The organism is Mesorhizobium sp. CA4 (assembly GCF_020165075.1).
In the GTDB taxonomy this organism is placed as follows: Bacteria; Pseudomonadota; Alphaproteobacteria; order Rhizobiales; family Rhizobiaceae; genus Mesorhizobium.
Genome location: NZ_JAIUHK010000014.1, coordinates 57,672 through 114,950, shown reverse-complemented (window position 1 = coordinate 114,950; position 57,279 = coordinate 57,672). Strand labels below are relative to the sequence as shown.

At 59.2% G+C, this 57,279-nt stretch carries 54 protein-coding genes and 1 pseudogene (1 of these 55 cut by a window edge); 19 read left to right on the top strand and 36 right to left on the bottom strand.

The features are described from left to right. From LB528_RS14055 to LB528_RS14035, 5 genes are all read right to left on the bottom strand, one after another. A protein-coding gene (locus LB528_RS14055) for an ABC transporter substrate-binding protein (RefSeq protein ID WP_224513535.1) crosses the window boundary here: on the bottom strand, positions 1 to 1,365 show its 5' portion. It extends 195 nt beyond the left edge of the window; only the first 1,365 of its 1,560 coding nucleotides appear in the window; the start codon lies at positions 1,363 to 1,365; its stop codon lies off the left edge, out of view. Between the two features lie 165 nt (positions 1,366 to 1,530). Next, on the bottom strand, positions 1,531 to 2,184 hold the full coding sequence (locus LB528_RS14050; protein ID WP_224513537.1) for a flavin reductase family protein: 654 nt from the start codon (positions 2,182 to 2,184) through the stop codon (positions 1,531 to 1,533). 21 nt (positions 2,185 to 2,205) lie between these two features. Next, positions 2,206 to 3,906 (bottom strand): thiamine pyrophosphate-binding protein, encoded by a 1,701-nt coding sequence (locus tag LB528_RS14045; protein WP_224513539.1) that lies wholly within the window; start codon positions 3,904 to 3,906, stop codon positions 2,206 to 2,208. Between the two features lie 43 nt (positions 3,907 to 3,949). Continuing rightward, a complete protein-coding gene (locus LB528_RS14040) occupies positions 3,950 to 5,050 on the bottom strand; it encodes an aromatic ring-hydroxylating oxygenase subunit alpha (RefSeq protein ID WP_224513541.1) in 1,101 nt (366 codons plus the stop codon). Between the two features lie 169 nt (positions 5,051 to 5,219). After that, positions 5,220 to 6,209: a GlxA family transcriptional regulator gene (locus tag LB528_RS14035; RefSeq protein WP_224513543.1), complete on the bottom strand. Its 990-nt coding sequence runs from the start codon at positions 6,207 to 6,209 to the stop codon at positions 5,220 to 5,222. Positions 6,210 to 6,419: 210 nt separating this feature from the next. Between LB528_RS14035 and LB528_RS30420 the strand changes: the two genes are divergently transcribed. Together LB528_RS30420 and LB528_RS14025 are read left to right on the top strand one after the other, a co-directional pair. Next, the gene (locus tag LB528_RS30420; RefSeq protein ID WP_318011496.1) at positions 6,420 to 6,812 is read left to right on the top strand and encodes an NAD(P)-binding protein; all 393 of its coding nucleotides are present in this window, start codon (positions 6,420 to 6,422) and stop codon (positions 6,810 to 6,812) included. A 189-nt stretch (positions 6,813 to 7,001) separates the two neighbouring features. Continuing rightward, entirely contained in the window at positions 7,002 to 7,568 is a 567-nt protein-coding gene (locus LB528_RS14025) for an FAD-dependent oxidoreductase (protein WP_224513545.1), read from the top strand. 87 nt (positions 7,569 to 7,655) lie between these two features. Here the strand turns inward: LB528_RS14025 and LB528_RS14020 are convergent, their stop codons facing one another. From LB528_RS14020 to LB528_RS13940, 17 genes and pseudogenes are all read right to left on the bottom strand, one after another. After that, the gene (locus tag LB528_RS14020) at positions 7,656 to 7,811 is read right to left on the bottom strand and encodes a hypothetical protein (protein ID WP_224715256.1); all 156 of its coding nucleotides are present in this window, start codon (positions 7,809 to 7,811) and stop codon (positions 7,656 to 7,658) included. A gap of 153 nt (positions 7,812 to 7,964) precedes the next feature. Beyond that, complete coding sequence (locus LB528_RS14015; RefSeq protein ID WP_318011497.1) at positions 7,965 to 8,408, bottom strand: ABC transporter substrate-binding protein; 444 nt, start codon at positions 8,406 to 8,408, stop codon at positions 7,965 to 7,967. A 14-nt stretch (positions 8,409 to 8,422) separates the two neighbouring features. Then, entirely contained in the window at positions 8,423 to 8,767 is a 345-nt protein-coding gene (locus LB528_RS14010; protein ID WP_224513548.1) for a non-heme iron oxygenase ferredoxin subunit, read from the bottom strand. Positions 8,768 to 8,791: 24 nt separating this feature from the next. Beyond that, positions 8,792 to 9,295, bottom strand: coding sequence for an aromatic-ring-hydroxylating dioxygenase subunit beta (locus LB528_RS14005; protein WP_224513550.1), 504 nt, complete (start codon positions 9,293 to 9,295; stop codon positions 8,792 to 8,794). Next, a complete protein-coding gene (locus LB528_RS14000) occupies positions 9,288 to 10,205 on the bottom strand; it encodes an RHO alpha subunit C-terminal catalytic domain-containing protein (protein WP_224513737.1) in 918 nt (305 codons plus the stop codon). The genes LB528_RS14005 and LB528_RS14000 overlap by 8 nt, the downstream gene beginning before the upstream one ends. Before the next feature lie 121 nt (positions 10,206 to 10,326). Then, positions 10,327 to 10,530, bottom strand: a pseudogene (locus LB528_RS13995) (Rieske 2Fe-2S domain-containing protein); the annotation flags it as partial. 237 nt (positions 10,531 to 10,767) lie between these two features. Next, entirely contained in the window at positions 10,768 to 11,868 is a 1,101-nt protein-coding gene (locus LB528_RS13990; protein ID WP_224513551.1) for an NAD(P)/FAD-dependent oxidoreductase, read from the bottom strand. A gap of 281 nt (positions 11,869 to 12,149) precedes the next feature. Further along, a complete protein-coding gene (locus LB528_RS13985; RefSeq protein ID WP_224513552.1) occupies positions 12,150 to 13,292 on the bottom strand; it encodes a PLP-dependent aminotransferase family protein in 1,143 nt (380 codons plus the stop codon). Beyond that, positions 13,262 to 14,182 carry a homocysteine S-methyltransferase family protein gene (locus LB528_RS13980; RefSeq protein WP_224513553.1) on the bottom strand — a complete coding sequence of 307 codons (921 nt, stop codon included), beginning with the start codon at positions 14,180 to 14,182 and terminating at the stop codon, positions 13,262 to 13,264. Before LB528_RS13980 ends, LB528_RS13985 begins: the two co-directional genes overlap by 31 nt. Positions 14,183 to 14,311: 129 nt before the next feature. After that, positions 14,312 to 14,611: a DUF2218 domain-containing protein gene (locus LB528_RS13975; RefSeq protein WP_224513738.1), complete on the bottom strand. Its 300-nt coding sequence runs from the start codon at positions 14,609 to 14,611 to the stop codon at positions 14,312 to 14,314. Positions 14,612 to 14,945: 334 nt separating this feature from the next. Continuing rightward, positions 14,946 to 15,602, bottom strand: a complete 657-nt coding sequence (locus LB528_RS13970; RefSeq protein WP_224513554.1) for a fumarylacetoacetate hydrolase family protein — start codon at positions 15,600 to 15,602, stop codon at positions 14,946 to 14,948. Continuing rightward, positions 15,602 to 16,057, bottom strand: a complete 456-nt coding sequence (locus tag LB528_RS13965) for a hypothetical protein (RefSeq protein ID WP_224513555.1) — start codon at positions 16,055 to 16,057, stop codon at positions 15,602 to 15,604. Before LB528_RS13965 ends, LB528_RS13970 begins: the two co-directional genes overlap by 1 nt. A gap of 35 nt (positions 16,058 to 16,092) precedes the next feature. Beyond that, the gene (locus LB528_RS13960; protein ID WP_224513556.1) at positions 16,093 to 16,416 is read right to left on the bottom strand and encodes a rhodanese-like domain-containing protein; all 324 of its coding nucleotides are present in this window, start codon (positions 16,414 to 16,416) and stop codon (positions 16,093 to 16,095) included. A gap of 16 nt (positions 16,417 to 16,432) precedes the next feature. Beyond that, on the bottom strand, positions 16,433 to 18,031 hold the full coding sequence (locus tag LB528_RS13955; RefSeq protein WP_224513557.1) for an ABC transporter ATP-binding protein: 1,599 nt from the start codon (positions 18,029 to 18,031) through the stop codon (positions 16,433 to 16,435). After that, positions 18,028 to 18,828 (bottom strand): ABC transporter permease, encoded by an 801-nt coding sequence (locus LB528_RS13950; RefSeq protein ID WP_224513558.1) that lies wholly within the window; start codon positions 18,826 to 18,828, stop codon positions 18,028 to 18,030. Before LB528_RS13950 ends, LB528_RS13955 begins: the two co-directional genes overlap by 4 nt. A gap of 85 nt (positions 18,829 to 18,913) precedes the next feature. Next, positions 18,914 to 19,900, bottom strand: a complete 987-nt coding sequence (locus LB528_RS13945) for an ABC transporter permease (protein ID WP_224513560.1) — start codon at positions 19,898 to 19,900, stop codon at positions 18,914 to 18,916. Further along, positions 19,900 to 21,468, bottom strand: a complete 1,569-nt coding sequence (locus LB528_RS13940) for an ABC transporter substrate-binding protein (RefSeq protein ID WP_224513562.1) — start codon at positions 21,466 to 21,468, stop codon at positions 19,900 to 19,902. The genes LB528_RS13945 and LB528_RS13940 overlap by 1 nt, the downstream gene beginning before the upstream one ends. Positions 21,469 to 21,681: 213 nt before the next feature. Between LB528_RS13940 and LB528_RS13935 the strand changes: the two genes are divergently transcribed. Together LB528_RS13935 and LB528_RS13930 are read left to right on the top strand one after the other, a co-directional pair. Next, a complete protein-coding gene (locus tag LB528_RS13935) occupies positions 21,682 to 22,233 on the top strand; it encodes a TetR/AcrR family transcriptional regulator (protein ID WP_263484036.1) in 552 nt (183 codons plus the stop codon). A gap of 27 nt (positions 22,234 to 22,260) precedes the next feature. After that, on the top strand, positions 22,261 to 22,692 hold the full coding sequence (locus LB528_RS13930) for a GlcG/HbpS family heme-binding protein (RefSeq protein ID WP_224513564.1): 432 nt from the start codon (positions 22,261 to 22,263) through the stop codon (positions 22,690 to 22,692). A gap of 17 nt (positions 22,693 to 22,709) precedes the next feature. Here LB528_RS13930 and LB528_RS13925 read toward each other — a convergent pair whose 3' ends face one another. From LB528_RS13925 to LB528_RS13895, 7 genes are all read right to left on the bottom strand, one after another. Continuing rightward, entirely contained in the window at positions 22,710 to 23,411 is a 702-nt protein-coding gene (locus LB528_RS13925) for a FadR/GntR family transcriptional regulator (protein WP_224513566.1), read from the bottom strand. Positions 23,412 to 23,413: 2 nt separating this feature from the next. Then, a complete protein-coding gene (locus LB528_RS13920) occupies positions 23,414 to 24,112 on the bottom strand; it encodes an SDR family oxidoreductase (protein WP_318011498.1) in 699 nt (232 codons plus the stop codon). Positions 24,113 to 24,397: 285 nt separating this feature from the next. After that, the gene (locus LB528_RS13915; protein WP_224513741.1) at positions 24,398 to 25,474 is read right to left on the bottom strand and encodes an alkene reductase; all 1,077 of its coding nucleotides are present in this window, start codon (positions 25,472 to 25,474) and stop codon (positions 24,398 to 24,400) included. 92 nt (positions 25,475 to 25,566) lie between these two features. After that, positions 25,567 to 26,541 carry a D-2-hydroxyacid dehydrogenase gene (locus tag LB528_RS13910; RefSeq protein WP_224513568.1) on the bottom strand — a complete coding sequence of 325 codons (975 nt, stop codon included), beginning with the start codon at positions 26,539 to 26,541 and terminating at the stop codon, positions 25,567 to 25,569. 7 nt (positions 26,542 to 26,548) lie between these two features. Continuing rightward, on the bottom strand, positions 26,549 to 27,502 hold the full coding sequence (locus LB528_RS13905; RefSeq protein ID WP_224513570.1) for a LysR substrate-binding domain-containing protein: 954 nt from the start codon (positions 27,500 to 27,502) through the stop codon (positions 26,549 to 26,551). 120 nt (positions 27,503 to 27,622) lie between these two features. Then, positions 27,623 to 28,816: a mandelate racemase/muconate lactonizing enzyme family protein gene (locus tag LB528_RS13900; RefSeq protein ID WP_224513572.1), complete on the bottom strand. Its 1,194-nt coding sequence runs from the start codon at positions 28,814 to 28,816 to the stop codon at positions 27,623 to 27,625. After that, positions 28,813 to 29,700 (bottom strand): sugar phosphate isomerase/epimerase family protein, encoded by an 888-nt coding sequence (locus tag LB528_RS13895; RefSeq protein WP_224513574.1) that lies wholly within the window; start codon positions 29,698 to 29,700, stop codon positions 28,813 to 28,815. The genes LB528_RS13900 and LB528_RS13895 overlap by 4 nt, the downstream gene beginning before the upstream one ends. A gap of 322 nt (positions 29,701 to 30,022) precedes the next feature. Between LB528_RS13895 and LB528_RS13890 the strand changes: the two genes are divergently transcribed. From LB528_RS13890 to LB528_RS13845, 10 genes are all read left to right on the top strand, one after another. Continuing rightward, positions 30,023 to 32,098 (top strand): acetate--CoA ligase family protein, encoded by a 2,076-nt coding sequence (locus LB528_RS13890; RefSeq protein WP_224513575.1) that lies wholly within the window; start codon positions 30,023 to 30,025, stop codon positions 32,096 to 32,098. 34 nt (positions 32,099 to 32,132) lie between these two features. Then, entirely contained in the window at positions 32,133 to 33,620 is a 1,488-nt protein-coding gene (locus tag LB528_RS13885; RefSeq protein WP_224513576.1) for a sugar ABC transporter ATP-binding protein, read from the top strand. Further along, on the top strand, positions 33,617 to 34,588 hold the full coding sequence (locus LB528_RS13880; protein WP_224715255.1) for an ABC transporter permease: 972 nt from the start codon (positions 33,617 to 33,619) through the stop codon (positions 34,586 to 34,588). Before LB528_RS13885 ends, LB528_RS13880 begins: the two co-directional genes overlap by 4 nt. Positions 34,589 to 34,596: 8 nt before the next feature. Beyond that, positions 34,597 to 36,522 carry a hydantoinase B/oxoprolinase family protein gene (locus LB528_RS13875; protein ID WP_224513578.1) on the top strand — a complete coding sequence of 642 codons (1,926 nt, stop codon included), beginning with the start codon at positions 34,597 to 34,599 and terminating at the stop codon, positions 36,520 to 36,522. A 12-nt stretch (positions 36,523 to 36,534) separates the two neighbouring features. Then, positions 36,535 to 38,562 (top strand): hydantoinase/oxoprolinase family protein, encoded by a 2,028-nt coding sequence (locus LB528_RS13870; RefSeq protein WP_224513579.1) that lies wholly within the window; start codon positions 36,535 to 36,537, stop codon positions 38,560 to 38,562. 120 nt (positions 38,563 to 38,682) lie between these two features. Next, positions 38,683 to 39,702 carry a sugar ABC transporter substrate-binding protein gene (locus tag LB528_RS13865; protein WP_224513580.1) on the top strand — a complete coding sequence of 340 codons (1,020 nt, stop codon included), beginning with the start codon at positions 38,683 to 38,685 and terminating at the stop codon, positions 39,700 to 39,702. Positions 39,703 to 39,705: 3 nt separating this feature from the next. Continuing rightward, positions 39,706 to 40,578: an enoyl-CoA hydratase/isomerase family protein gene (locus LB528_RS13860; RefSeq protein ID WP_224513581.1), complete on the top strand. Its 873-nt coding sequence runs from the start codon at positions 39,706 to 39,708 to the stop codon at positions 40,576 to 40,578. A gap of 9 nt (positions 40,579 to 40,587) precedes the next feature. Then, positions 40,588 to 41,334, top strand: a complete 747-nt coding sequence (locus LB528_RS13855) for an amidohydrolase family protein (protein WP_224513582.1) — start codon at positions 40,588 to 40,590, stop codon at positions 41,332 to 41,334. A gap of 44 nt (positions 41,335 to 41,378) precedes the next feature. Further along, positions 41,379 to 42,368 (top strand): MDR family oxidoreductase, encoded by a 990-nt coding sequence (locus tag LB528_RS13850; RefSeq protein ID WP_224513584.1) that lies wholly within the window; start codon positions 41,379 to 41,381, stop codon positions 42,366 to 42,368. A 271-nt stretch (positions 42,369 to 42,639) separates the two neighbouring features. Next, positions 42,640 to 43,611, top strand: a complete 972-nt coding sequence (locus LB528_RS13845; protein ID WP_411962172.1) for a GlxA family transcriptional regulator — start codon at positions 42,640 to 42,642, stop codon at positions 43,609 to 43,611. A gap of 118 nt (positions 43,612 to 43,729) precedes the next feature. On the opposite strand, the gene LB528_RS13840 is transcribed toward LB528_RS13845, so the two are convergent. From LB528_RS13840 to LB528_RS13815, 6 genes are read right to left on the bottom strand one after another with little or no spacing between them, the layout of a single operon-like run. Beyond that, positions 43,730 to 44,428 carry a class II aldolase/adducin family protein gene (locus tag LB528_RS13840; protein ID WP_224513588.1) on the bottom strand — a complete coding sequence of 233 codons (699 nt, stop codon included), beginning with the start codon at positions 44,426 to 44,428 and terminating at the stop codon, positions 43,730 to 43,732. Positions 44,429 to 44,438: 10 nt separating this feature from the next. Beyond that, a complete protein-coding gene (locus LB528_RS13835; RefSeq protein WP_224513591.1) occupies positions 44,439 to 46,514 on the bottom strand; it encodes an ABC transporter ATP-binding protein in 2,076 nt (691 codons plus the stop codon). A gap of 41 nt (positions 46,515 to 46,555) precedes the next feature. Further along, on the bottom strand, positions 46,556 to 47,452 hold the full coding sequence (locus LB528_RS13830) for an ABC transporter permease (RefSeq protein WP_224513593.1): 897 nt from the start codon (positions 47,450 to 47,452) through the stop codon (positions 46,556 to 46,558). Continuing rightward, positions 47,449 to 48,465, bottom strand: coding sequence for an ABC transporter permease (locus LB528_RS13825; protein WP_224513594.1), 1,017 nt, complete (start codon positions 48,463 to 48,465; stop codon positions 47,449 to 47,451). The genes LB528_RS13830 and LB528_RS13825 overlap by 4 nt, the downstream gene beginning before the upstream one ends. Then, entirely contained in the window at positions 48,465 to 49,340 is an 876-nt protein-coding gene (locus tag LB528_RS13820; protein ID WP_224513597.1) for a fumarylacetoacetate hydrolase family protein, read from the bottom strand. Before LB528_RS13820 ends, LB528_RS13825 begins: the two co-directional genes overlap by 1 nt. Positions 49,341 to 49,360: 20 nt before the next feature. Further along, the gene (locus tag LB528_RS13815) at positions 49,361 to 51,010 is read right to left on the bottom strand and encodes an ABC transporter substrate-binding protein (protein WP_224513598.1); all 1,650 of its coding nucleotides are present in this window, start codon (positions 51,008 to 51,010) and stop codon (positions 49,361 to 49,363) included. A gap of 396 nt (positions 51,011 to 51,406) precedes the next feature. Between LB528_RS13815 and LB528_RS13810 the strand changes: the two genes are divergently transcribed. From LB528_RS13810 to LB528_RS13800, 3 genes are all read left to right on the top strand, one after another. Continuing rightward, on the top strand, positions 51,407 to 52,519 hold the full coding sequence (locus tag LB528_RS13810) for an aromatic ring-hydroxylating oxygenase subunit alpha (RefSeq protein WP_224513601.1): 1,113 nt from the start codon (positions 51,407 to 51,409) through the stop codon (positions 52,517 to 52,519). A 17-nt stretch (positions 52,520 to 52,536) separates the two neighbouring features. Then, a complete protein-coding gene (locus tag LB528_RS13805; protein WP_224513602.1) occupies positions 52,537 to 53,034 on the top strand; it encodes a type II 3-dehydroquinate dehydratase in 498 nt (165 codons plus the stop codon). Between the two features lie 276 nt (positions 53,035 to 53,310). Then, complete coding sequence (locus LB528_RS13800; protein WP_224513604.1) at positions 53,311 to 54,213, top strand: NAD(P)-dependent oxidoreductase; 903 nt, start codon at positions 53,311 to 53,313, stop codon at positions 54,211 to 54,213. A gap of 88 nt (positions 54,214 to 54,301) precedes the next feature. Here the strand turns inward: LB528_RS13800 and LB528_RS13795 are convergent, their stop codons facing one another. Then, a complete protein-coding gene (locus LB528_RS13795; protein ID WP_224513607.1) occupies positions 54,302 to 55,255 on the bottom strand; it encodes a LysR substrate-binding domain-containing protein in 954 nt (317 codons plus the stop codon). Between the two features lie 198 nt (positions 55,256 to 55,453). Here LB528_RS13795 and LB528_RS13790 point away from each other — a divergent pair, with 198 nt between their 5' ends. Both LB528_RS13790 and LB528_RS13785 read left to right on the top strand, forming a co-directional pair. Next, complete coding sequence (locus LB528_RS13790; RefSeq protein ID WP_224513609.1) at positions 55,454 to 56,308, top strand: SDR family NAD(P)-dependent oxidoreductase; 855 nt, start codon at positions 55,454 to 55,456, stop codon at positions 56,306 to 56,308. Between the two features lie 130 nt (positions 56,309 to 56,438). Continuing rightward, positions 56,439 to 56,735, top strand: a complete 297-nt coding sequence (locus LB528_RS13785; RefSeq protein WP_224513743.1) for an ATP-binding cassette domain-containing protein — start codon at positions 56,439 to 56,441, stop codon at positions 56,733 to 56,735. The last annotated feature ends 544 nt before the right edge of the window (positions 56,736 to 57,279 follow it).

Genomic DNA, 57,279 nt, shown 5'->3' with positions numbered 1-57,279 from the left:
CCTGGCGAGCTTGATGACCTCGTCGAAACGGGGATTGCTCCAGTTGCTGTCGTTCCAGCTTGCGCCTGTCTGATAGGCTGAACTGAACATCCAGTCCTCCGTCGGTCGCCCGCTCCAGTACGCCATGGCAAAGTCCTTCTTGCGCCAGACGTTTGACCAGTAGCCGTCGTTGGGTTCGCGAACGATGTCGATCTTGATCCCCGCCGCAGCCGCGTGGGCTTGAAACAAGGTGGCGGTGTCGACGGCGCCGGCGAACGCTGCATCGGCGGCGTGCAATTGGAAGACGGTGTTCTCCATGCCAGCCTTCTTCATCAATGAACGAGCCTGATCCGGGTCATATTCACGCTGCGGCAAGTGCGCAACGAAGCGGTTCGACGAAGCGATCGGTTGATCGTTGCCGAGCGCGCCGTGGCCGGCCAGGACCTTATCCAGAAGCTCCTGGCGATTGATGGCAAGCTTGAGTGCCATGCGCACGTCAGGATTGTCATATGGCGCGTGGTTGGTGAGCATCGGAAGCGTGTAGTGCTTCTTGCCGGTCATCTCGAGGATCTTGACCTCGGCCACCCGCTTCAGCAGTCCGATGGTCTTCAGGTCGACCGCGTTCATGACGTCGATTTGATTGGTGCGCAAAGCCGTGGTTCTGGCGTTGTCGTCGGCGATCACGAGCGTTTCGATCTCGTCGGCATGCGCACGGCCGGCCTTCCAGTAGTTGGGATTTCGCTTCACAAGCGCGCGCACGCCAGGTTCGTATTCCACGAGCGTATAGCCGCCCGTGCCCATTCCATCAGAGAAATTCGTCGTGCCGGCAGGGACCATTTGCAGGTGGTAGTCGCCTAGCATGTAGGGCAGGTCGGCGTTTCCGTTTTTGAGTGTGATGACGAGGGTGTCCGACCCGTCCGCTTTGACGGACTCGACATCCGCCAGGAATCCAGCAGCGCCTGACTTGCTGTCCGGCCGAATATGATAGTTGATCGAATAGGCGGCGTCCTCGGCATCGAAGGCCTTGCCGTTGTGGAATGTCACGCCCTTGCGCAGCTTGAAGCGCCATATCTTGGCGTCCTTGGATGGCTCCCAACTTTCTGCCAGTTCAGGAACCGCCTCCGAACTTGCACCGATCTCGACCAGATTGTTGCGCAATTGCCAAGTTATGTTGATCGGATGGGTGTTGTTCAGGATGCTTGGGTCGAGATTGTCGGATGTATCGCCCCGGGCGATGCCGATGCGAAGCCGACCGCCCTGCTTCGGCTCAGCAGCGCGCGCCGTCCGCGGACTATTGAGCAGGGCATAGGAAGCGACGGCGCCAAGACCCATGGCAAACGTGCGCCGTGTGATGCCGCGACCGGCAACCGGCCTATTGTTGGACATATGTGACTCCCATTGGTTTTTTGTTTTTTCACATGCAGTCGAATTTGCGACTGCGCCACGATATTGCTGCCGCGGCAGGCCGACGTCAGGGCATATTTCGACGGCCTTTTTTCCCAAACCGACAACTAATGAAGTTGGCGTCCGCCGCCATGTCCGTTATGATGGCTAGTCGAAGAGCCGGCTGACAAGTTTTTCAGGATCGCCGGAATGTCCCCGGATATCCTCCCAACCGGGGCGGGGCATCTTGAATGTAGCCGCCAGGGTCGCATACCGACCACCCAAGCGGCAAAGAGGCTTGAGACGTTCTGGAGAAACTCGTCCGTTGCGCCAAACGCTGCCCATGATGTGATAGCGGACGACCGCGCCGATAACGACATGGTTGCGCCGCCCCACATCAATGATGCGGTCGACGCGGCATTCCATCGACGCTGGGGATTGCGCTACCCGAGGCGGACGAATGTCGATCGATGCTCCACGTTCTACCTGGGCCCAATCGAACTCGCTCTCGCCTCGCGGCATCGACGCCGCCGATAGTTCCATCCTTTCCGCCATCTCCTCGGTTACGACCGATACCGTGAACTCCGGCACCTCGAGGAGATTGCGATAGGTATCCGTCTCGCCCTCGATGGAAAACATCAGATAGGGCGGGTCGTCAGCTATCGCATTGAAATAGGAATGCGGCGCGAGGTTGTCTTTTCCGTCAGCCGAGACCGTGCCGACCCAGGCGATCGGACGAGGCGTTACGATCGAGGCATGAAGATAATAGATTTGCTTGGTATCCCACTGAGCGGGCGTGACGGTGAAGTCTGCTTCGGCCATGTCCATCATCCGATGCCGCAATCAGTATTTTTGCACCCAGCCCGAATCGTCCCAGGCCAAAGGCGCGGTCGCCTCGATGTCGGTCACAACGTCGATCACGACCGGCTTCCTCAACGAGACGGCTTTCTCGATCGCTGGCGCAAGATGCGCGGGTTTGTCAACGCGCATTCCCACCGCGCCCATATTCTCGGCAATTCGCGCGAAGTCCACCTCGGTATGGACCCAAAGTTCCCTCGATTTTTCCGTCGGCTTGCCCTCATAGGCAATCGAGAACCCTCGCATCGACTGGTTTCCCGACCGATTGTTGTTGACGATGGTCACGGCAGGAATGTTCTTGCGAACCGCCGTTTCAATTTCCGCGATATGGTACCAGAGACCGAGATCGCCTGTGAACGTAATCACCGGACGGTCGGGGCAAGCACACTGCGCGCCAAGGCCGGCCGGAAAGGCCCAGCCAAGATGCCCGGCGCTACGGATATAGGTTTGCGTGTTGGTGCGGATGTCGAACATCGAAGACATCCACATGCCAGCATGCCCGGTATCGACGCACAAAATGCCGTCGTCAGGCAAAAGACGCGTAAGCTCCGAGCAGATCCGCTCCGGTCGGATCGGGACGGCATCCGAGGCGAGTTTTTCGGCGCGCTCGCGGAACCACGATTCCTTGTTGTCGGCAACCGCCTTGCGCCAATCAGAGAATCGCGCCGCCAAGGTTTCCGGCACCAGCGGGAGCCATGCCTTGAAGGTCTCTCGGATGTCGGCCTGGATGCCGATTTCGGTGGGATAGTTGCGCCCGATGGCGGCACCATCGATGTCGATCTGGATGGTCTTGGTATTCGGCTTCGGCAGGCGCCAGAAGTTGGTCACCATGCTGCCCGCCGATGAGCCCGCAAAGATGACGAGGTCGGCCGCCGCAACGGCCTGGTTGGCATTGCGGCGAGAATAGGTGCCAACCACGCCTATTGCCAGCGGGTGATTGTCAGGAACTTGGTCCCTGCCGTTCATTGACATGGCGATCGGAATGCCCGCGCGCTCGGCGAAGGCGATCAGCGCCGCACCTGCGCCCGAGTGATGCACTCCTCCGCCTGCAATGATGACCGGACGAAGCGCTTTTTGGAGTTCCCTGGTCGCTGTCTGGAGCAATGCCGGGTCCGCCAGCGGCCGGAAGGGCGTGACAGAGGCGTGCCTCGGCTCAACGACAGTATCCAGATCACCTTCCTCGCGATCAATTTCACCTTCCTGCCCCCACACCTGAAGGTGCACCGGGCCGGGGTTGCCAGTGGTCGCGGCACGAAACGCCTGACGCACCAGATCCGGGAAGCGCTCGACGTGGTTGATCGCGGCATTGAACTTGACATAGGGATCAAATGCCTTGAGGTCCTCAGCCTCTTGGTAGAGTCCCCGGTACTGCAATTCTGGCCGGCTGCCGCCGGTAAAGGCAACGATGGGCGCCCGCGCAAGATAGGCATCGCGCAAGCCGGCGGCCAAGTTGAGCGCGCCCGTCTGCTGAGCCATGCATACGCCGACCCTGCCGGAGGCGCGCGCAAAGCCATCTGCCATGTACGCGGCCGCTTTCTCGCCATGCGTGTGGAGGATATCGATGCTTGTTCGACGTTCCATTTCCGCCATGCTGCGGCGCAACACAGCCGGAACCATGAAGATGTGAGTAACGCCGTAGCCTGCAAGCATATCGGTGAGGCAGCGTGCCCCGGTCATACGAGTCATGAAATTCCCCGTGAGATGAATTGTTGTTGTCGATGTGAAGGCGTTATTCGGTCAGCCGCGGACTGACGGCGGCGCGCACGAGATCCTGAAAATAGGCAATGACGTGTTCCGAACTGCTGCCCTGTTTGGGGTTGGCGAAAAGGTAAGCCTTTTCGAAGCCGTCACTCTTCATTCCGATCTGGACGCCTGCCGCCACCTCGCCATCTTCAGCGCCCGTGGTGCGTTCATGAAGATAGGAGTATTCCAGCACCGTCGAGGGGTCGGCGCCCTTGTCGACAAACCAGCGGTACCAGTAGATCGCGTTGTCCACGTCGATCGGATACATATGCCGAATGCAAAGTGTCATGCCATAGTCGGGAATGGGATAAAGCCCAATCGCCGTGTTCGGCCAGAAGTGCCAGATGATCTGTGTGCCCTTGTTACCAAGTGTCTTGACCTCATGACGCTGCACGAGGCGCTCGCCCCAGACCTTGTAGCTGTCGGGATCAATAACGTTGTCGGTCAGGTATTTATGCACAGGGCCGCAATGGTAGCACTCGGCGAAATTCTCAACCGAGGCCTTCCAGTTGCAGGCGTGCGGATAAGGATTGTCACGAACCAGCTGCTGGTCTTCGACATTGGGCTTGTGGGCCAGGATCTCTTTCTCGACGTCGCCGAATACGTCGCGAACAGTGGGGGCATCCGGATCAAGATTGACGAAGATCATCCCGCACATGGTTTCGAGACGTACGCCTCGAAGCTGAACGCAAGTCTGATCGAAATTCATATTCTCCGACCCCGGCGCACGCACCAGCTTGCCGTCGAGGTCGTAGGTCCAGGCGTGATAGGGACAAGTCATGCGCCTTTGAGTGCCTGGCTGGCTGATCAACCGATGGCCGCGATGCTGACAGACGTTGTAGTAGGCCTTCAGCTCACCCTTAGCCGTGCGAACGATCAAAATCTCCTGGTCGATCAATTTATGGACAAACATGTCACCTGGCTTTTCGGCCATGCACACGTGCCCAACGCAAATCCACGCCTTTGCAAATATCTCCTCGCGCTCGACATCGAAGACCGCCTTGTCGACGTACCATCGCTTCGGAAGCCCGCGCTTGATGGCAATATTCTCGTTGTCGCATTCGATAGTGCTCAAGCGTTCATACATAGCTTCCTCCGAGGCAGGTCGCTCGCCAGTCCGGTTTTGCAAAGACCCTCTTATCGGAGTAACGCTTCTTCGGTTTCACCCAAGCTAGCACTGCGGCTTTCGACTTGCGCCTTGCGGATTTCGACGCAGCCGCGCTTCTGTCCCGAAAATCTACGAAAGTGCCATGCAATTACAAATCGGGCTTTGAAGACAAAGATCGACGCGCCGACGTCGGTGAATGACCAAAGAAGTGGCGATAGACGCGCGAGAAATTGCTCTGCGAGCCGAACCCGCATGCCACCATTATTTCACTCACCGGAAGTGCCGTTTCGGTCAGCAGTGTGCGAGCTCTGTTGAGCCTCGACTTTGTATAGAACTGGCTGGGCGACATGGAGAACTCGCGATGGAACAGGCGCTCCAGCTGGCGTTGGCTTATCGACACGCGACTGGCAAGTTGCTCTATCGAAAGCGGCTGCTCAAGGTTGCTCTCTATGATTTTAACGGCGCTCGCCAGCACCCCAGACTTTTGCTCGGCTGACCGGATCCTGGCCTTGCGTTGGAAGTCCCCCGACGTGCGGATACGCTCCAGCAGCATTTGATCCGCAATTTCCAAGGCCACGTCGGTGCCTAGATGTGCTGCGGTAATGTGCAAGAAGAGATCGAGGCACGCCGAGCCGCCGCCACATGTTATTCGCTTGCGGTCGATCTCGTAGATTCTGTCGGTGACATCGAGATCTGGATATCGCTCCGTGAACGCAGGGAGATTTTCCCAGTGGATGGTGCAGCGGTAGCCATCGAGAAGCCCGGCGTCCGCCAGGACATACGAACCGGTCCCGATTCCGCCAATGTAACTCCCGGCATAGGCTGCCTTTCGCAAGTAGCTCCGCATTTTCGGGGTCTGCGCGCGTTCGGCCAAGAAGCTCGCGCAGACAATTATGAAATCAAACTGCGGTGCGTTGGAAAGGGCAAAATCGGGCTTGACGACAAGATGATTGCTTGCCTCGACGGGCGCCCCATCCTCGGAGATCGATGACCACTCGTAGATAGGTCGATTGCACAATCTGTTGGCGACCCTCAGCACATCGATCGACATGGTTGCTGAGGCGAGATTCATGCCTGGAATGAACAGGAAGCCAAATCGCATCGTCGGGGACGAATCGCTTTCCTTGACTCCGTTCATACAGGGGGGACCTCGCTACATAATCGCTACGCGTCTCGTGAGGGTGGACTTTCTATGCACCTTTGTCGAATCCCGCACATTCTCGCATTGTCAGGCAGCCACTATCCCAACGGCAAGTCGGATTTGCGTCATCAAAGGGAATATTAGCATTCGCAGCGACTGCTTGTAAGGCGAGCGGTGGGTTCAGGCGCATTCTGGGGAGGGATTGTCGTGTTGGGAAAAGCGGCTATTGCGGGCGCGGGCCTCGGAGGGTTGGCGGCGGCGACGTCCTTGGCCATGGAAGGCTGGGCCGTCGAAGTCTTCGAGCAGGGCGATGAACTGCGGGAAGACGGCGCCTGCATCTGGCTGGGCGAAATGGCTCTCACGACGCTCGGCCGATTGGGTGCCCTCGACGAGGTCCTCGCAAGTGGCACCGATGTCGAATACTGGGAAATGATTGGTCACGATGGAACGGTGATCCAGAGTGGGGGACCTCGCCTAGGTTCCACCGGGAGACTTCATTGGCTGCCACGCGCTGAGCTGCACCGTTCGCTTGTCGAGGCGGGAGCGAAGGGTGGGAGTGAAAATCAGTACCAGCGCGCGCGTAACCTGTGTGCCGGATGATTGCTCGGTGTCGCTTGGAGATGGCACCGCCTGCGTGGCAGACTTGGTGATCGGCGCTGACGGTGTCCATTCTAGAGTCCGCGGGTCTCGGGACTTTGGCGCGCGCTCACGACCGATGGGACATCTTCTGATGCGCGAGGTTATTGATTTCGACGACGATGCCATCGCACCCAAGGTGATCTACGAGCATTGGGCCTCGTCATTGCGTATAGGCTATGGCTGGCATCAGCCCGGCAACTGGGAATTTGGCTCTCTCTGCCGGCTCCAAACAAGATCGACAATGCCGACTGGTATGACGCGGAGCGCTGGGCGAGAGCGTTTCCGGCATTAAGGCGAATGGTTTACGCGCTGGCGAATGCAAAGCCGGTTGGACGTCAGCTGATAGACGTCCGCTGCGCCAGGTGGACGGATGGATGTGTCGCCATCATCGGCGATGCCGCACACGCCATGGCACCGCATTTCGGACAGGGGGGTGGCCTTGCGATGGCGGACGGGTGGGCGCTCGGCGCATGGTTGAGTTCGCCAAGCCATTACGCCAATGCAAACGAATTGTCCGAGGCGTTGCGGGCATGGGAACTGCGCCACAGGTGGCTCGCAGACACGACACAGCGCTATGCCCGTTTCTATACGAATGTTCAGTCCTACGTGTTGCGTCCTCTTGAGCGGCCGCGGGCGAAACTGCTTCGCTGGCTCGGCAACAGTGGCACTGCCATTAAGGTCAATGACGGCTTGTTGCTGCAGCAGGCTGGCATTTGAGCCGCCAAGGGAGTGCGAACAAAACATTGGCGCCGGCTGGCCGGCGTCTTGATATCCAGGCGGGCGCCCGGGCATCAAGACGCCCGCTCAAGCTTCAATCCACCATCGCTCGAGAAGCCGATAGTTGTCCGGACCGGCGAGATTGCCGATCCTTTCGTGTCCAACCTTGTTGGAGCTGGCCAACACGAAATCGGCAAACATTGGGATCACTGCGCCGCCATCGTCGCGTATCAGAACGGACATTTCGTGAAAAATCTCCTTGCGCCTGGCGGGATCCAGCTCGACTTTGGATGACGCCAGCAGCCGGTTGAATTTTTCGTCCTTCCAATGGGTGTCGTTCCACGGGCCGTCGGAGGCCTATGCGAGCGATAGCTGCGAACCCGCCGTGGCGACCCCCTAGAATACACTCACGAACGGCTTCTTGAGCCAGACACTTGACCAGTAACCGTCGTTTGCCTCGCGCACGACCTGCAGGTTGATGCCTGCCTTCTTGCTCGATGCCGAATAGAGCGTGGCGGCATCGACGGAACCAGGAAATGCCGCGTCTGCCGCACTGACACGAACATCGAGACTGCTTAATCCAGCCTGTCTGAGGTGCCAAAGCGCCCTGTCGGGGTCATAAACGCGCTGTTCGATAGCATTACTGTGTTCAGGATAGGCTGCGCCGATTGGATGGTCGTTTCCCAGCGACCCATAGCCGGACAGGATCTTGTCGATCAATTCCTGGCGATTGATGCCAAGTTTTAGAGCCATGCGCACATCATTGTTGTTGAACGGCGCGGTGTCCGTCCACATTGAGAACGCGTAGTGGTAATTGCCCTTGACAGAGTCGACGCGCACGTTCGGATTTCGTTTCAGCCGCGAAACAGTCTTGAGATCGACGCCGTCGATGATGTTCCGTCCACCACGCGCACGGGATATGTGGCGATGTCTTTTGTGGCTGGGCTGGTCAGCGCCTTGCCGCATTTGACGTTGAAACGTCCCCCGTGCAAAGGGCACTCGATTTCCTCTCCATCAAGCCAGCCGTCGGTCAACACGGCATAGGCATGGCTGCAGATGTTTTGCGTGGCGTAGAGTTCGCCTTCGACATTGTAGATTGCGATCGAACAGCCCTTGGCCTCGAACGAAATCATCTCCCCCGCCGGCAGTTGGTCTAGTCGAATGGCAGCATGCCAGTCGGTCGCAATGTCGAATCCCATTGGGTCCAATCCCGTCGTTGAAGCTCACAACGTGTAGAAATCGATCACAGTTGGCACCCTGTCGTTGACGAGGATCGTCTTCTTGCGCGCGATACGCCATTGGCCATCGGCCTCTTTGCGCAGGCGATGTTCAACTCGCCCAAAGTGGGTGTATTGCCTGGCCGTCCTTGGATCGTAGACATGAACTTGCCAGACAGAGTTCGCCTCGATTGTCGTCTCGGACTGTGCTTCCACAAGAATGTTGCTGGTCAGATGCGTCGTCCGGGGTAATGGCATTGCGGTGACCGATTTGCGCGACCGAATACGCATGATCCGCTCCGCCAGGCTGTTGCGGCTGGTGTGGTAGATCAATGAGCCTTCGCTTGCCGGGTCGCCCGTCGGGCTGTGCTCGCTCTTCCACGCGGGTATCCAATACTCGACATCGTCGCAGTACAAAGCGAGCCAGGCATCCCAGTCTTGGCGGTCGAGACACAATGCCTCCCGATAGAGCACTGCGGCCACGGTTTCTCGCGCGCTGGCGTCAAACATTGCGCAGATCTCCGGCTTGAGACAGCAGCCGGAGCCATTCCCGATAGCCGGTGTGGAAACACGTCTCGCCGAAGGTCAGGTCGCCTTCACGCCAGTCTTGCGGTGAAAACGAAAAGCCGTCGCCGCTGTGCTCCAAGGCGCCGCGATCGCTTCCTAGCCCTCGTGCGTAGCCTTGTGTCCACCCAGCATCTCGCGCTTCGTAACCGCTCTGGCAATATTCATACATGACGTTGTCATCGGAGGTCGCCATGCCGCTGAGGTTGAAGAAATCTTCATACTGACGGATGCGGAGTTCGCGAGCCTTGGCGGCTTCGCCTATCGGTTCGAGGCAATGAGAGTGCATTTCGGTGCGATCTGGTGCCAGCGGGCGCCAGGTGCGCAACTGCAGCGACGAAATGTCGATGATTTGCAGGTTTGGGAAGATAGTCAGATTCCGTTGCCGTAGCATCCATTGCAACCGGTGTGGTGCAATGTTTGCCTGCAAGGCCTCAAAGTCATCCGTGTCGTAGGCGAGCGGCCGAAGCTGGTCCTCGTCTCCGCGGATCGACCACATCACGGAGTGCCCGTTGCGGAAGCTGAATGAGCCCTGGCGGTCGGGGGAAGTTTCTCGTAACAAGGCAGCCAGACGACTCTTGATTTCCGTTGGGGTGCCGCGCCGACCAAGCACGTCTATGTAGGAACTATGCGTGGAAACGAAATGATAGTAATCGAGGCCGTTCTCGAATTGCAGTTTCCAATTCGCATCGAACGTATAGGTAACCGTTCCCGGCACATATTCGAGGCCTTGCGGTGCTTGGTCGGCGACAATGTCCAAGAATGGTCTTGCGTCGCCCAGATAATCTTCGAGGGTCGGCACATCGCTTGAAAGGCTTGCGAAAAGAAAGCCGCGATAGGTGTCGAAACGGGGCACATGAACCAAGCCGTGCTCCTCTTCCGTGAAGCTCCTGCGGATACTGGCCAGCCGCTTCGTCGGTAATGCTCATGTTGTTCCCGGCGCTATCGTACGACCAGCCGTGATGACGACAGATGTGGTACTTCTGATTGCCCTTGGAGAACGGCCAAACGATCGCGCCGCGGTGCCGGCAGGTGTTGAGAAAGCAATTCAGCTTGCCCGAGGCGTCTCTCGTCACCAGGATTGGCTGGCGACCGATAAAGCTCGTGAAAAAGTCGTTTCGCTTCGCGACCTGGCTCTCCAAGCCAACAAGGACCCACGTACCTTCGAAAATGCGCAGCATCTCCATTTCATAAATGGCCGGGTCACGAAACACCTCTCTACGCACGCGGAAGATCTGCTCGGCCGGTCGTCGATGAGACGGCGTGCATCCACGACAGGATGGGTCACGATCCTCTCCTAAAATTCGCGTGAAATGGTGCGAGCCGGGTCAGCGGTGAAAAGCGAGCAAGCAGATCGCTCGTCAGCTCAGCCCCATCTGCGAGCGGGCGGCGGAGCATGGAGATATCGCGGCCGCTGTTTACCGAGACCGCCCAACCACTTGGCCGCCGATGACCGCGATGACGGACCATCTATCGCTGGAGACGTCGCCATTCGCCAGCAGGTCTGCATCTGGTGGAACCTCACCGATAATCTGCAGGTTCGAACCGAACTGATCTGACCAGAACCACGGTGCCTCGGTATAGGATGCCTTGCCGCAAGCCATGATTTTAGCAGCCACAAGTGGTTGCAGTTGAGCGGTTCGCCACGACTGGGCACGGCGATGTCGGCCGGTTGTTCCGACTGGGTGGGCGCTAACGTCACCTGCAGCAAAGATGCTGATATCAGATGTCCGGCATTGTCTGTCCACGACTATGCCGTCTTCGACAGTGAGACCGGCACTTTTTGCTATCTCGCTATTCGGATCGACGCCGATACCGATCACGACCGCGTCCGCGACGAAATCCCCGCGACTGGTCCGCACCAACGCTCGTTGCTGGTCGTCTACCGCGATCTCATGGATTTCGACGCCGAACAGGACATGCACCCCGTTTCGGATTTGCAGATCGAGCACCCAGGCGCCGGCAAACTCGGGAAGTGCTCGCGCAACCAAACGATCACCGGCCTCCAAGAGGGTAACCTCGCAGCCGTGGGCCCGAGCCGCGGCGCTGACCTCTAGTCCGATCAGGCCGCCGCCAACGACCACGATCGATCGCCCCGGGCGCAGGTGTCGCCTAAGCCGTTCGGCGTCGGCGAGCGTGCGAAAGGTAGAAACTGGGGCGCCGATTTCGACCGCTGCCGGCAATTGCCGTGGGCGCGAGCCGGTGGTTATCAACAGACGCCCGTATGTAGCTGAGCCTCTGTCGGTAACCACTGTCTTCGCCGCCCGATCGATGGAGATAGCAGCGGTCGACGGTCGGTAGTCGATGTCCAGGGCATCATAGTCGGCGGCCTCTTCAAGGGTTCGTTGAGACGCCTTCGAGTCGCCAAGCAACACAGCCTTCGAAAGCGGCGGCCTGTCATAGGGCAGTCCGGCCTCATCGCCGAGCAACGTGATAGATGCGCCCGGTTCATGTTTGCGCAATTCAAGCGCAGCTTGATGGCCGGCCAGACCAGCGCCAATGATGAGAAAGTCGGACACGCGATTTGCAGGTTCGCTTTGGCATTGAGGCGCTCTCGCAGGGCTGCGAGGTTGTCGCCGTTTCCTCGCGGCCTTTGATGAAACGGCCCTGTACGGATAGCCACAGTTGTCAACCAATTTGATTAGTACAGATGGTGGCTAGGCAGCGGTGGTGGCGGCGTCCGCCAACAAGGCGCCTATCATCCGCAATCGCTCCTCGCGCAGCTTTGTCCAAGGATAGGACATGTTCAGGCCGACGAAGTTTCGGAACGAGTCAGTCATCGAGAACATCGGACCCGGGGCTATTGCAATACCATGTCGCAGCGCCAGGCTCGCTGTTGCGAGAGCGTCGAAAGCCTTGGGACCGCGGAGCCAGCACACGACGCCGCCACTCGGCCGCGAAACAGCGCAGTTCTCTGGAAAATGTTGCGAAATAAGCGCCAGTCCCCTTGCATGCGCGAAGTCAACAATTCGCGCGTGCGGCGCATCTGACGATCATAGCTGCGTGCCGAAAGGTATTGCGACAGCGTCTCCGCTGCTTTGGCAACAACGCGTCGCATTGCATCATCGCTATAGGTGATGCCGGTTGGGTAGTGGTGGGTAGCCATCAAGAGACAGGCCGAGACGGGATTGCTGTCCATCAGGTAGGCAAATTGGTCAGGGTCGATCCCATTCTTTGGGTGCGAGTAGATCTCAACAGCCCTCAGGTTTCGCCTTTGAAGCGCCGCAAGCATAGGGAAAAAAGATGGGCTTTCGACAAGCACCAGGTCCCCGGGTTGCGTGACAGTCTCAATGCACAGATTCAGAGCGTGCGCTCCGCCCTGGGTCAAAACTATGCCCTCGGTGCCCACATGAAGACCGCGTTCCACCAGGCGCTTGGATATGAACTCGCGCAACGATGCCTCGCCCTCGGGCGGAGATGGTACGCGCATGCGCATCACTTTGTGCCGCAGCTCCTTGCGCAGGAAATACTTCAAGTCTCCTTCGGGGAAGAGATCCGCGCTCGGCAAAACCGAACCGAATGTTTCGAGACCCGGCTTCGTCCACGACGACATGATACTGAACGTCAGGTCCGCGATGGCGCTTGGACTACGGTCTTCCGCCAGGACCTCATCGCTGAATGGGGCGAACTCATGCATCGGTCGCGGCGCTCGCTGCAGGTAAAAGCCTGAGCGGGGTCGGGCGCGAATAACTCCGTCGCTTTCCAGCAGAGAATAGGCATGGTGTACCGTAACCATGCTGTAGCCTGTTTGAGCACTGATCTCGCGAATCGAGGGTAGACGAGCTCCGACTTCGATAGATCCTGCCTCGATGCGTTGTTGGATCAGTCGAACGATTTCTTCGTAACGTCGCATCCCGCCAAAGCGCCGATCGATCCACCTGTGAGCACGTTTCAACATCAGCGGCCAGCGCATCAGTTGACGGAATGCGCTCTCGGCGTCCATTCAAGTCGCAATGCCTTGATATGGTCTGGAGTTATCCCGCAGCAACCGCCCAGGATCTGACATCCCGCTGCCCGCCATTCGTGACTTTGAGATGCGAACTCCCCGGGCGAAACAACCGTGTTGAAATTCCAGCGGGGCATCACGAAATGGCCGGAATGCGGATAGGCCGCGACGGGACCTGACCACACACTGCGTATCTGTTTGAGCGCCGGGAGCACAAGTTCCAGATCGGTGTGCATGACAGAAATTATGTCGACACCGAGCGTCGAGATGTTGCTTGCGATATCAAGCAGGTCGAACTCGAGCCCAGCGTCTGGACGGCCGACCAGTCCTCCATTCTTGCCCCGGACGACCGAAACTCCAGCCATGACCGGAAGCCCCGTTGCTTTGCCAGCCTCGATCTGGACGGTTGCATAGTCCACATCGCGCAACATCTCCAGGATGATGAGGTCGCAGCCCTCGCCGGCCAGCATCGATGCCGCCTCGGCGAAGCTTTTACGGGAGTTTTCGGGTGAGGGGCGCCTGGCAGGGTCAAGACCTGGCGCCATGCCCGAAATCGCGCCGCCAATCCAGGCCGCGCCTGCACGTTCGCGCGCTTCCTTCGCACACTCGATGGATGCCCTGATGACCGCCGGCGATTGGCCGGCACGACCAATACCGTCCATCACGAAGCTCGTCGCTGCATAGGTGTTGGTCGTAATGATATCTGCCCCAGCCGCAATGTAGTCGGCATGAATCTCCGTCAGTATCTCGGGATGCGTGACCGCTGCGAGCGCGGACCATGCATCGTCATGCATAGGCACGCCGCGACGCTCGAGTTCGGTACCGGTTCCACCATCGAGGATGAGCAAATTGCCGGACTTAAAAGCTTCCCCAAATGACGACTGCATGATTGCCCCTTGATGGTCAGACGGCTTGCGACATGGATGTCATCTCTTGCCAGATAGACGCCGCGCGTTCGGCAGGATTCGTCATGTAACGCGCGGAATCGGACAAGAGGCTTGGCAGAAGCGTCGGCCTCAACCGAAGGGCCCGCTCCATCTCAAGGCCAGATCTTCGCGAAAGGCGAAACGTTGCAAGTGATGCACGACGACGCCAGCCAGTTCTTTCGTGGCTTCGCGCGAAACGTCGGTGACAGTTATGTTGAGGACCTTGTTTTCGGCGGTCAGATCGACCTTTTGACCATTGCCGAAATCGATGTGTCCCTCGAGACTGTCAAACTTGACTGTGTAGCCATGCGACCAGTGTTTGCAAAGCTGCTGTAGGTATCTGCTCCCGCGCTCCGTCCGGACGGTGGCAGTTGAAAGGGGCACGATCATCTCCACTGGGCATGGCCGGCGCGTTCACACCGGCCGAAGGGTTTGCCAAGCCGAAGAGTCCGCTGGCCGAAGCGCCGCTCTCGGGCTTGCGGATCCCACTTCCGTGGCGAGTCTTTAGCCGGCACAATTGAGTCCACCGGCAAATGAACGCTTTCGTGGGCATGGTGGTCTGTTCCAGTGCTGCTCATGACCGGACGTATCATCTCTTGCGAGATTGCTTTTTGTCGTGCCGGCAAAATCCGTGATGCGATTGTCGAGATTGGACAAGGATGCTGGCAAAGGTCCGCTTTGGTCAGGGCCAGTGAAACCTGGTAGCAAAGCACCCTGCGATTCCTCAGGTGACGGTGTTGGTCAGCACCCCCACGTCCTCGATTTCGACCTGCACGATGTCGCCTCGCTTGAGAGAAACGCGCGGGTCTTTGTAGTAGCCGACGCCTCCAGGCGTGCCGGTCGCGATCAGGTCGCCGGGTTCAAGCGTGATGTCTCTGCTTATGAACTCTATGAGCTCGGCAACGCCAAACACCATGTTGGCGGTGTTGGAATCTTGCATGGCTTGCCCGTTCAGCGTCAGCTTTATGGCCAGCTTTTGTGGATCCTTGATCGCGCTGGCCGGGACAAGAGCAGGGCCAATCGGGCAGAATGTGTCGAACGACTTCCCGCGCGTCCACTGGACATCTTCGACCTGCACGTCACGAGCGGAGATATCGTTGACGCACAGGTAGCCAGAAATCAGGTTCAGCGCATCCTTCGCATCGACATTCCTGGCTCGACGACCAACGACAACGCCCAATTCCGCTTCGAAATCCACGCACCTAGAGGTGCCTGGCAACATGATGGCATCCCCATCGCCGACGAGGGAATTCGACCATTTGGCGAAAAGGAGTGGGCGTTCGGGCAATGCGACCTTCGCTTCGGCGGCATGGTCCTTGTAATTGAGCCCAACGCAGATGATCTTGCCTGGAAGAGCGATCGGCAGCTTTGGCGGAGACATCAATTCGAACCCTTCAGTTTGCTGCCGTAAATTCCTGTCAGTCGCGCATCAGTGTTGGAGGCGCTTTTTATCCAGCTCTGCATGTCACCGGACTTCCACCAGTATGACGGATCATCCGTTTCCTCACCTGCGAGGTCTTCGACGGAAACGCCGCGGAAACGTTGAAGGGTAAATTCGCTTTGGCGCATGAACCCGACCGCGGTCGTTCCAAAGATCAGCGGATGGATATTGACCGACCACCCTTCCAGCGGACCTAGCTGGTCCAGCGCGGCCCGTTCATCGGCGTTGCGAACATGGAACACCGCAAACCCGCCATTCGGGTCGGCGAAATGATCATGTGCGATGCAGAGCCCGCGTTGCTCATCGAGGAGATACTCATTGAGACGGAGATTGGACTCGTCCCATGACATCGACGCGGGCGCGAGCGCGTATACGAGACAGCAGGTTTCCTTCATGATTTCCTCTTGTGATTGAAGTCCAGCCGTGATCTTCAGGTCGTCACGGCGAACCCGTGCGAGGCCCAGTCTTCCAGGCCTTCGACGTAGCGGAAGACGTTCTTGTAGCCGAGATTTTCCAATCGTTCGGCGGCCCGAAGGCTGCGCTTGCAGTCGGCCGAGCCGCAATAGACGGCGATATCAGCCATCTTGTCGGGCAGCAGCGTTGGCGCTCTTTCAAGTATCGTGTCGGATGTCCCGAGGATGGCGCCGGGGATATGGCCTTCGGCGAAGTACTCGGGCAAGCGGGTGTCGACCAGAAGGAGTCTTTGCCCGGCATCCAACCGGCTCTTGATCCCATCAGCGGAGATAAGCTGCATACGTCCTCCAAGGAGTCTAGCGCCTGGACAGGCTCACCGATGGTGTCTTCTCAATGAGTTCGATGGTGTAGGGGTGGCGCGGCTCACCAAGCACTCGCGCTGTAGGCCCATAGTCGACAATGGTTCCGCCCTGCATCACTGCCACGCTGTCGGCGATGGAAGCCACCAGGGCGATGTTGTGGGTGATAAACAGCAGCGCCAGCCCGCGTTCCCGACTAAGATCCTGGAGCAGCTTGATGATCGAAGCCTGCACCGAGACGTCGAGCGCGGAAGTGATCTCGTCGCAGATGATCACGTCCGGGCTGCACGCGAGTGCCCGGGCGATCGAGGCTCTTTGACATTCGCCGCCGGATATCTCTCGAGGAAATGCATCGGCAATCGACTTGGGAAGTGACAGTTCGGCAAGAAGATCAACAGATCTGCGGTGGGCGTCCCGTCTGGACATGCCGAAGAAATGCTGGAACGGCGAACTGACGTTTTCCGCGATCGTCCGGCGAGGGTTCATGGAAGCGTGCGGATTTTGATAGATGTACTGCAACGTCCGGCGCTGATCGTTCGAACGGTCGAACAATGCCGCGGGCAGGAGGTCGCCTTTGAACCGGATTTCTCCCGAGCATCCACCGGACAATCCCATCAGCGATCGCCCCAGCGTGGTCTTGCCGCTTCCAGATTGCCCAACCAGGGCAAGGACTTCGCCAGAGCGCAGCTCAAAATTCAGTCCATGCAGCACCTGAAGCCGCCCGAAAGATTTGGATAGATTTTTCCCTGACAGCACTGCCAACTTGGCCTTGTCCGCCAAAGGCTCCGCCCGTGCGCTTCCTTTGGAGGCTTTGAAGGCGGTAATGTCCGGCGCGGCCGCAAGCAGGCTGCGCGTGTAGCGATGAGCCGGCCGATGAAGCACCTGGTCCTTGTCGCCGACTTCGACGATCTCCCCCTTCAACATGACCATGACGCTGTCAGCGATCTCGGCCACGACGGCGAGGTCGTGCGTGATGTACAAGGCGCAGACCTTGTGGCGCCGGCACATGTCGCGGATGGTTGACAGCACATGAGCCTGCGTAAGGATGTCCAGGCCGGTTGTCGGCTCATCGAGAACGATTGCACGCGGCTTGGCAATGAAAGCCATGGCGATCATCAGCCGTTGTTGCTGACCGCCGGAGAGCTCGTGTGGGTAGCGGTTGAGAAATGCATCGTCGGAAGGAAGCGCGACGTCCTGCAGCGCTGCCGCGACGCGTTCGCGACGCTTCTCGGGCAGACCGATGCCGTGGGTTTCCAAAACCTCGGCGACTTGTCTTCCGACCCGTTGCGAGGGGTTGAGAGCGATCCCGGGATTCTGTGGGATATAGGAGACGTCGCGACCGCGCATCGCCCGAAGACTGTCACGATCGAGGCTCAGGATATCCGCCCCCGCGAGCCTGACTGTGCCACCGGTGATCGTGGCGCCCCTGCGGGTGTGACCGAGCAGAGCCATCGCCACGGTGGTCTTGCCCGAGCCGGATTCTCCCACCAGCGCGAGGATCTTGCCAGCTTCGATCTCGAAGCACACGTCCCGGGCGACCCGCGCTCGTGTCCTGGAAACTTCCACATTGAGCCGATCGACTTCGACGACGTTCATGTGTTCGGGCTCACATCGCCGATGTTCGAGGCGCTGCGCGAGATTGCCTCCGCCAAAAGATTTGTGCCGATCGTGAAAACGGCGATCATCGCCAACGGAGCAAGCACGCCAAAGGGCTGTAAAATGAGCCCATCACGGTTTTCGCTGATCATAAGGCCCCAATCGGAGGCAGGCGGCTGGATGCCGAAGCCCAAAAAGCTGATGCCCGCCACAATGCCGATGGACCATGTCATCCGCAGCCCGATCTCGACCATCAACGGCGTTACGAGATTTGGCAGAAGTTCTCGAAGCAATATGTCACGCGTCGGGACACCGATGGTCTCGGCGGCCTCAATGAAGGGCTGATTAACGATTTCGATCGTAACACCTCGAACCATGCGCGCGACCCTCGGCGCGTGCGATATCGAGACGACCAGCACGATCAGCCACAATTGCGGGCCCAGCATCGAAACAAACAGAAGCACAAGAACCACTTGAGGAAAGGCAAGGACGACGTCTGTCAGCCACATCAGCACATCGTCGATAATCGATCGGGAATAGCCCGCTACCAGTCCGATCGTCGTTCCCAAAGCCGCGCCGATCGCGGTCGCCGCCAGTGACATCCACAGAACCGAGAAACCGCCATTGAGGACTCGTGACAGGACATCGCGGCCCAATCCATCCGTGCCCAATAGCGCCTTGGCGGAAGGCAGTGCATAGGGGCGTTGAACGAACTGTGTCGGCGTGTGCGGCGCGAGCATCGGCCCAAGCACGGCTACGCCGATCACCAAGGCCACCATGGCAGTGCCGACTGCCATCGCCTTGCGTTGTCCTGGCCTTGCCCGAGACGGAGCTCGCGCAGCCATGGTCCGATCACCTGCCAATGCCTGCTTCAACCTGACCTCAACCATGGCTCGTCCTGAGTCTTGGGGTAAGTCTGATGGTCAGGTAGTCAGCCAGGAGATTCACGACCACATAAAGCGCAGCCTGTATTACGGCAATTGCCTGGATGACGGGCAGATCGCGATTGGCAATGGCATCTGTCAATGCGCTTCCAAGTCCTGGAAAGCGGAAGAGATACTCAACGACAACGATGCCGCCGGCCATGTAGGTCAGCACCAAAGCGCTTCCCTGCACCGTCGGGATCAGGGCATTGGGAACGGCGTGACGCAGTACTACACGGCGCTCCATCACCCCCTTCAGCCGGGCCATTTCCACATAGTCGGCCTGCAGCACCTCTATCATGCTGCCTCGAAACAGGCGCGTCAGATAGGGAAGGGTGGCCAGGACGAGGGTCAAGGCAGGCAGGATGAAGGCTGAGGCGTAGTAGAATGGGCTTTCGCCCTCGGGGATCATCGACACCGCAGGCAGCAACCTTGTTACGGTGGTCGCGAAAAGGATGACCAGCACCATGCCGACGATGAACTCGGGAAGGGCCGTCAGGACGGTCGTCAACACCCAAACCGAAAGATCGGCTGGCTTGTCTCGTCTCATCGCGGACCAGCCCCCGAGGGCCAGGGAGACGGGTATGCAGATCGCCGCCGACAAGCCGACGAGAAGCAACGAGTTCAGCCCACGTGTCGCGAGCAGGCCTGAGACCGCCCGTCGAGACGCGAGCGACCTGCCAAAATCGCCATGCAGGATTCCGGACAGCCAATTGAAGTATTGCTGGATGACGGGAACGTTGAGCCCAAGCTGCTGACGAAGCAACTCGACGCGATCGGGCGCCGCGTCGCGCCCCAATATCGCTATGGCCGGGTCACCGGGGAGCGCCTGGGTGCCAAGGAAGACCACCACCGAGATCATGAGGAGCGTGGCAACGCCAAGCAGCGCGCGGCGCAGGAGCCACGCGCCGCCCTGCACCGGCGACCAGTTCTGCTCACGCTCCATCAGGTAAAAAAAACGCGTTCGAATTCAAATGAGGTCAACGGCAGTCCGTTGCGATCTGGCCGGAAGCCGGCGAGCTTGCTGCTGTAGGCATCGATCTGGTTTGCGAAGCCCCAGATGATGTAGCCGCCCCGCTCGTATTGGATCTTCTGCATCTTCTGGATCAATTCCTTGCGCTTGGCGGCATCAACTTCTTGTTGCGCCTTGCTGAAGAGGTCGTTGAACTCGGGGTCATTGAAGTGCGTCTCGTTGTAGACTGCTCCGGGACCGTCTGCCTGGGCCACCTGCACCAGATACGAATTGGTCGGCGACCAGTTGTCGACCGCAAAGGTGTATTTGAGGTAGTCCGGGCCGAAGAAGGATGATGGGTCGAGCTTTCTCAGCTTGATATTTATGCCGGCAGCCTTTGCCTGCTCGACCAGAACCTGCGATGCCTCCACGACTCCGGCATTTACGGGCGCCGTAACGAGTTCGATGTCGAGCGTATCGTGGCCTGCCTCCTTCAGAAGCGCCTTGGCGCGTTCGATGTCCTGCTTGCGCTGGGGCAGGTCCTTGGCAAAATCCGGATCGAAGGGATTGTAGAGATCGTTTCCAACGCGACCCTCGCCAAGCAGCGCCTGTTCGACCATCTGCTCACGGTCCACCACCAGCCGCATTGCCTCGCGGACCTTCGGATTATCGAAAGGTGGAGCGTCTGTGCGCATCGTGAAGGGGCGCCACCCGCCGGTTTCGGAACGGAGGAGCTTAAAGCTTGCGTCGCCTTCCACCGTGGCGATGCGCGTGTAAGGGATCGAGGCAATGGCATCAACCTGGCCGCCGAGAAGCGCGTTAACGCGAGCTGTCTCGTCGGCTATGTCGATAATTTCAAGTTCGTCGACGAAGGGGCCTCCCCCCCAAAAACTCGTGTTGGCGACGAAGAGCGAACGATCGCCAGGAGTGAAGCTCTTATACTTGAATGGACCGGTTCCGACGGGATTGGCCGGGTCAAAATCCGCCGGCACGATACTGGATGTCGTAGTCGCAAAGCCCGACAGAAACTCCGCGTTTGGCTTCGGCAGCTTGAAACGCACAGTTCTGTCATCGAGCTTTGTCATGCCCTTGGCGTCGACATAGGCAATCATCGCGGCCGCAGATAGCTTGGATTGCGGGTCCATCATCCGCCTGACGGTGAACATCAGATCGTCGGCACCCAGCGACTTTCCATTGTGAAATGTCACGCCCTTACGCAGCCGGACCGTCCATTCATCCCCGGCCTTGTTCGGCTCGGCGCTTTCGGCCAAACGCATCTCGAGTTCGAAGGTCTCCGCGTTCGGCCAAGCCAACAGGTCGTACAGATTGAAGGCGCGCGCAAAGTCTGCCTGGTTAGTCACCCGGTGGGCGTCAAGGGTGTCGGTCGGGCCACCTTGGCTCATGCCAATCCGCAGCCTGCCTCCCTTCTTGGGCGTTTGCGCAAGTGCTGCAATGTTGGGCTGAACGGCCAGTCCGACGCCCGCCGCGGCGCCCATGACCAAAAGGCGCCTGCGGGAAATCAATTCCCGCATATATTCCCGACGATCACGAAAATCGTTCATGGCAGTTCCTCCCCTTGTCGCCGTATGCGTTGACGGCGCTCACAATAATAATATAATGATATTGTCGGTCAAGCCCTTTCCTGAAACTCAGAATCAATGAATAGTGAAATGATGCCCTCTAGCTATCTAGGTCCCTCAAGTCGGCTGGCTCTGGAGGAGGCTTCCGCTCAGGGACGTCCTCCTTATCGTTGTGACGAGCAGCGGGTGTCGATCTTGGACGCCACCCTCCTGCTGGTGGCGACGGTTGGCTGCGACACCTTGAGGCTTCGCGACGTAGCCGCGAGCGCCGGCGTCTCGATCGGTTCGGTTCAGCACTATTTCGACACGCGGGAAAATTTGTTGGTGGAAGCATTCGAGGACTGGCGTCATCGCGCCTTGATCAGATTCAACCCGCTCCTGCAGGCGAAGGGCAGCGGCCTGGCTCGGCTGAGAGGCATACTGAGATACCTCAAGAACGAAGACCCGGGGCCAAGCACTCTCGTTTGGATTTCTTTTTGTCTTGCGGCCACGCGGATCGAGGACGTTCAGGTGCGAGTGCGCGACCTGTTCCAAACCTGGCATGATGGCTTGTCGAATGCCCTCTTGACGTCAGGACAGTGGAAGGACCTGGGCGAAGCCGGCGCCAGGCAGGCGGCCAGCTTGTTCATGTCACTTCATTTTGGCGCAGTGTTGACCTCGACGATCACCAAAGGTTCGGAAATCGATCATCAGGGATCGACGGTGCACTCGGTCCTTTCAAAGCTGCTGGCCCTCTCGTCGCAATAGCCACCCAAAATGTTGTCGGAGATGGAATTGAGTTCAATCAGCCTCGATCAAGCCAACAAGATCATCGACGGAGCTTTTTCCTACGCACGCGACAATGGTCTGAAGCCCCTTTCGGTGGTGGTGCTGGATGCGCGCGGGTCGATGAAGGCGGCCGCGTCTGCCGACGGGACAAGCATGGGGCGATCGCAAATTGCCTTTGGCAAGGCTTATGGCGGGCTCGCATTCGAGTGCAACTCACGCACTCTTGGCGCGATGGCGACGAGCCGGCCTCATTTCATCGGCGCTCTAAACGGAGTGTTCTCGGGCAACCTGGTCCCGGTACCGGGTGGCTTGACTATTGTTGGCCAGCACGGCGAAGCAATTGGAGCGGTGGGTGTTTCAGGCGATACGTCCGACAAGGATGAGGCAGCCGCTCTCGCCGGCGTTGCATCGGCCGGCCTCGTCGCGGCGAGCGAGTAAGTTGAGGATGTCGTCCATCAGCGTGAGCGTCGCACGGAGCTGATCTGCTTGCTGTCCCGCTCGAGCGCGCGGACGATGGCGGCTTCGGCTCTGTCCTCGCTGCGTTCCTCGATCGCGTCCACGAGCTCCGCAGCGATTTCCCGCGACACGTGCCGCTCGGTTTGAATGGCGCCCGGAGGCTTCGGCGCGAAAGTGGCAGCCCAGGCTTCTTCTATAGCGTGAGCAAGGAACACGTTTTGCGTTGCTTCCGCTACGGTCATTTGAAGCAACGTCTCTGCACGCCGCAGCAGGCTCGGACTGTCGGCGTGCTCTATGTCGTCCGCGGCCCGTCGCATAATCCTCAGATGGGAGGGCGTCCGTCTCACGGCAGCAAATCGGGCCGCAATGCGGGCATTGACGGATAGAAATTCGAAAGCCCGCATGATCGCTGCGGGATCGCGACCAATCCGACGCAGGACAAGCGATCGCAGGTCCTCTTCGCCGACGACAAAAGCACCGCCTGCGACGCCGCGCCTGACAGTGAGATAGCCTTCGGTTTCGAGTATCCGCAGCGCTTCGCGAAGTGTCACTCGCGACACTTCGAGCTTTTCTGCCAACTGGCGCTCAGCCGGGAGACGCTCGCCCGGCATTATCAGGCCGATATGGATCTGTCGTCTGAGGCCTTCGACGGCCAGGCCATATGCGGCCTGCTGTTCGACCGGCCGGATTCCCCAGAGCATGATCAGACAGCCGTGAACGTGTTATCGACCATGATCTCTGCGCCATTGATGAAGCTCGATGCGTCGCTTGCCAGAAACAGTGCGACACTGGCGACCTCTTCGGGTTCGCAAATCCTGCCTTGCATGATGTTGACGTCGCCCTCGGAAGCGAGAATGCCGTAGCGCCTCAGCTGATCAATTTCATCCTCGCCGTGCCGCGTTCGCACGAAGCTCGGACAGAGATTGTTGCAGCGAATTCCGCGGTCGCGATATTCCACCGCGATGCTGCGCGCGAGCTGGTGCATGGCGGCCTTTGAGGCGCAGTAAGCACTTTCAAGGTGGGTCGCGGCTTTGACGCCCGTCGACGACGTGTTGATGATGACGCCCCTTCCTTGCTCGAGCATGCGAGGCAATACCAACCGCGTTACCATGAACGCACTCTTTGCGTTGTTGTCCATGAGCCAGTCCCAATCCTCGAGTGTCACCTCCAGGAAGGGCTTTACGATTATGACGCCAGCGTGGTTGAACAAGATGTCTATCTTGCCCAAGTGAGTGTGGGCGTTTGCAACGACACGCTCAACGTCGGCACGAATGCTGACATCCCCATGTTCGAAATGGACGGGAAGGTTCTCGGCGAGGCATTCATCAACGAGGCCTTCGCCGGCTGCCTGGTCGCGATCGGCAAAGACGACCCGGCAGCCCTCGCGAAGAAAAGCGCGCACCGATGCCGCACCGGCGCCTTTCGCGCCCCCGTAATCAGCGCGGTTTGTCCGGCGAGCATTCCTGCTGATCTAGTCATGTCGGTAGGACCCATTGATAGTTATCGTTGCACCAGGCCACCGATGACGATCTTGGCACCAACTGCTCTGGAATCGCCATGTGCATCAGCGCGTTCGTCTGTGCCAGTAGCATAATAGGCAGGCATTCCGCCAGAATCTCGCGCGGTGGGCGCTGATTGGCGGCCTGAGGGCGAGGCAACCACCGCATTTGCAAATGGGACGTCGTCGCTACGCAAGCGCCGGGTAATCGGTGTAGCCGGCTGCCCCTTGGGTGTACCAGGTCGTGATGTCTCGAGTTGCCAGCGGCTTGCCGGACCGTAACCGCTCCGGAAGATCCGGGTTGGATATGAACGGGCGTCCGAAGGAGATCGCGTCTGCTTCCCGACGGCTCAAGGCGTCCTGTGCCGAACGGCCATCATAGCCTGAATTCAATACCAGGACGCCTTGGAATGCTTTGCGGATAAGAGGATGGATGGGTGGCCGATCGGGCTTGGCGAAGGTGTCCTCTGGCCTGGGCTCACGTATCTCCAGGAAGGCTATGCCAAGGCTGGACAACGCGGCTGCAGCCGCCACGAATAGCTTTTCCGGCTCATCGTCGTTGACGCCGTAATATGCGCCGTTGGGCGACAACCGCACGCCAGTCCTGTCGCGACCTATCTCCTCCACGACAGCCTCGGTTGTCTCAAGCAGAAAGTTGATCCGGTTGCCAATTTCGCCGCCATAGCGATCCCGGCGCCTGTTTGCGCTGCTGCGGAGGAACTGATCGACCAGATAGCCGTTCGCACCGTGGATCTCCACGCCATCGAAACCCGCCAGAACTGCGTGTCGAGCCGCTTGGCGGTACTCGTTCACAACGTTGCGAATGCCGGTCAAACTGAGCGCTCGAGCACGAGCGTAGGCACGCTTGCCGTCGTAGGTATGGGCGAGCCCCGGCGCGATCGTGGCCGATGCCGATACGCTTCGCCGCCCATCCAAGAACTGTGGCGCGACCATGCGGCCCATATGCCAGAGCTGGCAGAAAATACGCCCGCCGGCCTCGTGAACTGCGCGTGTGACGACCCTCCAGCCGGCGACTTGGTCTTCGCTCCAGATGCCCGGCGCGTAGGGCCAGCCGAGGCCTTGCCGGCTGATGGCTGTCGCCTCGCTCACAATCAGGCCCGCCGATGCGCGCTGTGCATAATATTGCGCCATCAGCGGGGTCGGAACCGCGCTCCGGGTTGCGCGAGAACGCGTCAGCGGCGCCATCAGTATTCTATTCGGGGCGACCGTCGCGCCGATCGTGACCGGATCGAAAAGAGAGGGCATGACAGTGCCGGCCACTGGGCGGCCATCAGCCGTCATAGCCAGCGGTTCCTTCGTGACATTCGCGTGCCATTGTGCATTCCCGCTGTCGTGGCTTAGAAACCTTGAACCTTGTCGACAACGTTGTGGAGCGGCTTGCCGCTTGCGAACCGTTCGCAATTGTCTCTGATGATCGCGAACCGCCGCTCATCGAGGTCCGGTCCATAGCTTGCCATGTGTGGCGTGATGAGAAGGTTCGGCGTGCGCCAAAGAGGGTGCTCGGGCAGCAAGGGTTCATCTTCGAAGACGTCCAGACCCGCGCCAGCCAGGTCTCCGGCATTCAAGGCCTCGATGAGATCCGCGATGGAGGTGGTCCCCCCACGACCTACGTTGATGAAGAAGGCAGAAGACTTCATGGCGCGAAAGCGGTCCCGCTTGAACATCAGCCGTGTTGCTGGGGTCAGCGGGACCGTGACGACGAGAAAGTCGGCTTCCGGCAACAGTTGGTCGAGCTCTCCCGCGGCAGCGACACGCTGGACATACTGAACGGGCTCCGTCCTGCGGGCATCCACACCGATCACCCTTAATCCAAAAGCGGCGCAGAGCCGGGCGAGTTCGCTTCCAATGCCGCCCACACCCACGATGAGTACCGTCTTGCCCGGCAGCGGGATGACGCCCGTATCGAGGGGCTCGGGGTTCCATTCATGCTTGAATTGGCGGGGCAGGTAGTAATGGAGCCCTCGCGCGAACCCCAGAATATACGCCATGACATGGACTGCGATGTGATCGCTATAGATGCCGCGAAAGTTGGTGAGAACCAGTTTATGCTGTTGCAGGAAGTCAGGGAAAAATCCTTCCGGCGGCGCTGCATAAGGGGCCTGCAGCCATTTCAGTTTCGAGGCCCGCGAAAGCAGTTCGGGCGTAACCTCGCCATAGGCTGCGTCAGCGCCTGCGATCAACGCCAGTGCATCGGCCTGATTTTCAGCCAGATGGAATTTGAAAGGGCTGGAGGACGCGGTCAGGCGGTGATGCCAGCCACGGATAATGTCGTCCTGCGGCGGCAGGAACACAAAGCTCAGTTGATCTTGCATGTAAAATTTATCTCTCGTCCTTGGCTTGGATAAGTGATCCAGCCTGCTCCTCGGCCGATGCCGCTTCCTGGATGATCCACTCGCAGAATCGGCTGACGGCATTGTTCGGCGCTCGCATATTTCGCAGCTTCAGATAGAAGCTTCCGATCGACATCAGGCCGAACCTGAAGGGCTGAACGAGCGTTCCTGTCCTGACCTGTTCGGTGACCAGGGGCGGCCCCAGCAGCGCAAAGCCTTCGCCAGCCTCGCAAGCCTGAATCAGGTTGGCATAGTTATCCACCGTGATGCCCGGCGGCAGCTTCGAAACATGGATGCCGTTCTGCCTGAACCAACTGCGCCATTTTGAGCGCGCGTCGTATTTTCGGCCTTCCAGGTAGATCAGCCGTTCACTCAGCAGATCTTCGGCTCCCGAACTTGGCTTCAGGTTCGTTTGGTAAGTTGAGCTGCAGGTCGGCGCCACTTGTTGTTTAAGCAGGAAGCGCGCGCTGGGATCGATAAGGTCATCCTTGAAATAGCGAATGGCAATGTCGACGTTTTCCTCGTCGACATCGATGTATCGATCGGTCACGACGAGGTTGATCTCGATGTCGGGAGAAGCGGCTCGGAAAGAACCAACCCGAGGTAAAAGCCAGTAGGTTGAAAACCCCGTCGTGGTCGTCACAGTAACGGTGTCTTCCTGCGGATCGTTCTCGATTGCCAGAACGACATCGAGGATTTCTTCGAGGCTTCGGGAGACGACGGCGAACATCTTTTCGCCCTCGGGCGTCAAGCGCACTGATCGGTTCAGCCGATGAAAAAGGGGTTTGCCAACGAAGTTCTCGATCGCCTTGACCTGGTAGCTGATTGCCGCTCGCGACACGTTGAGGGCTTGCGCGGCCTCGGTAAAATTGGAGTGTTTGGCGGCGGCTTCGAACGCGACCAGATAGTTTAGAGGCGGCAACTGGTATCGGAACTTCGCCATCGCTCGCGGTCCATTGAGCGCACTGCGTACTTTCAACTCCGCGGCGCGTTGATGTGGCGCCTTGGCAGGGCGCCGATCGGGTATACGAGACGATAGCAAGCCTGTCACGAAGTTGCACCGCTAACTGAAAGTGCTGTGTACGATCGCGCCCTGGCGCGCCTTGGCATCCGGCAGCAGCTTGATGCCGAGGCCGGGAGCGCGTGGGGCCGCGGCGTAGCCGTTGACGATTTCGGGAAGTCCGCTCACCACGTCGAGGTACCAGCCGCGATAGTAGGCGCGCACGGCCTCCTGCATCAGGGCGTTCGGCGCGTTGAACGACAGGTGGAGCGAGGCTGAAAGCACCACGGGTCCGGTGCAATCGTGTGCCGCCACCGGCAACTGATGGGCTTCCGCCATAGCGGCGATTTTCTTGGCTTCAGAAATGCCGCCGCACCACGACAGATCCAGCAAGAGGATGCCGGCCGCGCGACAGGCGAGGAGATCCCGGAACGACCATCTCGTGGCGAGTGTCTCCGAAGCGGCCAATGGAACGTGAGTGGCCGAGGCGAAGGACTGGAGCGCCATGAGGTCGTCCGCTCGGATCGGATCCTCATACCAGAATGGTTCGAATTCATCCGCGTAGTGGGCAAGCCGCTTGGCGGTCGGAAGATTGAAACTGTTGTTGAGTTCCAACATGATTTCCATTTTCTCGCCAACGGCTTTGCGGATCTTTTGCAAGGGCTCAAGCCCTTTCTTGATCTGGGCCGGGTCGAGCTCCATTGTCAGATTGCCGGTCTGGAACTGCTTGAACGGCCAGATCTTCATCGCGGTTATCCCCTCTGAAAGCAGGTCTTGCGCGAGTTCGGCAGGATTGTTCAACGATGCTTCGTAATCTTCGTGACGACGCGACCCCTTGCCGGCGCTGACATTCATGGCCCGATTGCCGAAACCTTGCCCGCCGTAGCCCGCGCAGGTGTTGTAGATTCGGACCTGCTCGCGTGAGAGGCCTCCGAGCAACTGCCATACGGGCTGGCCGGTGACCTGGCCGAAAATGTCCCAAAGGGCGATGTCTATGGCCGAATTGCCTCGCGTTTCGGCACCGGTTGAATTGAACCCCAGAAAACCTGCGAGATCCCGCGAATGTCGATCAATGCGAAGCGGGTCCTTCCCGATGAGGTATGGTGCGGCGACCTCATGTATATACGCCGTAACCGTGAGGGGGTTGTAGAAAGTCTCACCAAGCCCGACTATTCCTTCATCCGTATGTACCTCCACCCAGATCGTATTGGACGAGGTATCCGGGAGGTAGACGGTCTCTAACCTTGTGATCTTCATTCTGGCTGGGAAACTTTCTTGAGGTGAGGGAGGATAGTCTCCGCGGAACGCCGGACGAGGTCGCGGTATCGCGTTTCGCCGACAACGCCGCCCGCCGTATCGGAATGCACCTGCCCATGCTCGCCCTGGTCAATGGATCCGAAGGCCGGATCGAGCGGTGTTCGGTCCACAAAGGGCACGAACTCAACCGGAAGGCCACCTTTGTAACCGGCGGCAGCCAGGGCATCGATGATCTCGGCCCAATCGTAGTGGCCCATTCCGGGCGCGAGGCGGTTCGAATCGGCAAGATGGTAATCGGCAAGCTTGCTGCCGGCTAACCGTATCGCCCCGACAGGATCGGGTTCTTCAATGTTAGCATGGAAGGCGTCCATGCAAACCCCGCAATCACCGCCCACGGCGTCTGCCAGCAACAGCGCTTGATCTAGACGATTGAGAAAATGCGTTTCGAAGCGGTTCAGAGGCTCCAGGGCGAGCCGAATACCCAAACGGCTCGCGCTTGCGTTGATCTCCTGGAGCGCATCGACGCACCAGTACCATTCTTCCTGCGGACTTGCGGCTGGCCCCTCCCGGCCAAAGCCGGGCACAACGACCAGGACTTGTCCTTTGAGGCGGTGCACGAAGTTGAGGCAGTCAATCGCATATCTGATATAGGCCGATCGCTCGTTTGCATTTGTCGTCAGCAGTTTTGTCTGCGCATACGGCCACATGACGCCACCCCAGCAGCGCACGGCCCTGTTGGCCAACAATTCCCTGACACTGTCGGCTCTCGATAGCAGTCCCGGATCACAGTAGATCTCCAGGCTCTCATATCCAAACTCGACCAAGCGATCGCAGGATTTTGCGAGCGGCTCCGGTTTCATCCAGTTGTGTATCGAAAGATGCATCGAGACCCCTGAAGCCGGCCCCGGCGCGATGTTGACAGGCCACTCGGGTGAAATAATCGCATCAAATCAGAGACATGCAGATGTCCAAAATTTTGACGGCTAGGCGACAGCATAAGCTGAGTTGACCCCCGACGTGTTCGGTTCATTAGCTAACGAAGAAACAATTGAGAGGACCGGCTGAACCGTGCAGGCGCGTTCGGGCAGCCGCAACAGTCGTCAAGTTTCAAGAGCCAGCCAAAGGGTTGAGGCACGAATTTTGCGTCTTGTTACGACCTCCGCGGATCAATCGTCCTCGCGTACCGCCAAGGTTCTGTCTCGAGGCATGGAAGCCTTGCTTGCTCCGCGAGCAATAGCGCTTCTCGGCGCATCGCCACGAGAGGGAAGCCTGGGCAACGCGATGATTCAAATGGCCCGAAGGGGGGGATACTCGGGCGAGATTTTCGCGGTAAACCCGCAGTACTCGCAAATCGACGGGCTGCCCACCTTTTCGGACTTGCAGTCACTTCCTTATGTCGTCGATCACGTCGTCATCGGCCTCGGTAACGAACGCCTGGAAGCGGCTCTCAAGGCTGCGGTTGCGCACCGCGCGAGTGCCGCAACCATCTTTGCTTCCTGCGTCAGTCCCGCCCTGCCGGGCCTCAAGGAAAGATTGACTTCCATCGCAACAGGCGCCGGCATGGCTATTTGCGGCGGCAATTGCATGGGTTTCTACAATCACGCAATCGGCTTGAGAGTAGCCGGCTTTCCTGCCCTGCAACCCATGCACGATGGGCCGGTCGGGCTGATCGCTCAATCGGGCTCGGTCTTCGGCGCCCTGGCGCACAATGACGATAGGCTGAGACTTGGTGTGGCCATTTCTTCTGGGGCGGAAATGGTGACCACGACCGCCGATTATCTGCAGTGGATGGTCGATCGATCCTCGTTCCGCGCTGTCGGCCTGTTCATTGAAACCATACGCAATCCGCGCGCTTTCGAAGAAGCACTCACGCTTGCGGCGGAACGCGAGGTCGCAGTCATCGCCCTCAAGGTTGGCCGAACCGCCAGGAGCGCAGAGATGGCGCTCAGTCATACCGGCGCGATTGCCGGTGCCGATGCCATCTATCAGGGAATGTTTCGTCGCTATGGCGTCATTCAGGTCGATGATCTCGACGAAATGGCCGCGACCATGCTGATGTTCCAGCAGCCGCGGCGGGCTATCAAGGGAAATTTGGCGGCGGTTCACGACTCCGGTGGCGAACGCGAGCTGGTTGTCGACCTCGCCGAGCGTCTCGACGTCGCCTACGCGGAGCCCCATGCGGCGACGCTGGAGAAAATTGCATCCTGTATCAGCGACGACCTGAAGCCGGCGAATCCATTGGACGCTTGGGGCGGCTCAGCCAATTTTGAGGCCGTCTTCGCGGATTCGATGACTGCGTTGCTGGAGGACGACAACGTCGCGACCGGCGCGTTCTTCTGCAACATCCGTGACGGGTATTTCGTATCCGAGGGTGTTGCGAACGCAGCTGTTGCCGCGCATGGGCGAACCACCAAGCCTGTTGCGGTCGTCACAAACTACGCCGCTGTCAGGCATGACGCCCTGGCGCTTCGTCTCACCCAGCTTGGGATCCCCGTTCTGGACGGAACCCAGACCGGCCTGCGAGCCTTGCGGCATTTCATCTGCTGGCGCGCGAGGCCGATCACTGCGCCGGAAAGGCCGCCCGACATTCCAGAGGGGCCGAGCATTTGGGCGCGGCAACTGAACCGTGCCACATCCCCGCTTTCCGAGCATGAAGCTCTCGAGTTGCTGTCGGCCTATGGCATCGACACTCCGAGGCGCAGGCAGATCGCCAGCCTCGAGGACATGCGGCGGGCCGCCGCATCATTGGCGTTCCCGGTCGCGCTGAAGACGGCGTCGGACGGCGTCCTGCATAAAAGCGACTTGGGCGGGGTCACGCTTGATATCGCGAACGAACCGTCGCTGCTCGCCGCCTACGACAGGATGTCGGCTCGCCTGGGCCCGAAGGCACTGGTGGCCGAAATGGCTCCCAAAGGCGTGGAACTGTCGCTCGGCGCGATCATCGAGCCGGGATGGCCGCCCGCGGTAATGGTGGCGGCCGGGGGGATATTGATCGAGCATCTGGGAGATGCCGCGTTCGATATCGCGCCCTTGGACGCCAAGCGGGCCCGGGCAATGATCGATTCGCTCGGCGTGAGAAGGCTCCTGCATGGCTATCGCAATTTTCCGCCGGTCGAACTCGCCACGGTGGTCGAAACAATCGTCAGATTCAGTTGGCTTGTGTCGGATCTCGCACCGTTTGCCGCAGAAATCGACGTAAACCCGGTAATTGTCGGAGCTACCGGCGCGATTGCGGTCGACGCGCTTGTCGTTCCTGTTCCACACGGCGAGCGCAATGAGTAGCTCAACCATTTCACCCGGGCCCGGACAGTTTCGGTTGGAATTGCAATCGATCGAAAAGTCGTTCGCGGGCATTCACGCCCTGCGCGGCATCGATCTGGGAATACGCGCAGGCACCATACATGGCCTGATCGGCGAAAATGGTGCGGGAAAGTCGACGCTCGGAAGAATTATTGCCGGCGCCACGACTCCCGACCTGGGGCGAATACTGATCGACGGCAAGCAGGTCACCCTAAGCGGCCCGCGTGACGCGCTCAGGCATGGCGTGGGTCTCGTCGCCCAGGAACTCAATGTCATTCCTCGCATGTCCGTCATCGACAACGTATTTCTTGGCAACGAGTTGGCGAGGGGCGGGCGGCTACGACTTCGCTCAATGCGCCGGCGATATGCGGAACTGCAAGAGCGATATGGCTTTGCGGTCCCGGCCGACACCGTTGTGGGCTCATTGCGGCTGGTTGAGCAGCAGAAGGTCGAAATCCTGCGAACGCTCGCCCGGGATGCCGAGATCATCATCATGGACGAGCCAACTGCGGCGCTGCCCCAAAACGATGCAAGCACGCTGTTCGACATCGTCAGATCACTGCGCCAGCGCGGCAAAACCATAATCTACGTCTCGCATTTCCTCAACGAAGTGCTCGCAATGGCCGACTTCGTGACCGTGCTGAAGGATGGTCATTTGATCGATACCTCGCCTGCCGCGGGCGAAACACCTCGCACGCTCGTTCGCAAGATGCTCGGCCAGGAGATGGACCTCGCCTTTCCTGCGAAAACGAGCCCGGTCGGCAGCCACCCAGTCCTGCAAGTCGAGGGTCTCAGCCGCGCTCCGGCTTTTCAAGACGTATCGTTTTCGGTGCTGCCCGGCGAAATAGTCGGACTGGCCGGGCTGGTCGGGAGCGGCAGGACAGAGCTGGGCCGGGCCATCTACGGCGCGGATCGTTTTACCTCCGGCTCGGTTCGGTTCAACGGCGAGGCGCTGAAGGTCTCCAGCCCGAAGGACGCCATCAAGCTCGGTATCGGACTGGTGCCGGAATCCCGCAAGGATCAAGGGCTTATGCTGTCCATGGATATCATGGACAACATGACCATGCCTCATCTCGGCAGCTACACGCGCGCCGGCCTGATTAACGAACCGGGGCGTAAGGCGGCAACTTCGCGCGTCGCGCAGAGGTTGAAAATCATGAGGCCGGTCTCCGGGCTGCCCGTGCGGTTGCTCTCGGGCGGCAATCAGCAAAAAGTCCTTCTCGGGCGCTGGATGATGCGCAATGCGAAGCTGCTCATCATCGACGAACCGACCCGCGGCGTCGACGTCGGTGCCAAACAGGCGATTTACGTCTTCCTGAACGAACTGGCCCAGCAAGGCATGGCCATACTGCTGATCTCGTCCGAGATGGAGGAGATCCTGGGCCTTTGCAATCGCGCCGTGGTGATGCGCGAGGGGCGTGTCAGCCGGCAACTCATGGCAGGGAACTTGACGGAAGACTCCGTCCGGCGCGCCGCGTTCGGCATGCAAGAAGACGGAGAATGAGAGTGATCGCGCAAGAATCTGGACGGGCTGCTGAACGCAAGCGGATTGCTTTTTCGACTGGAGAGTTGGGCGTCGTTCTCGGCTTCCTGTTGCTTTTCATCGCGCTCAGCATCTTCAGCCCTGTCTTTTTCACGCCGCGCAACCTGCTGAATATCGTCGATCAGTGGGCGCCGATCGCACTGATCGCCTGTGCGGGCACCCTGGTCATCATGGCCGGAGGGTTTGATCTCTCGGCCGGTGCCACTTTTGCCCTGGCCGGGATCCTGTCGATCCTCGCAACCAATGTCGCTGGCCCTGTCGCCGGCATCGTGACCGGGCTGGGGGTCGGTTTCCTGATCGGACTGGTCAATGCGCTGCTGACCACGGTTGGGAGGGTCAACACCTTCATCGGGACACTGGCGACCGCGATAATCGGGCGGGGTATCGCCACTGCCATTACAGGTGGCTTCATCGTCTCCACGGACTCCGAGGGTTTTGCCATCCTCGGCACCGCACGTGTTCTCGGCATACAATTGTCGGTCTATATCCTGGCGCTGACTGCCATCGCCTGCACACTGGTTGTGCTTCGCACCCCCTTCGGGCGCCATATCCTCGCGTGTGGGGGCAACCCCGAAGCGGCACGTCTGTCTGGCGTCAGTGTGCACCTTACGCGAGGGGCTACGTTCGTCATTTCCGGTCTGCTGGCGGCGCTCGCCGGCCTTATGGTCGCCAGCCAGGTTGGGTCCGTGCAATCGACGACCGGCGTTGGCATCGAGTTTACCGCCATAGCCGCGGTTGTCATCGGCGGCAATTCCATCTTCGGCGGCGAGGGCGCCATCTGGCGCACCGTGGTGGGCGTCTTCATCCTCGCCATGATCGGCAATGGATTCACGCTCCTGGGCCTCAACCCAACTTATCAGGACATCGTCAAGGGATTGATTATCCTGGTCGCCGTTGGGATCGACGCTTGGACTCGCAAGAAAATCTGAGGGCAACAATGAAATATTCTTCCATTCAAAAAAAATGCGGCTTTTGTGGCAAGATGCTCGCAAGGGTCAGCACTGATGAATTCTGCGACAAGACCTGCGAGACAGCCGCCGCGACTAGTCCGTTGCCAGATGATCTCCCAAAGGCTTTGGCAGAATGGTTGAAGACCGACTGCTATTCCGGGCAATCCAACGTCGATGCGATCACGCTCGAAGTGATCAACGGGGCTCTGCTGTCCATCTGCAAAGAGATGGCCAAGACCATGGAGCGCACGGCCTACAGCCCGGTCTTCTACGAGGGTGCCGACCTCACGACAGCTATCTATGACGCGGATCTGACTCTCATCGCCCAGTACGAGGGCATCCCGGCTCAGATGGGTTCGATGAAATTCGCGGTCGAGGCAGGCATCGATCACATCGGCAAGGAAAATCTCCAGCCCAACGACGCCATCCTGTTCAACGACAGCTATCACGGAACGCCCCATCTTCCAGAATTCTGCATGATCATCCCGGTGTTCCACGATGGGGAGATCGTCGCCTACTCGGCCACCATCGCACACCATACCGACGTGGGCGGTAAGTCGCCGGGGTCGATGCCAGCCGACGCCACCGAAATCTACCAGGAAGGCGTCATCATCCCGCCCGTCAAATTCATCAAGGCCGGGAAGGAAGATCCCGAGCTGTGGGAGATCATGCTCGCGAATGTCCGCACCCCGTTGAAGTCCTATGGCGACGCCATGGCGATGTACGCCAGTACGCGCATTGGCGAGCGTCGCATTCTCGAACTGGTCGAGCGGCACGGACGCCATCGTTTCCAGGAGTTGTGCGATGAAGTCCGGCGCTATGCCGAGCGCCGCATGCGCGCCAGCATCCGCAGCATCCCGAACGGGATCTACGAAGGCACAGTCCGCTTCGACTATGATGGCGTGACCACCGATCCCACCGTCGTTCGGCTGTCACTGATTGTGCTCGATGAGGACATCATCTTCGACTACCGCGGCAGTGACCGACAAGCAAAGGGACCCGTGAACAGCCCCTACGGCGTTGCTTATTCCGCGAGCGCCAATGCGATTTTCAATGTGGTCGATCCGTACCTGAACCACAATCAGGGCACCTTTGCCCCGCTTCATGCCATCCTGCCGCGGGGCAGCATAGTCAACTGCATGCATCCGGCTCCTCTCAGCGGCGGTCAGTCCGAGAGCCACAATGCATTGGTCGAAGGTGTTCTCGACGCCCTACGCAAGGCAATTCCCGACCGGGCGCCTGCTCCTGGCGGGAGCTCGACCACCCAGCTCACAGGTGGCGGCCGCGATGAACATGGCGAACCGTATACATTCATAACCTGGGAAGGATCGGGCTGGGGAGGCCTTCGCGAACGGGATGGAACGACGGCGGTCATGGCTTGGGTCGGCGTCGGCAGCAAGACATTCCCTGCCGAGGTGCTCGAGACCCACTACCCCTGGCGGGTTCGCAAGCACGAGTTGCGCCCGGACAGCGGCGCGGGAAAGTTTCGGGGCGGGCTTGGGGTTGCGACCGAATATGAAATCCTCGTGGATGATTTCCAGCTCAACAGCGTGTCCTGGCGCGGTGTGTCGGCGCCGACCGGGTTCAATGGCGGCGAAGCCGGCCAGATCACCACCATAAGAGTGCTCCGCGACGGCAAGGAATACACGCCGCTCGAGTTGGGGGCTCACATTGTCTGCCCCACACAGTTCAGCGCTCTGAGACTTCGCCGTGGCGATCGACTGCGAGTCTGCTCGCCGGGCGGCGCCGGCTACGGAAACGTGGCGGATCGAGATCCATCTCTCATCGAGCGTGATCTGATTGCCGGCTACATCACACCCGCAAAGGCCGTCCAATCCTATCGCATGGCCAAGGCGCAGGTGGACGCGATTGCTTCGAAGTACGGCCAGCGGTCCGGCAATATCCGAGTTTGAGGGATTCTTCATATGACAATGATCGGCGTCGACATCGGCGGCACCTTCACTGATTTCATTATTGCCGAACGCGGCTCGGTCCGCGTTCACAAGCGACCAAGCACCCCCAAAGCGCCGGCAGAGGCGTTCCTGAAGGGCTTGGAGGAGGCTTCGGTCGCTCCCGGTGCGCTGGAAAAGGCGGTCCACGGAACCACCGTTGGGACAAACACGATGATCGAGCGCCGGGGGGCCAGAGCCGGGCTGATCACAACGCTGGGCTTTCGCGACACACTGGAGATCGGTCGCGGCATCAAGCCGATGACCGACTATTTCAACCTCCGCTGGAGCGCGCCTGCGCCCTTGGTTCCACGGGAATTGCGATGCGAGGTATCGGAGCGAGTTGCGCCTGACGGCAGTATGGTTGATCAGTTGGATGAAGCCGGTGTTGAGGCTGCTCTAGCCTTCCTGTCGGAGCAGGGCTGCGATTCCGTCGCGGTCTGCCTGCTGTTCAGTTACGCCAATCCGGTGCACGAGCGCCGGATCGCCCAGATTGCAGCGGAGAGGTTCCCCGAACTCTCGATCTCCACGTCCTCGGACCTGCTGCCGCAGTGGCGAGAATATGAGAGAACCTCCACCACCGCCGGAGACGCCTACATTAAGCCCGTGATGGCGCAGTACTTCACCGCCCTGGAGAACAAGATGGCGGCCGGGGGACTGAACCGCGAGCTTTTCATCATGAAAAGCAATGGTGGCCTGATGACTTCGCGGACCGCCAAGAACTATCCGATCCACACCTTCCTCAGCGGTCCGGCCGCGGCCGCACTGGCAGGGAAATTCATCGGAAAGAGTGCAGGCTACGACAATGTGATTACCACCGACATGGGCGGCACCAGCTTTGATTTGTCCTTGGTGCGTGACAACGAGCTTGCCTACCGCACCGAAGGCGAAATCGACGTCGGTATTCCGGTTCTCATTCCGACCATTGACATTCGCACCCTCGGCGCTGGCGGCGGTAGCATTAGCTGGATCGATGTCGGCGGCGCCCTGAAAGTCGGACCGCAGAGCGCGGGGGCTGATCCGGGCCCGGCCTGCTATAGTCGCGGCGGCACAAAACCGACCGTCACGGACGCCAACCTTGTCCTCGGCAGACTAGGCACTGAAGCGGCACTGGGTGGATCGGTAAGGCTCGATCGTGACAAGAGTGTCGCGGCAATCAGGCAGGTCGCAGAGCCGCTTGGTCTGGAGGTCGAAAAGGTCGCCAAGGGCATTATCGACATCTGCATCAACAATATTGTGCATGAGGTACGGGCGATAAGTGCCCAGCAGGGAATCGATCCGAGAGCCTTTGCCATCATTGCAGCAGGCGGTGCCGGACCCCTGCATGTAGCGGCGCTTGCCGACGTTCTCGGAATGAGAACCGTGATCGTACCGCCGCGGCCAGGTTTGCTCAGTGCTTCCGGGTTGCTTTTGGCCGATCTGCGGTTCGATAGCGTCCGTTCGTGGCCCTTGGTGCTTGAACGCGGCGACCTTGGCCAGCTCAATTCAGTCTTCGACGAGATGGTTGCAGAAGCCCTGCATAATCTCGAGGGGGAAGGCTATGCCGGCGAGCCAACGCTGATCCGTTCGCTTGACATGCGCTACGAAGGTCAGAACTGGGAAATCAGTGTCCCTGTGCCGACCGGGGAGATTTCGTCCGAAGTGGTCGCCACGGCCTTCGATACCGAGCACGAGCGCCTCTACGGGATTCGCATTCCCGATGCTCGCCACGAAGTTGTCAATCTGCGCGTCACCGCCATCGGCCCTCAGGCAGATCCGACGCGCTGGCTACCGACCATACCAACTGGCGTCGCCGGTCCGCCTCCGTCGAGGCGCAGGGTCTATGACCACGCCTCCGATCAATATGTTGAAGCGCCGATCTATCATCGCGAGACACTGGTAATCGGCCAAGAGTTCGAAGGCCTTTGCATTGTCGATCAGACTGACACGACGTTGTTCGTGCCCTTCGGGTGGAAATGCAAGGTCGACGATCAAGCCAATATCGTCATGACCCGCGAAGATTAACTGCAAGAAGGGAGGACAACATGGATCGTGACCGCGCCAAGGGGTAGGGAGCGGAACTCTGAAGTGGAAGTCAAACGGTAACAAAACCAACGAACTGAAAAAGTATCAAGGAGCGGAACAATGAAAAAATCAGGTCGTAGAATCTCAAAAGAAGCTATCGGGTTGGCCGGCGGCATCGCGCTGACGATGTCGATGACCACCGCGGCGCTCAGCGAACAGCTAAAGCTCGCCCTCTTCGTACCCTTCAAAAACGCCTACTATGCCCAAACGATCGCTTCGACACAGTCTATTGTGAAGGAAGCTGCCGGGACGGTGGAAGTGTTTGACGCCGGCTCGGATGCTCAACAGCAGGCCAGGCAGATTCAGGATGCGACGGTATCGACGCGTTTCAATGCCTTTATGATCGTCCCGTTCGACGGCGGCGGGGTAGTGCCTTTTGTCAAAGCTGCGGCCGACGCCGGGATCAAGGTCGCGATCGACACGACCGTCGTCGGGACGGACTTGAAGACCGAAAAGATCCAGGTCCCCGGGGTAGTGAGTTCCGCGACCAACCCGCCCTACCACGATGGCCGGTCGATCGGAGAGAACGTGGTGGAGGCATGCAAGAATATCAATCCGTGCAAGGCCATCTACCTGGCTGGTAAATTTTCCTTCGGCTACGACAGCGGCGTTCGGACAGGCGTTGAGGAAGTCCTGAAGAGCCACCCGAACATCAAGATCGTATCGATGGTCGAGGGAAACTATCTTGCAGATACCGCGTTCAAAACAATGCGGGACGCGTTTCTGGCGAACCCTGACGTCAACGTCGTCTTCTCCACTTCCGATACGATGATCGCAGGGGCGGTTAAGGCCGCCAAGGCGTCTGGGCTCACTCTTGGCGAGGGCGGTATCAAGCTCGTCGGCAATGGCGGCTCCGAAATCGCGGCACAAGGCATCAAGGACGGAACATGGTATTCGTCGCTGATCTGGATGCCGACATCGAGCGCTCAGTTCAACATCAAGAACTTGGAAGCTGCCGTAAACGGCAAGCCGCTGCCTGGTGAGGCGGCCATCTATACGCCGAAGGCGTTAAGCCCGGTCGGCCTCTTCATCGACAAGACGAATGTCGACAAGTTCAAGCCGGAGTACCAGGGCAGCTGAGCGATGGTGGGCAGCATCGTCGATGCTGCCCACTGCGCTTACTCTAGAGTTTTTGAGGCCGAGCATCCGATGGGCGATTTTTCGACGATTGAGTACAGTCTGCAGGACGAAGTAGCGACCATTCATCTCAATCGCCCCGCAAAGCTCAATGCCATAAACCTGCAGATGGTGTCCGAGCTCGAGGATGCCACGCGGCACGCGGAAGCCGACCCGGGCGTAAAGGTCATCATCCTGGCGGGCCGCGGCAAATCCTTCAGCGCCGGGTTTGACTTGAAAGAGATAGAACCAGGTTCATCCGATCCGGAAAAGAAACGACGTAATCTGGAACGGAAGTTCCGGATGATCATGAGCTTCTGGAATTGCTCGAAACCCACCATAGCGGCGGTTCACGGCCATTGCGTTGGTGGAGGGTTCGAGCTCGCACTATCCTGCGACATCACTCTGGCTTCAGTCTCATGCAGAATGGGAGAGCCCGAGGTCCGTTTCGGCTCCGGGGTGCTCGCCATGCTCCTTCCCTGGCTAACCGGGGCAAAGGCCGCCAAGGAACTGCTGCTGAGCGGCGATGACACAATGACAGCAGAGCGTGCGCTGTCGCTGGGCATCGTCAACCGCCTCGTGTCCGATGATGCGCTGGAGGAAGAGGCCAGGTCTCTCGCCAGGACAATCAAGCAGGCAGATGCTCATGCAGTGGCTATGACCAAGCGTGCGATCAACGGCTCGTTGAATGCTATGGGCATGCAGGAGGCTTTGCTGCACGCGCTTGAGATCGAGGTTTCGATTGAAACTGCTAGCACTCCGAAACGCACTGAATTTCAGCGAATTTACCAGACTGAAGGGCTCAAGGCTGCCTTGGCGTGGCGTGACGCAGCCGGCTAACCAAGTCAAATGACGATCGACGGCTATTGCCATTGCGGGAAGACGAAGTACCGCCCCCTGCAAGATGTTGTCTCCACGCTTGATGCGGTCGGAGTAGGCAGGGCCGTCCTTGTTCAGCATATGGGTGAGTATGACAACAGCTATATCGGCAAGGCTCTTGCCGAAAATCCCTCGCGCTTTGCCGGTGTCGCGCTTTTGAACCCAACAGGCGATTGGTCGGCTGCGTTGAAGACGCTCGCCGCGAGCGCTGGCTGGAAAGGAGTCAGAGTCGATCAGCCCATGTTGCTTGGGGCCACGGCCATGTGTCGTGCCGTCCTGGAGCGCGGGTTGGAGCTGCTGGTCTATATCGATGAGGACGGTGTTTCAGGAGTGCAGGAGCAGATCGCGGATCTTGCCACCTCGAACCCAAAGAGGCGGATTGTCATCTCGCATTATGGGATCGCTGATCGCGTCGAGTCTTTCAACGGATTCGGCCTGGCCTGCGGACTGTCGTCGATCTCTAACGTGAGGATTGTGCTCTCCGGCCTTTCCCAGTTTTCGAAGGAACCGTTCGACCCGTTCATCGAGCCCACGCATGAACTCATCGAATGCTTCGGCACCGAACGGCTGATGTGGGGGTCCAATTTCCCCGTTTGCGGCGATCGCGGTGGCTACGCCGCAGCCCTGGATTTCATTCAGTCCGGCAAGCTTGGCTTATCCGACAAAGCCCTCAATGACATCTTGTCCAAGACCGCTGACGAGACGTGGTTTGCGTAGGCCAGGGTTATGATCATGGAAATTTCGTCCCTCCAGGAGAGAGCATGACCGACACCTTCAAAGCCATCCGCGTCTCGCGCGATGCGGACAAGAAGCAGTCCGTCGATATCGTCGACCTCACCGAGGCCGACCTGATGGAAGGCGACGTTACCGTCGCCGTCGAGGCGACGACGGTGAACTACAAGGACGGGCTCGCCATCACCGGCAAGGCGCCGGTCGTGCGCCGCTGGCCACTGGTTCCAGGCATCGATTTCGCCGGCACCGTGATTTCCTCCTCGCATGCTGACTGGCGCAAGGGCGATAAGGTGATCCTCAATGGCTGGGGCGTCGGCGAGACGCATTACGGCGCCTATGCCGGCCGCGCCCGCGTCAAGGGCGACTGGCTGGTGCCGTTGCCCGAGGGCATGAGCGCGCATGATGCCATGGCCGTCGGCACGGCGGGCTACACGGCCATGCTTTCCGTCATGGCGCTGGAGCGTCACGGCATCGCGCCCGACCGCGGTCCGGTGGTTGTGACGGGCGCTGCGGGCGGCGTCGGCTCGGTCGCCATCTCGATCCTGTCCAGCCTTGGCTACCATGTCATCGCTTCGACCGGCCGCAACGCCGAGAGCCCCTATCTGATCGATCTCGGCGCGGCCGAGGTGATCTCGCGCGAGGAGCTCAGCCAGCCGGCGAAGCCGCTCGCCAAGGAGCGCTGGGCAGGCGGCGTCGACTCGGTCGGCAGCCACACCCTGGCCAATGTGCTGTCGATGACCTCCTATGGCGGCGCGATCGCCGCTTGCGGCCTCGCCGGCGGCATGGACCTGCCGGGAAGCGTCGCGCCCTTCATCCTGCGCGGCGTCTCGCTGCTCGGCATCGATTCGGTGATGGCGCCGAAGGCGGTCCGCCTGGAGGCGTGGCGCCGCATCGGCACCGACCTCGACCTGAAGAAGCTGTCGACATTGTCGCGCACGATCGGTTTCGACGGCATCGTCGCCGCCGCGCGCGACATCGTCGAAGGCAAGATCCGGGGCCGCGTCGTGGTCGATATGTAGCCGGAACTTCGCAAGGCAGCGGTTCCTCAGGCTTTCACCCAAATCACCGCTGTGAGACGTATCCGCCATGTTCCGGACCCTGTCCAATAATGATGAATGCACGTCGCAAATGTTCGTTTCAGGCGAGGCCGCGTGCGATAACTCGGCTGAAAAACCCGGTGAGGAATAGATGATGGTGAAGACAAGACGCACCGCGGTCTGCGCAATTACAAACGCCAAGCCCGCCGCGAGACCGAGCTCCTTTGTGTTCTATCTAGCTCAAGACTTCCCCATGATTGCGTTCTCATCTGCGGTGGACGCTCTTCGGCTCACCAATGCTGCTGTTGGATACCGCGCCTATGACTGGCGTGTCGCTTCGCGTAACGGCGATCCTGTGCGATCAAATTGCGGGGTCGATGTCTCGGCTGTCAGCGATCTTGCAGCAGAGCGAAAGAACCTCCTTGGTTCCGAGCGACCGGCGATGGTCATCGTTTGCGCTGGACGACTTTTGGAAGGCTCCTCCGATCGAGGTCTCGAGGCTTGGCTGCGCGAATGCAGGCTTCGCCGAATTTCAGTTGGTGCGTTCGGGTCGGGCAGCTACGCGCTCGCCAAGGCGGGCCTTCTGGACCGAAAAAAATGCGCTATCCACTGGGAAAAGCTGCCAGGTTTCAGCGAACAATTCCTCACAACATTTCCGAGCCACACGCTTTTTCAGGAAGACGGCGATATCTGGACCTGTGCTGGCGGTATGGCCGCGCTTCATATGATGTTGCACATTGTTGACAGAGATTTTGGCGAGCAGATCGTCACGCGCGTTTGCAATCAGGCATTGGTGGAACGGGCAAGGCTCCCCAGCGAGCGCCAGCGGATGCCGTTAGCCAACCGACCCGGCATGGTAAACGAAACGGTCGTGACCGTAGTGGAGCAGATGGAGCTGAATCTGGCTGAGCCGTTGTCCGTGGACGAGCTTGCATCGCGCGTGAAACTCTCTCGGCGCCAGGTGGAACGTCTATTTCGCAATCACATCGGTCACTCACCCGTGAGCTACTACCGTCAGCTGCGGCTGGAACGGGCAAAGCTGCTGCTCATGCAGTCCCAGATACCGATTGTCGACATAGCCATCTCCTGCGGTTTCATATCCGCTTCGCACTTCTCTAAGTGCTATCGAGAAGCAAATGGCATGTCGCCGATGCATGCGCGGAAAAATCGCTATCATCTTGCCAGTGGCGTGATTGCAGGCGGGCTGTACGGAGCGGCCGCGTAAGGAGCCGCCCGCTCACTGCGCTATCGAGGTAGGTCTCATGCCCAGTCGGGTAAGCGCTGCCGGATGGATTTTGGACGCACAATAGAAATACGGCCGCCGCCAGACGGCGCCGGGCATGTCACCCGTCCGCTTCCTGGTCTTCAGCGGTGAGCATATCCCACAGGCGCTCGACTTCGCGTCCTGCGAACTGCCCTAGATCGGCGGCCTGGACCGCGTTGAGGCGCATCGCTGTTTCTGAACCACCGGCGTCATGTAACGAAAGTTCAACACGCCCCGCCTGATCCAGCATCCATGCGAGCGCCACTGCTTCCGGCAAGCTGGACCCGGCGGTAACCGCGCCATTGCCACGCAACACGATGCCACGCGCCGCACCCATCATTTCAGCGACGCCAGCTGCCAATTCATCTTGGCGAAGAAGACGCGTGTCGAGCCACAGGGGAGGCGAGGGGGCGAAGTAGGCGCTGAACACGTCGCGCGCTGCAGGCACTTTGCCCATCAGCGACAATGGCATCAGACTTGGCGAGTAGAAGCGGCAGACACCGCTCACATCTGGTCGACGCCGATAGATCTGTTGATGGACCCGTACCTCACCCAGGACGCCGGCCGGCAACGGAGCATTGATCTCGACGATCGTGCATGCTTCGCCGACCTGTATGCGTCCCGGCGCCTTGGGTGGGCCTACGAGAAGATGGTCCGCATCCAGTCGCGCGCTGCAATGGCCAAAGGCGGTTACCAAGCCCGCCCGCGCTATCGCGCGACAGGCGAGTCTCAGCATTCGGGCGGTATGTTCTTCACTGGTGGCTGCGGGTTGAAGCATCTCGGTATCGTCACTGGGCCGCAAGTTGGGAGGTGCCGCCAGGATTGCATGCTTGCGGCATGACGCGCTGCCGAGGCGACAGACGGCCAAGCTGCTCCAGCAGGATATGGCAACGCAGCGTCGCCTCCGCCGCCCGGCGCTCTGGAGGCTCCACGGTCAGGCAGATATCACCCAGACGGCGATGACACTTTTGCGCATAGACGCATCCATGACCAGCCGTGACAGGCGTGTTTTCGTCGGACGTCGTCTCAAGGATCGGCCTTTCGCTCCGCAAGGCGGCGTTCAGGAGTCGTTCCGTATAGGGATGAAGCGGACCGTGATAGACGTCATCTACCAACCCGCTATGCACGACCTTGCCGCGGTAGACGATCATGACATCATCAGCGAACGCATGCACGACCGCCAGATCGTGGGAAATGAAAAGGATCGCGGTACCGCGCTGCGCCTGCAGATGCTTCAACAATTGCAGGATCGATGCTTGGACCGAAACGTCGAGAGCCGACACCGCTTCGTCGGCGATGACCAGCGCCGGCGATCCCGCGAAAGCTCGCGCGATGGCTACCCGTTGTTTTTGACCGCCGGAGAGTTCGGCAGGGTAGCGATCCATCAAAGCGGGATCAAGTTGCACGGCGAGCATCAGATCTCGTGCCCGTTGATCGACTGCGGATGCAGCTTTCAGGTTTGTCAGCTTGCGAATGGCGCGACGCAGTCCTGTTCCCACTGTGCGAGCGGGATTGAGCGTGCCACCCGGGTTCTGAAACACCATCTGCATGGCCGACGCGACCTTGTCTGACCGGCCACTTGGCGGCAGTTTGGAGCCTTCGAAACGGATGTACCCGTCGCTCGGCTGGTCCAGCCCGATAACCAGGCGCGCCAGCGTTGATTTTCCTGAGCCGGACTCTCCAATAACCGCCAGGGTGCGCCCGCGGTACATGTGGAAGGAGATGTCGTCATTGGCGCGGACTGCTTGCCCATTCCCGGAGACTGCGCGATGGGGAAACAAGCGGGTCAGGTGATCGGCTTCCAACAAGGGGGCGGGCAAGGCTGCCGGAGCTGTATCGTTTCGAACAGCATCCTGCAGCGGAACGTCAGCTTGTTCCGTGATCGGGAAGTGGCAACGGACCCTGTCATCGGGTTGGAGATTGTTCAGCGCTCGCAACTGCGGATGCTCCTCAAGGCAGCTATCGGCGCGCGCGTTGGAGCAGCGGTCTGCAAATCGGCAGCCTTCGATGCGTGGTTCGCGTACTTTGGAGGGTATGTCGATCCCGGTTAGTAGGGCACGCTGGCCCCTTGCGGCGATGCGAGGCGTGCACGCCAGAAGTGCTCGCGAATAGGGATGCGAGGGCTCGTTCATGATCTGATCGGTTGGCCCGATCTCGACCAGTTCTCCCTTGTACATGACGCCGATGCGTGAACACACCTGCGCCACAAGAGGCAAGTCGTGCGATATGAACAACATGCCCATTTGGCTGCTGGAACGGATTTCCGCGATAAGATCTACAATCTCCGCCTGGACCGAGACGTCAAGGGCCGTGGTCGGCTCGTCGAGCAGCATCAACGCAGGTCGGGCCAGCAACGCCATTGCGATAACAATCCGCTGCTTCTGGCCGCCGGACAGCTCAAAAGGGTAACTGCTTAGGACGCGATGAGTGTCGGCCAGCCTAACAGATCGCAGCGTGTGTTCTATACGCGCTTCCCGCTCCTCCCTCGACAGCACAGCCAATGTCGCGACCTCGCGCAACTGACGTCCTATCCGCAGCCGCGGGTTTAGCGAGGCCATCGGATCCTGATGGATCATCGCCAGTTTGCGTGCCCGAAGGTCTCGCAGGGCCGAGCTACGGAGTCCGTTGACGGGAATGCCGCATACCTGCACGCTTCCAGAGAGTATCCGCGCGCCACCCGTCAGATGGCTCATCACGCTCATTGCCAGGGTCGACTTCCCACAACCAGACTCGCCCACAAGTCCCAGGGCCTCTCCCGATTCTATGGACAGCGATACCTCGGAGACTGCTTCGATGGCCCGGCGTCCTTTGCCATAGGCGATCGTCAACGCTTCGACCTCAAGCACGGAGCTCACAATATCCATTTGTCTTGCTCCTCTTTCTGGCCAAGCCTTCTGCCAAATGATCAGGCGCGTCGCGCAACGGAGGCCACGGCGTCCGCGACAAGGTTGAAGCCAATCACCAAGGAGGCGATCGCCAGGCAGGGCACGAGGCTGATATGAGGCCAGACCAGCATGAAGGCCACGCCCTCCTTGACCATCCCGCCCCAGTCCGGGTCGGGCGGCGGCAATCCAAGCCCCAGGAAGCCGAGTGAGCCGATCTTGATGATCGTGTAGCCCATGCGCAGGCAAAAATCGACCAGCAGCGGTACGACCATGTTCGGCAGCAGCTCGAAGAACATGATGTAGAGGCCGCTCTCATTGCGGATGCGAGCCGCGTCCACAAACTCCCTATCCTTCAGGTCAAGGACCATGCCCCTGACGATGCGAGCAACGGCAGGCGCCGTGCTGACGGTGACAGCGACAATTATGTTGGAGGAGGAAGGACCGATCGCGGTGATCAAAACGACGTAGAGAACAATCACTGGAAATGCCAACATGACATCGCAAAGCTTCGTGACGATCGGGTCGATCAGCCTCGAGTAGCCGGATGCCAGGCCAAGCACGATGCCGAACGCGTATGAGGACAGAAGCGACAGGGGAGCGATGGTCAGCACGGAGCGGGCGCCGAATGCGATGCGCGCCCACACGTCACGACCGAGTTGGTCCGTACCCAGCAGGTGCAATGCCGAGGGTTCCGGCTGAGACAAAGCAGCGATGTCCTGCGCGTTCGGATCATATCCGGTCAGCAGCGGCGCAAATATCGCGACAAGACACCAAAGGACCACCGGAACGCAGCCGACGTAGAACAGCGGTGATCGAAGTAAGAGACTGTTCGAGACCGCTCGCCAGATTCGTTCAATGACAACCGGCGGCCTGCCATGACGAATCGGCGCCAGGAGCGGCTGGGTCTGATCGCTCATGCTCGCGCCCTCATCTCGGGATTGAGGACCATGTAACCCACGTCGCTGGCAACCTGAGTAAGTATGACCACGACCAGCGAGATCAGCGTACAGGCCTCGACCAGGGCGATGTCACCAGAGAGTGAGGCCTCCAAAAGCACTCGGCCGAAGCCTGGATAACCGAACACTACTTCTGTAACCACAACACCCGAAACCAGCCAGCCGATCTGCAGCAAGATTACAGTAAATGGCGTGACCATGGCGTTCTTTAGCGCATGTACGAAAACCACTCGTCTAAAGGAAAGGCCCTTCAGGATTGCGGCTTTGATGTAGGGAGAGCGCATGACGTTCGTCATGGAGGTACGGACGGTGCGCGCCACATATCCGAAGTCATAAATGATCAATACGGCCGCGGGCAGGATCAGCTGCGAACTCACCGACCAACCGGATGTCGTATCCAGGTTGCTTGCGCCAGGCAGCACCTGATAGGTGACGACAAATACAAACATCAGGATCACGGCTGATGCGTATTCCGGCACCGAAGCGGCGACGGATGCGACCAATGAGAGCGACCGATCGATTGCCGATCCTTCATAGGCGCCGCAGACGATCCCGATTAGCATACCCAGCAGCGCGATACCGAAAAACGCGACGGTTGCGAGAAGCGCCGTGTTCTCGAGCGCGGGCAGAACCACTTCCACTACCGGCTTTTTATAGAGTTGCGAGTAGCCGAAATTCCCAAAATATCGGGCGTCAACGACTGGCGAGCCGATCAGTCCCGACGTAACAACCGGGTCTTCGCGCAGGCCCACGACAACGCCAATCCAGCGAAGGTAACGAACAAGCAAGGGATCGTTGAGGCCGAGCTTCTCACTCAGCATCTGCCGCGAACTTTCGCTCGAATAAGGCCCGAGGATCTTGGCGGAGACATTGGTCGAGGAATATTCCAGCAACACGAAAACCAGGAAAGATGCCACCAGCATCGTGGCCAGTGCGCTCCCGACACGCGTCGCCAGCCGAACCGTGGGGTTCACTACGCAACCTCCTGGAGAGCGTCCAAGCGCTCCTCGTCGACCACCTGGTTGCGCAAGACACCAATCTGCTCGATATCCACCTCCACGACGTCGCCGTGCTTGAGGAAGACTGGCGGATTGCGCGACTGACCGACGCCACTCGGCGTGCCCAGCACCAGGATGTCGCCCGGCTCCAGAGTCATCGCCTGCGAGACAATCGCGATCGCCTCGGCCACCGGAAAGATCATGTCGTCGGTATTAGCCGATTGCATGACGGCCCCGTTGATTCGCGTTTGAAGCCTCAATCCGCGCGCCAGGGGCGGCAGATCGGAAGCGGCTACCAGACCGGGGCCAAACGCGCCGGTGCTGTCGAAGTTCTTGCCGATGGTCCATTGGGTCGTGCGAAGCTGAAAGTCCCGGACGCTGCCGTCGTTGAAGCATGAATAGGCGCAGACGAACCCGGCTGCGTTTTCCATCGAGATGTGTCGGCCACGGCGGCCGATCACCGCGACGAGTTCTCCCTCATAGTCGAATTTGACAGACACCTGGGGACGCGTCAGAGCGCCCCCTGGTGCAGCCAGAGAGGTCGACGAGCGCATGAAGATGCTCGGATACTCCGGCTTGTCAAAACCGCTCTCGGCAGCATGGTCGACATAATTCAGCCCGAAACATACGATTTTGCCGGGCCGGGGCAACGGCGGGAGCAGCTTCACCGAAGCCAGCGGCACTTTTGCGCCACGATAGGCTTTCGCCATCCGGACCGCCTCATCGAGGCGACCGGCCTGCACCAGTTCCAGCATCGTTGCCGGCAATCCCCTGTCGATTGCCCTCAGGGCAGCTACACCGTCGTCAAAGAGGTAGCCTGCTCGTTCGACGCCGTTGTCAACAAAGCTCACTAGCACGTTACGTTCCTCTCTCAGACGAGTCCCAACTCTTCGCCGAAAATGTAGCCCGACGGGTGCATCTGAAAGCCGCCGATGTCAGACCTCAGATACGTATAGTTTGATTTCCAGATCGGCTGCACGATGGGGCCGTCGTCCTGCATGAGAAGCTCGATGTCCTTCATGATCAGCCGCCGCTGCTCGATGTCGACCGTGGCTTCAGCCTTGCTGAGCAGTTCATCGAGCTCCGGGTTGGAATAAGACGATTCGTTCCATGGTGTGCCGGTGCGGTAGGCAAGCGCCAGCTGCATGATGGCCAACGGGCGGTGAGACCAGCGTGTGACACCGAACGGCACTTTGTCCCAAACTTCCCAATATTGAGCGCCTGGCAAAACCTTCAGCTTCACGCGGATGTTCGCTTCGGCCCACTGGGAGGTTACGCCCTGCGCCATGTTGACAAGATATTCGTAGTCGGCCGGAACGCTGAGCTCCAAATCGAGCCCGCTGGAATAGCCTGCGGCCGCGAGAAGGCGTTTTGCTTCTGCAAGGTCGCGCTTCATCGGCGGTAGGGGCGCGTACTCCGGGTTGACGGGGGCAACATGATGATGCTCACCGACTTTGCCCCGGCCCCGCAGCGATAGTTGCAGGATCGCATCCGCATCCGTCGCAAGACGCAGCGCCTTGCGCACACGTGGGTCGTCGAACGGCTTGATATTGCACTTGCCCCGAATGACGCCCGTCGTCGAAGTCGCAATCTCATAGTATTTCAGGCCAGGAAACTTGCTTAGCACGTCGACCTGAGAGGCGTCCGCCTCGTAGAGCCCATCGATTTGCTTGGACGCAAGCGCGGCGATGGCTGTGCTGGCGTTGTCGCCGAGATCGTAAAACGCGAAAGTCTCGAGTGCTGGCTTCCTGTCCCAGTGGTTGGTCCGGGCCTTGTACACGATGCGGTTGCGCGGCTGGAACTCGACCACTTCGAACGCACCGGTGCCATTCGCACCGACACCGAAATTGCCATTGCTTTCCGGATCCATCATCGGCAGCGCGGTGTGGAAAAGATGCTCGGGAACCGCCAGCTGGGGCGCTTTCAGGTTCAAGCGCACGGTGAAGTCATCGACTTTCTCAATTGCGTTGGCGTCCCACAATGTGACTTTCTTCTTGTCGCCGGCTTTTTCCTCGTTGAGCATGTACGACTTGAACAAGCCGATGCTCGAGGAGCCGTTGGCATCGTCCAATGCAAACTTCAGGTTCCAGACAACGTCATCGGCGGTGAACCTTCGACCGGACCTGAAGGTCACGTCGTTGCGCAGTTTGAGTGTCCAGGTTTTGAGGTCTTCGCTCACATCCCATTTGGAGACGAGATTGGGTCGGGTGATATTGTCCGCGCCGGTGCGGGTCAGGTTGTCGAGCGTCTGCCGAATGATGTTGCTCTTCTGGGCGCTATCGACCTGAAACGGCTTGGTCACGTCGTCGACGCGCATCCCCAATTTGACCTCACCACCCGGCTTGAACGTCGGCTGGGCTTCTTGAGCTCGTGCCTGCGGGATGATTTTATCGGCCATCGCATACGCTGTCGCAGCTGCCGTGCCGAGCAAAGTTACGGTACGCAAGAACTCGCGGCGAGTAGCCCGGCCCTCGGAGAGCAAGGAGGCTGCCTTGGAGACATATGGATGATGATCGCTCATTGGATTCCCCGTTTGTATGAATTTTTATGGTTTGCCGGCTTCGTTCGGCGAAGCCTTGTTTGAAGCATCGCCCGGCGCGAACCTCTGTCGCTATTGCATGTGGTCACACGCGATATCTGGTTGGTTATCGACCACCTCCCGGTTGGCATTGTTTCCAGCCTTATGTCCGACGGCGGATCAATGGTGGAAAGGTGGCGCAGGGTGCGGCCTCGGCAGGAAGGTCCGCAATCATCATTCCCAATATGGAGGCATAACAAAAAAGGAGGTCGCCTGCCTTCGCTGAGGGCTGCACATTAACTGGGAGCGGCAAGATGGGCCGACCAAGACGGGCCGACAATCTCCGATCCCCTGTCAGCGCGACGGCGGAAAAACATCAAAATCGAAGCGGGTCTCTCAATGGACAGCAATTCTTTCTCGTGCGATCTCGACCAGCGGGACGGTCTGACCTTCAGCCTCGACGCAAGATACTATACGGACCCGGCGATCTTCGATCTCGAGAAGGAAAGGATTTTCTTTCGCAACTGGCAATTTATAGCGCACAGTAGCGAGATCCCCAATGCTGGCGACTACGTCACGCGCAAGATAATCGACCAGGAAATAATCATCGTGCGCGGTCAGGATGATGAGATCCGCGCATTCTATAACGTGTGTGTCCATCGTGCTCACACCTTGGTCCGTGGCGATGGCAATTGCGGCCGCGTGATGACCTGCGCCTATCACGCCTGGAGCTACAATCTCGACGGTACTCTGCGCGGGGCGCCTAACCACAAGCAGGTCGAGGGTTTCGATCGAGCCAAGGTGCGGCTTTCCGATGTGCGCGTCGAAATCTTCAGCGGTTTCATTTTCGTCAATCTCGACCCAGACGCCCGACCGCTACGAGATCTTACCGGAGACCTCGACAAGCAAATCGCCGCTTTTGTGCCGAACCACAACGATCTGCGCTTTCTGGTCGAGAAACGCATAGAGCATGACTGCGGCTGGAAAGTTTCGGTCGAGAATTTCAATGAGTGCTACCATTGCCTGGTGGTGCACAAGACGTTGCGGGAAAAAGTTCTCGATCTCGACACGTACCGCACTGCGGCAGAAGGCATATATATACGCCATTTTTGCGAAGGCCGCGCTCCCGGCGAGTCCTTGTATCGGTTTGATCCAGAGCAGGGTCAAAACATGGGCGCTTTCTTCATTTGGCCGAACGTTGCCATTGTCAGCTATCCGGGAGGGATCGTCAGTACACGACACTTCATTCCCATAAACAGCCGACAAACGATCTACAGCTACCGATGGTACACCGACGGTCGAGCGAACGACGATGACATTCTCGACATGGCCCAGAAGCACTACGACACCAATGGTGTCGAGGATGCTGCCGTGGTCCACGAAGTGCAGAAGGGCCTTGAGAGCCGCGGCTACTCGCAAGGTCCGCTCATGATCGATCGTGGCCTGACCGAAAGCAGCGAGCACGGCGTCGGTCATCTACAGCGTCTCGTTCTGCAGGCATTGGCCTCATAACAAGCGGGGGAGCATCCATGAGGACCAGAAAGACCGAATGGTCGATCAGCTTGATCCATGCCCGCAAGCGGCGGGCGGCCTGGTGGGGACCAATCAAATCCAGCGAAGAATTGCTTGAAATCGTCTGTGACTATGGCAGGCGGCTTGGTGTGAAAGTCAATCCGTTCACGTCGGAATCTGAATCCGAGCTTGTGTCGCACATCTACAATGTAGCAGACCAAACGGACGCCTTCTTAGTGAACCCAGCCACTTTCACGACCTATGGCCGCAGCTTTCAAATGGCTTTGGTCGACACGGGCAAGCCGTATGTCGAGTGCCATTTCGCCAACCTGTCCAAGTGGTTCGAGGAGATTTCGCCACGTCAGCCGATCGAATCTATATTCACCCACCAGAGTTCGGGCATGGTGATGGGGCTGCGTCACTACAGCTTTGTCGGAGCGCTGGTGTCTCTCGTTCTGGCCCTGGACGATAAAAACTTCCTTGGCGCGAATGCTCGCAACGCCGAAGCGGCGTAGCCGCAGAGGGCTGGCAGAACAAGTTGCCATGCCCCTGTGAAGTTCGGCCGCAGGACACGAGATGCCGCCGCAAAGCTGCTAGCCGGACATGCGATGGTCGGCAGAGCGAAAAAGTCCCGCTGAAGCGGGTGATGATACGCACCAATGAGCACGCTGTCGCCGACCCGGCTGTCCTCGAGGATTTCCGCCTGATCAGCTCGCCTCCGCGACTTGGCGCGCCCCGCAAAAGTCCCTTCCCGACCAGCCCATTGCAAATGCAAGCTTAGGAGTTTTCTTTTGTCTCAGACCATAGGTTTTCTGGGCCTCGGCAAGATGGGGCAGCCCATGTGCGAACAGCTCCTGAAGGCGGGATTCCAGACCTTCGTCGTCGATCCTTCGGACGAGGCTGCCGGTCGGCTGGAGCGCCAGGGCGCGGTGCGCTTGCGGACGCCCAAGGCCTTGGCCGATCATGCCGCGATCGCGGTGATGATGCTGCCGACACCCGAAATCGTCGAGGAGACGGTACTCGGCGTGGACGGTCTCGTCCACGGAGCCAGGCTAGTCTGCGCTATCGATATGGGCACCAGCGGTTCGGCCTTGGCGGTCAGGATCGGTGAGGTCCTGCACCGGAATGGAAAGCGGTTCGTCGATGCGCCGGTGACAGGCGCGATCAAGGGGGCTCAGACCGGTACACTAACGATCATGGCGAGCGGGATGCCCGAAGACATCGACTTCGCTTCGACCGCGCTTGCCGCGCTCGGGAAGATGCATCGCGTGGGCAGCCAACCGGGGATGGGCCAGACGATGAAGCTCATTAACAATTTGGCATCGGCAGCGAACATGGCTGTCACCACCGAGGTGATGGTCTTGGGCCGGAAGGCCGGCCTGGACTGCCAGCAGATGCTCGACATCATGAACGCCGGCTCGGGCCGCAACTCGGCGTCTGAAGACAAGTTCCCGGACGCCATCATGCCGCGAACGTTCAACTTCGGCTTCCCCATGGACCTTCAGATCAAAGACCTGAAGCTGTGTATGGACGAGGCGTTGCGGCTGCGTGTACCGATGCACGTCGGCAGCAGCGTGTTCCAGCTCTGGTTCCATTGGTTGACACAGGGATCCGACAAACGCGATTTCACAACCATCGTGGAGATGATCGAGACGTGGTCTGGCGTAAAGATCGAATCGTCAGCCCAGAAATAGAGGGACGCACCCTGAAATCCGGCTGTGGGAAATCTGTCGGAAGCTATCCAAACTGCCGGATGAGGAAAGCGCTCCGATGGGCTCGCACCTAGCCTTCGAAGTTCGGCGACCAGTGTTGTTCCATGGCCTTGGCACTCTTTGCCGCCTCCTCCTTCAGCCATGAGACAACGATGGTGGTGGCTCTGGTCTCGATGCGTTCCTCCGGTAAAGCCATGTAGTAGGCGCGAGGCGTTCTCACTCCAATGGGAATTGCTTCCGTAAGCGCGCCGGCATCAAGCAGCCTCTGGACCAGACTCCGAAGCGCGAGGCATATGCCGTGGCCCGCGCGCGCGACCTCGATCATCACTGCGTAGTTGTTGAACTGTGCGCCCGCTGGCGGGATATCGGCGTAGATTCCCAGATCACGAAACCATGTGCGCCAGTCGAGGCCGCCGGGATCTGTCATGTCCAGCCAAAGAAGCGGTAAGGCCAGCAGGTCGGTTGGCGTGTTCAATTGATCGCGGAACCGCTCTTTCATATCCGGAGTGCAAACAGGAATTATTTCTTCCCCGAACAGCTGAAAGGCACGCCAGCCCCGCCAATTGCCGGTGCCATAACGGATGGCGATGTCGCAATTGCCCACGTCAGGCGATACAAACGGATCGTTCATTATCAGCCGTATGTCGATCGTCGGATGGCGCGCACGCAAATCTGACAGCAGAGACGCAAGCCAGAAGATGGAGAACGAGATGCTTGCCGTGATGGTGACGCTGCTCGGCTTCACGATACGTCTCAGATCAGTGCATGCCTCCGCGATATCCACCAAGCTGTCGTTGACCGCAGCAAAAAGGCGTGACCCTTCCGGGCTTAACTTTAGTCCCGTCGGCGAGCGATGGAAGAGTTTCACGCCCAGATCATCTTCAAGGACGCGGATCTGCCTGCTGATCGCGGCCTGGGAAACGTTGAGCTCTGATCCTGCCTTGGTGAAATTCATCTTGCGCGCAGCTGCCTCGAACGCAACGAGGCTATGCAAGGGCGGCAGCATCGAGCGCAGGGCTGTCATCGGATTGCTCCAAACGCTAAGGAAAGAACCTAAGGGGGTAACGCGGAACCTGAGACTGGGTCAACAAGCATCGATCGACTGGCACTAACGGTCGCGGCTTGGCAACAATTGTCATGCCCTCATAATCTCAATCCGCGTTGAACGCGCCTCACCGTTCAACGAAAGCTAGCCGCAACTGGCAAGATTGAGGCGATATAAATGAGAGGTTTAGCAGGCAAGACAGCCGCCGTAATCGGCGCGGGACAAGGTATTGGTCAAGCGGTGTGTCTCGAACTCTCCCGCTATGGCGTGAAGATCGCGGCGATTGATCTCGAAGAGCCGCGAGAGACGCTGGACCGGCTTGCTGGATCCGGCGCTGAGGCGCGAGGCTTTTGTACCGATGTGCGCTCTTTGACGGACATGCAGAAGACGGCAAAGAACGTTTCGGATTGGGCCCAATCGCCAAGCTTCGTGATCAATAGCGTAAATGTTCGTTCTTTTTCGCCGATATTGGAACTCAGTGCTGCCTATTGGCAAAATACGCTCGACGTCATTCTGACGGGGGGGTTCAACACCGCTCGCGCGTTTTGTCCGGCCATGGTCGAGCAAGGCCATGGTTCGGTCGTCTTTTTCACATCGATCACCGCACGTTATTCCTTCCCCAATCTCAGCCACTATCAGGCGGCCAAGATGGGGCTCGAAGGATTGTCTCGTGCACTTGCGTTCGAACTTGGTCCAAGCGGTGTGCGTGTCAACTCCGTCGCGCCGTGGTTGGTCGCCACTCCCAATTTCGGCGACCGCGCCGCGTTTTTCGAGTCCGAGGCACGAAACGGTGCTTTGAAGCGTCTCGCTACGCCCGAAGAAGTATCGCGACTTGTCGCATTCCTTTTGTCGGACGAAGCGTGCACGCTCACAGGCCGCGAAATCGACTGCGATATGGGCTACTCGTTGGCAGCTCAAGATTTCGACGGCTGGCTGGAACGGCGAGGCGGTGGCGTGCGGCCTGGCGAAGACGGTCGTGCCTTGGAACTTCCTCTGGAACGCCGGCTACGCGACAATTCCGACGTATTCTGACACCGGCCCTCAACACCTTATCCGAGGGATGGGGACGAATCGTGACGCTGGCAGTGTCGACCGCCCCTACTCGAAACTGTTGTCCGCACACAACCCTCGATGATGTCATGGCCTCGAGCAGCGCCGGCGTATTCAGTACATTTCTCAAAATCCGGACGCCTCTCTCAACCCGACCCTTCGCGTAGCGACAGAGCTGACGCGAGCGGTGAATTATTTCTTTGCATTGTCACGTGAGCGGGCGTGGCGTCGCATAGAGGCCGTTCTAGAACAGGTCAGGCTCCCGGCAAGTTATCTGAGGCGCTTTCCCGATGAGCTTTCCGGAGGAGAGCGCCAACGCATCGCCATTGCCAGGGCATTTTTGGCCGAACCGGATATCTTGGTCTGCGATGAAATTCTTTCCGCACTCGACGTTACCACGCAAGCTTGATCATCGATGCGCTGAACCATCTCAAATCGACTAACTCGATCACCCAGATTTTCATTTCTCACGACCTTGCATCGGTGAAGAAGGTCGCGGAGAACGTTGCGGTCCCGTTTCGCGGACAGCTTATGCAGGTGGGTAGCTCACATTGTGTCTACGACGGTCCACGTCACCTCTATGCCCAGGCTCTGCTGAACGCAGTGCCCCGGCTCGGCTATCGGCAATTAGCCGCTCACTGTCGAGCCACTCGCAGGCGGCTCTGCGGAAACATGCGCGTATTTCATTCGCTGTCCCCTGAGGATCGTCGGCACCTGCGATAAAATCGCGGCTCCGGCAAGGAAGTCGGCAACGCAGGTTTCGTCCGCTCCCATCGGCAGTTGGTCGAGTTGGCGCCAGCATCACACCAAGGAGAAAATGCCCGGTGAAGAAATGCACGACATTGCTGATCAGCGACTATGGCGCTGACGACGAAGCTTGGCGCAAGGCCTTCAGTGTCCACGATCCCAAGGCTGACATCAGGACTTGGGATGGTCTATGGAGACCAGAGGAA

What these genes read in the sequence shown, in the direction of transcription:
- LB528_RS14050 (WP_224513537.1), bottom strand. Translation starts at nt 2,184, where the DNA reads ATGGCCGAAGCAGACTTCACCGTCACGCCCGCTCAGTGGGATACCAAG.
- LB528_RS14045 (WP_224513539.1), bottom strand. Translation starts at nt 3,906, where the DNA reads ATGACTCGTATGACCGGGGCACGCTGCCTCACCGATATGCTTGCAGGC.
- LB528_RS14040 (WP_224513541.1), bottom strand. Translation starts at nt 5,050, where the DNA reads ATGTATGAACGCTTGAGCACTATCGAATGCGACAACGAGAATATTGCC.
- LB528_RS14035 (WP_224513543.1), bottom strand. Translation starts at nt 6,209, where the DNA reads ATGAACGGAGTCAAGGAAAGCGATTCGTCCCCGACGATGCGATTTGGC.
- LB528_RS14020 (WP_224715256.1), bottom strand. Translation starts at nt 7,811, where the DNA reads ATGTCCGTTCTGATACGCGACGATGGCGGCGCAGTGATCCCAATGTTT.
- LB528_RS14010 (WP_224513548.1), bottom strand. Translation starts at nt 8,767, where the DNA reads ATGGGATTCGACATTGCGACCGACTGGCATGCTGCCATTCGACTAGAC.
- LB528_RS14005 (WP_224513550.1), bottom strand. Translation starts at nt 9,295, where the DNA reads ATGTTTGACGCCAGCGCGCGAGAAACCGTGGCCGCAGTGCTCTATCGG.
- LB528_RS13985 (WP_224513552.1), bottom strand. Translation starts at nt 13,292, where the DNA reads ATGGACGCCGAGAGCGCATTCCGTCAACTGATGCGCTGGCCGCTGATG.
- LB528_RS13980 (WP_224513553.1), bottom strand. Translation starts at nt 14,182, where the DNA reads ATGCAGTCGTCATTTGGGGAAGCTTTTAAGTCCGGCAATTTGCTCATC.
- LB528_RS13975 (WP_224513738.1), bottom strand. Translation starts at nt 14,611, where the DNA reads ATGATCGTGCCCCTTTCAACTGCCACCGTCCGGACGGAGCGCGGGAGC.
- LB528_RS13970 (WP_224513554.1), bottom strand. Translation starts at nt 15,602, where the DNA reads ATGTCTCCGCCAAAGCTGCCGATCGCTCTTCCAGGCAAGATCATCTGC.
- LB528_RS13965 (WP_224513555.1), bottom strand. Translation starts at nt 16,057, where the DNA reads ATGAAGGAAACCTGCTGTCTCGTATACGCGCTCGCGCCCGCGTCGATG.
- LB528_RS13960 (WP_224513556.1), bottom strand. Translation starts at nt 16,416, where the DNA reads ATGCAGCTTATCTCCGCTGATGGGATCAAGAGCCGGTTGGATGCCGGG.
- LB528_RS13955 (WP_224513557.1), bottom strand. Translation starts at nt 18,031, where the DNA reads ATGAACGTCGTCGAAGTCGATCGGCTCAATGTGGAAGTTTCCAGGACA.
- LB528_RS13950 (WP_224513558.1), bottom strand. Translation starts at nt 18,828, where the DNA reads ATGGCAGTCGGCACTGCCATGGTGGCCTTGGTGATCGGCGTAGCCGTG.
- LB528_RS13945 (WP_224513560.1), bottom strand. Translation starts at nt 19,900, where the DNA reads ATGGAGCGTGAGCAGAACTGGTCGCCGGTGCAGGGCGGCGCGTGGCTC.
- LB528_RS13940 (WP_224513562.1), bottom strand. Translation starts at nt 21,468, where the DNA reads ATGAACGATTTTCGTGATCGTCGGGAATATATGCGGGAATTGATTTCC.
- LB528_RS13925 (WP_224513566.1), bottom strand. Translation starts at nt 23,411, where the DNA reads ATGCTCTGGGGAATCCGGCCGGTCGAACAGCAGGCCGCATATGGCCTG.
- LB528_RS13915 (WP_224513741.1), bottom strand. Translation starts at nt 25,474, where the DNA reads ATGCCCTCTCTTTTCGATCCGGTCACGATCGGCGCGACGGTCGCCCCG.
- LB528_RS13910 (WP_224513568.1), bottom strand. Translation starts at nt 26,541, where the DNA reads ATGCAAGATCAACTGAGCTTTGTGTTCCTGCCGCCGCAGGACGACATT.
- LB528_RS13905 (WP_224513570.1), bottom strand. Translation starts at nt 27,502, where the DNA reads ATGGCGAAGTTCCGATACCAGTTGCCGCCTCTAAACTATCTGGTCGCG.
- LB528_RS13900 (WP_224513572.1), bottom strand. Translation starts at nt 28,816, where the DNA reads ATGAAGATCACAAGGTTAGAGACCGTCTACCTCCCGGATACCTCGTCC.
- LB528_RS13895 (WP_224513574.1), bottom strand. Translation starts at nt 29,700, where the DNA reads ATGCATCTTTCGATACACAACTGGATGAAACCGGAGCCGCTCGCAAAA.
- LB528_RS13890 (WP_224513575.1), top strand. Translation starts at nt 30,023, where the DNA reads ATGGAAGCCTTGCTTGCTCCGCGAGCAATAGCGCTTCTCGGCGCATCG.
- LB528_RS13880 (WP_224715255.1), top strand. Translation starts at nt 33,617, where the DNA reads ATGAGAGTGATCGCGCAAGAATCTGGACGGGCTGCTGAACGCAAGCGG.
- LB528_RS13875 (WP_224513578.1), top strand. Translation starts at nt 34,597, where the DNA reads ATGAAATATTCTTCCATTCAAAAAAAATGCGGCTTTTGTGGCAAGATG.
- LB528_RS13870 (WP_224513579.1), top strand. Translation starts at nt 36,535, where the DNA reads ATGACAATGATCGGCGTCGACATCGGCGGCACCTTCACTGATTTCATT.
- LB528_RS13865 (WP_224513580.1), top strand. Translation starts at nt 38,683, where the DNA reads ATGAAAAAATCAGGTCGTAGAATCTCAAAAGAAGCTATCGGGTTGGCC.
- LB528_RS13860 (WP_224513581.1), top strand. Translation starts at nt 39,706, where the DNA reads ATGGTGGGCAGCATCGTCGATGCTGCCCACTGCGCTTACTCTAGAGTT.
- LB528_RS13855 (WP_224513582.1), top strand. Translation starts at nt 40,588, where the DNA reads ATGACGATCGACGGCTATTGCCATTGCGGGAAGACGAAGTACCGCCCC.
- LB528_RS13850 (WP_224513584.1), top strand. Translation starts at nt 41,379, where the DNA reads ATGACCGACACCTTCAAAGCCATCCGCGTCTCGCGCGATGCGGACAAG.
- LB528_RS13845 (WP_411962172.1), top strand. Translation starts at nt 42,640, where the DNA reads ATGATTGCGTTCTCATCTGCGGTGGACGCTCTTCGGCTCACCAATGCT.
- LB528_RS13840 (WP_224513588.1), bottom strand. Translation starts at nt 44,428, where the DNA reads ATGCTTCAACCCGCAGCCACCAGTGAAGAACATACCGCCCGAATGCTG.
- LB528_RS13835 (WP_224513591.1), bottom strand. Translation starts at nt 46,514, where the DNA reads ATGGATATTGTGAGCTCCGTGCTTGAGGTCGAAGCGTTGACGATCGCC.
- LB528_RS13830 (WP_224513593.1), bottom strand. Translation starts at nt 47,452, where the DNA reads ATGAGCGATCAGACCCAGCCGCTCCTGGCGCCGATTCGTCATGGCAGG.
- LB528_RS13815 (WP_224513598.1), bottom strand. Translation starts at nt 51,010, where the DNA reads ATGAGCGATCATCATCCATATGTCTCCAAGGCAGCCTCCTTGCTCTCC.
- LB528_RS13810 (WP_224513601.1), top strand. Translation starts at nt 51,407, where the DNA reads ATGGACAGCAATTCTTTCTCGTGCGATCTCGACCAGCGGGACGGTCTG.
- LB528_RS13805 (WP_224513602.1), top strand. Translation starts at nt 52,537, where the DNA reads ATGAGGACCAGAAAGACCGAATGGTCGATCAGCTTGATCCATGCCCGC.
- LB528_RS13795 (WP_224513607.1), bottom strand. Translation starts at nt 55,255, where the DNA reads ATGACAGCCCTGCGCTCGATGCTGCCGCCCTTGCATAGCCTCGTTGCG.
- LB528_RS13790 (WP_224513609.1), top strand. Translation starts at nt 55,454, where the DNA reads ATGAGAGGTTTAGCAGGCAAGACAGCCGCCGTAATCGGCGCGGGACAA.